Below are 41,748 nucleotides of genomic sequence, written 5' to 3'. Positions count from 1 at the left end.
AATCTTACACACGCTCAGCGCCGTCAGGAGCCAAAGTCTTTTGATGTAAGGGTTTGAGGCTTTTTCAGCAAGCCCTATTTAGCCTAGTTGGGGGTGCCATCGCACTCCGAAAAGAATAGTCCTGGACGCACGGGTGGTCAGACAACCGGGTTTTTTCCAAAATACTTCGTTGAGGCCAACAGAAACAGCCAAGAACCCGGTTTCTAACGTAGCCTACTGACTAAACTGTTGAGCGTAATAGCCAGCATAGCGAGCTCCCTTTTCCAGCAACTCCTCGTGCGTCCCCGATTCCACAATTCTGCCTTTTTCCAAAACTAAAATACGATCGGCTCTCCGCACAGTCGCCAAGCGGTGAGCGATAATAAACACCGTGCGATCGCGCATCAATCTTTCCAGCGCCTCCTGCACTAAACCTTCGGATTCCGAATCCAGCGCCGATGTCGCTTCATCCAAAATCAATATTCTGGGATCGAGCAAAACTGCACGCGCGATCGCAATTCTTTGTTTCTGTCCCCCAGATAAATTTACACCCCTTTCTCCTACCCAAGTTTGATAACCGTCGGGAAACTCACTAATAAATTGATGAGCGTTAGCAATCTCCGCAGCTTGTTGCACATCTTTCAGTTCATAATAAGATTGACCGAAAGCGATGTTTTGAGCAATCGTACCCGAAAATAAAATCGTTTCTTGCGGTACAATTCCGATTTGCTTCCGCAGAGTATTTAAGGTGACATCTTGAATATCAATACCGTCAATTAAAATCTGTCCCGCTTGCGGATCGTAGAATCTGGGTAACAAGTTTACTAAAGTAGTTTTACCCGCACCGGATGCACCCACGAGAGCAATCATTTCTCCGGGAAGCACCAACAAACTCATGTTTTGCAGAATGGGTGTCTCTGAGTTATAGGCAAAATTAATATTGCGGTATTCGACTTTTCCGGTAACATGGGGAAGTTCAATTGCACCAGGTTTTTCGACTACTGTTGGTTCTATTGCTAATAGTTCAAAAATGCGATCGCTAGAAGCTTCTCCCTGCTTAAAATCCCCGTAATTAGCAGTTGTAATAGCAATGGGGTCAATTAAAAGTGCCACCCCTGCGATATAACTGATAAATTGAGTACCTGTGAGATTTCCTTGAGAAATTTGCCAACCTCCCAGGAAAAAGAGCAAAATCACGCTCATCGCTTCCAAAAAGCCAACTACAACGAACTGAAGTGCTTTTACTCTTTCTGACAGATACTTAGCGCGGCGGTTTTGTTCTGCTTCTTCTGCAAAGCGGGCAATTTCGTAGTCTTCAGCCACAAATGCTTTGATTAACCGAATGCCGCTGAATACTTCTGTCAGCAAAGCGGATAAATCAGAGATGCGATTTTGACTTTGGCGCGAGTAACTTAGCAGTTTCTCGCCAAACCAACCAATTAAAATAGCCATCAGCGGTGCAATAATTAATGCACCCAAGGTTAATTGCCAGTTGAGATAAATCATATATCCCAGGACGGCAATTAGCTGCAAAACACAAGGGATAAACTGATGAAAAAATTTATTTACGACTTCGCCAATGCGGTCAATATCTTCGGTGAGGCGGTAGGATAAATCTCCGGTTTTGGCAGTTTCAAAGTAGCCGAGATTTAGTTTTTGTAGGTGGGAGTAGACTTTTTTGCGGATTTCTAAAGCAATAGTCAAAGCAGCTTTTGCCATCAGCGTATCTTGACCGTACTGGGCTGTACCGCGAAGTAGAAATATAATGGCGCTGAGTGCGGCAATTTGAGCGAACCCTTGTAAATCTCCTTTACCTATAAATTTGGCTGTTTCGCCAACCAGCCACGCTATAATCGGCCAAAATACGGTAAATACTACGGTACAAGCTAATGCTTTACCGATGGTTTGTTTTTGGGGACGGAGGTAGGGTAAGATTTGCCAGTATGTCGATCGAGTTTTCAAGATATTTTGCCCTCGCAAATTCTGTTTTTGGGGATCTCTGCAAGAATATTCAAACTTCGAGCTCCCCTAACCCCCCTTAGTAAGGGGGGGACAAGATTATTATTCAAAGTCCCCCTTTTGAAGGGGGATTTAGGGGGATCTCTGCGTAAGTCATAGAGATATCTGAGCCAGAATATGATAACAGCGATCGGGCAAATCTCAACAATCATTCTTCACCGAAAGCATCCGGGATACAAAGCCCCCGGATTCATCCGTGGGTTAACTGTCCAATTCTTCAATCTAAAATCTAAAATCTAAAATCTAAAATCATTCCTGACCGTCGGCATGAGTCGCTAGTACCTTAGCCCCCGCGACAACTTCGCCCCGAAAGGCGGCTGACTGTCCGGGCGCAAGAGTAACTGGTTCAGCGTAGATAAATCCGTTGTCAATTAAATTGCCTGACTCGTCCAAAACTTCATAATTGACTTTGACATTCTTGATTGTTTTGCAGCCTTGATTAAGGACTTGACCGCTAAAAAAGTTGCCGTCATAATTAGTCGTCGCAATAGACACTTTGGCAGCGATGTTGGAACCGGGAATGCAAGTTTGGGAATTTCCTAACGCTGGCTGTTTCTCGCATAACTTGCCCAAGTCTACTGTTTTGCCGTCGGGGGTTTTCATGTAGCAAAATGGCTCGTCAACTGGTAAAGTTTGAGCCCTTGTATTTGTAAAGTCTGTAAGCAAAGGGCGAGCGGAGAGCGGCGATATTAGCAAAATCGATAAAGCTACTGTTAAATGTAAATAAATCATGTTTTTTCGGCTTTTTCTGAAATAAATTCTACAATATAATTCAGCTAAAATTTAGGCGAGCATATCTATATTTAGGGGGCGTCGCACTCACGCTGCATTGGGCTATGATAAGACATCAAACTTTATAAAGTAAAGTAAAGTCATGGTCGTTACTCAAGATAACCCAGGACAAAAACGTTAGAACTGATTGTGGTGTTCTTGAGCAGGAAAGGAGAGCACTTGACCTCATCCCACGTTCTCAAAATTGTAGCGACTGCCGGCAAGCGGGTCGAGGTTGAGGGGAAAGTGTCGCCGCACTGGCTAAGGCATTCTCCCGCCAGTCAGGCATTGAATAGGGGTGTGCCCATCAACTTGGTGCAAGCAACATTGGGACACAGCTAAATTGAGACGACGGGTCGCTATCTTCACGCGAACCCTGCTGATAGTAGCGGGTTGCATCTGCTGGTGTAGGACTAGGGCAGCAGAACTATAACTGCTTTCTCCACTACATCTTTTCAAACAGGGCGATCGCTATCAGTATATAGCAATCCTAAATGATTTGCGTAATTATTGTAGGGGCAATCCCACGCCCGGTTGCCCCGATAGATAGGGGGTAGGCACGGGGGCACTACCCCTACAAATTTATCTGAATGATTTAGGATTGCTATACTGCGTTGGAGTCTTCATCAACTGCTTTCAAGTGATGTCAATGCTATGGCAACACGCTATTGAAAAACTCCTAAAAGGGAAGTGATGGACGGGTACGGTCAAAAGTTACTCTGTTCTACCCGATCGCACGCCTGGAATTTTGAGGCGGATACGGTAAAGACGATTACTTGCAGTTCGGCAATTGCATTTTTCAAGTAAACTCGGCGAGATCGGGGCTGTAATCTTTAGCCGATATCAGATGCCAATTGGTATTACCAACTAGCCTTAATACCTGCTCGTGATACTGTACCAAAGTCGGCCGGTGACCGACACTGATAAAGGCAGTTCCTGTTTCTTGGATCAACTGATAGAGCCGTCTCTCGTTAGCCACATCCAATGCACTCGTTGATTCATCCAAAATAGCGTAGCGAGGTTTAGTCAGCAGTAGGCGTGCAAATGCTAACCGTTGTTGTTCTCCTAGTGACAAAACATCAGCCCATTCCAATTCCACATCAAATCCACCTACCCGTTCTGGCAAATGGGAAAGATTGACTTGTTCGAGCACTTCGTGCAGTTGTTCATCAGTAACTTGACCGCTGGTGTTGGGATATAGCAATTGGCTGCGTAAGTCCCCTAGCAGCATATAAGGCCGTTGGGGCAAAAACAGCGTTTCCTCCGGTTTAGGACGGACAATGCAACCCGTACCCGCATTCCACAATCCTGCGATCGCTCGCATTAACGAACTCTTGCCAGCGCCAGAAGGTCCAACAATCAAGACGCTTTCACCCTGCCCCACCTTGAAAGATAAATCTCTAACTAAGATTCGCTCATAGTTAGGCGTCTCTAAGGTAACCCGTTGGAGGGCTAGATAGTGCTGTTCCACAACATCAATCGTTGCCATGCCTGCTTGAGGTGCTGCCATTTGCTCGGACAGAACCCGATCAAATGTTCCTAAACGATTAATCTGAGTGGTAAAGTTAGTTAGCATATCAAAATTCTCGGCAATAAAGCCCAGGGCACTTAAAATAGACACAAACGCTCCAGAAGCTTGCGTTACCTGCCCAAAATCTATCTGACCCGCAAAGTATCGAGGAGCTAAAAAAACTATAGGTAAATTTGTAAATATCATCCCGGTTCCTTGGGTAAAGAAACCAAGGTTACGCTGCAAGACAATCAGGTTAGTGAAATTATTCAAAGCTTCATTAAATCGCTGTGATACTGCACTAAATTCACGCTCTTCACCTCGGTAAAATGCAATGGATTCACTGTTGTCTCGAAGATGAACCAAACTATAGCGAAAATTTGCTTCTCGTTGTAACTGATTGAACTTTAATCTACTTAACCTCTTACCTATAAAGATAGTGAAAACAGTTCTAAAAGCAGCCAGTATAAATACAACTAAAGTCAGGGTCTTGTCAATTGTAAAGAGAACGCCGAGAAAAGAAATTATTGTGACAACTTGGTTGAATAATAATCCCCAAATATCAATATTTTGCTTAACAAACAAATTAACGTCTTCAGCTAAACGCTGATCGGGATTATCAACCTTATCATTGAACTTAATTTTGTAGAAACCTTGATTGCTAAAATATTTCTTCAGTAAGTGATTCGTTAGCCACTTTCGCCAGTAGAGTTGCAGTACATTTTGCGAATAGAAGAAGGAAACCATAATGGGCGTGAATATGGCAAACACACCCAATAGCATCAGCCACATCTTATAGAAGTCTGAAACATTCTTTCCCGTGACTGCATTCATCAAGTCCCGCATAATATAGCTCAGGACTATGCTTACACCATTGAAACCTAGCATTAATAACATTACGAGGGCGAACAACCCCCTAGCTCCCCATTTTTCTCTGGAAAAGAAGTAGGGGTTTGCGATCGACCAAAACTGCTTTACGGACTGCTTCAATTGATTCATCTTTTCTTATGGGTAGGAAAAATTGTGCTTTGGTGGAAACTACCGGTAGCGGATGGAGCAATTCTCATCGTTCTTGTCCATCAGCGACACCTGGTATGGGTGATGCTCCCGTGGTACTTCCCTAATGATGCTCGGATAACTTCAGGATTTCTATCTTAAGATAGATGACACATCTTAAACATCAGTAATTTTACTGACTTAACGGAACTTACCCGGCACACGGGGTAAGTTCCGTCTGAAACCATTGCGAGGTGAGACTTGCCCGGAGCCTCCAAGTCTTTTACATGACTACAATCTCTTACAACCCTTATGTGGCAGGGTTTTTGCTTAAATTCATCAGAGAACAATACTCTCGCCCTAAATATTGAGAAAATCTTAAATACATGACTACGGTTTGTCTGCAGTCAAGTCGCTAAAACCGAGACGGGACAAAGAATACAGCCTCCAGAACTACCCCCGCAGGGGGTAAGTTCCGATTTAACTAATGCGAATGGGAAGTCCCGCGCTCTACCGAAGGTGAGCGTCGGGATGAAAACTCGCGGTAAAAATAAATTGAGCGACAGCGAATCAATATCCTTTTTGTGCGCTATGATGATTTTATCGGTATTCTGCAACCTTGATAAATGTATAAAGCTTACAAGTACAGAATTTATCCCACAGATGAGCAAGATGTCTTGCTTGCAAAGTCTTTTGGCTGTGCGAGATGGTTCTGGAACTATGCTTTGAATCTATGTCAAGAAACTTACAAGAATACTGGCAAAGGACTATCTAGGGCATACATACAAGGCTTGCTCCCTGCACTCAAAAAAGAATACGAATGGTTAAAAGAACCTTATTCTCAATGCTTGCAGGTGGTGGCGTTGAATTTATCTACTGCCTACAAAAACTTCGGCTCTCCTGGGTTTATGGTGGATACGGTATAAGACACAACTTTTCGCGATTCTGTGATGCCCTTGGAGTAAGGATATGCGGTTTGTTTATCACCACAAACTCAGGAGAGCCAAAACTTCTTTGACAAGAGGGCGATGCTGCCCAAATTCAAAGCCAAGCATGGCAGGCAGTCGATCGGCTACCCTCAAAATGCCAAATTCGACGGTGACTATATCAACCTACCTAAGATTGGTTTAGTTTTCTGTCGGCGACATCGTGATTTTGAGGGCGACATCAAGACCCTTACCGTATCTCGCAACCCGGACGGCAAACATTTTATTTCTGTTTTGATTGACGATGGGAAAGAAAAGCCTGAGTTAGTCCCAGCAGATAAAGCTATTGGCATTGATGTAGGGTTAACTCATTTTGCGATCACCAGTGATGGTTCTAAGTTTGGCAATCCCAAACATTTTATCAAGCGTCAACGCAACCTAAAACGTAAACAGCAAAAGCTTTATCGCAAAAAGAAAGGTAGTCAAAACCGAAAAAAGGCAAGACTGGTAGTGGCAAAAGTTCACTCCAAAATTGCTAGATGCCGTGAAGATTTTCTACAGAAGCTATCCCGCAAGATAGTTAACGAAAACCAAGTTATTGCAATAGAAAATCTTAACATCAAAGGCATGGTAAAGAATCATAATTTAGCTTCATCCATTAGTGATGTTGGCTGGGGTATGTTCTGCACGATGCTTAAGTACAAGTCCGAGAGTGAAGGAAAACAATATGTCGAGATTGATCGATGGTTTCCTAGTTCTAAGACTTGTCATGTATGCCTAAATCGAGTTGATAATCTCACTCTTGATGTTAGAGCATGGAGTTGTCAGCGTTGTGGTACTCACCATGACCGTGATGTAAATGCAGCAATCAATATTAGAAATGAAGCCTTGCGGATTTTGGCGTTAGGAACTAGCGCTTCTGCCTGTGGAGGGGATGTAAGCCGACCTGGCAAAACTTCGGTTTTGCTGGACGCCATTCCCGTTGAATCAGGAAGCCAGCGCTGTACCACTTAAGTGGTCAGCGTCTGGTAGTTCACAATCAGTAAAATGGCTTTAAGCTGTTGGGCATCTAAATTGTATTTTTGGGCGGGCTAGAAGCCCACCCCACAAGAATTAGATGCACGGGCTAGGAGCAACGGCAAACAAGCATTAAATACGCAGCTTACGAGATTATCTAATACTCGGCTTTCTATTGCCAAGATTCCGCGCTCCGGGAATTTTCCGGCTGGGACGGCGACTGTTCAAACTGCTCGCAGTTCGAGCATTCAAAGCATCAGCAGAAGGTATCAAACCCAAGTCTTGCAAAATTTCAACAGCCGCCCTTTGTCCCGTTTCGCAAGCGCCTTCCATGTAACCTTGATTTTCCAGCGAAGTGTGTTCGCCGGCAAAATATAAATTGCCAACTCGTTCGCCTTCAACGCCGTACATTTGCGTCCACTGTCCGACTAAATAGCAGGAATAAGAACCTTTAGAAAAGCGTTCTCCCGGCCAATAAGCACGCACCGCTTTGCCCGATCGCAAATTTCTCACTCCGGGAAAAACTCTTTCAAATTGGTTCAAAAATCTTTGTGCTTGGTCTTCTGGAGTTCCGGCACCGATCGACAAACCCTGCTTTCCTCCTGTAAAATTAGTAACTAAACCGTTAGGAGTAGGAGCGAAAGGTGTAGCTTCCCAGGTACTCTGGAATTCTAAATCGCTATAAACAGAAGCAGTCGATCGATAAAGTTCCCGCCAAATCCGGCTGCGGTAGCCAGTAACTAACTTAGAATTAGTACCGTAACCCAACTGCTCGATCGCCCTGCGCTTTGGTTGGGGCAAAGGTACGTTAATTTTAACGTCTCGCAGAGTGCTGAACGGTAAAGTTAACAAAACTCGCTCGTAAGTACGCTCGAACGCGCTTAGTCCCGATCGCAAATTTACCCGATAGCGGCCATCCGGCAAAAGAGTAATCGCTTCCAAAACCGTCCCCGCCTCGATCGAACCAGACAATTGACCCGCCAAACGGTTGATAATTTGACTGTTGCCGCCGTCAATTTGATAACGCTCGTCGCTGTTGCCGTACAATTCAAAACTGCCAGCTTCAGAACCGATTAAAAACAGTAGATTTAACGCCGACTGTTCTTCGGGATCTCGACCGTAGAATACCGTATAAGCAACCCGCAACAATTGTCGTAGTAGCGTGCTAGTATCAGCTTGGTCTAGATATTCAGCGATCGAAAGATTGTCCAATCTTTCCGCTGCTTCCGTAAAATCTTGATAGCTAATGTTATCTCCGATAGCGCCCAAATCTTCATTAATTTTATTGGCTAGCGGCGCAAAATCCGCGATTATTTGCTCAAGAGGAAGTCGTCGCCCTTGAAAGAAAAAAGTATCCTTCACAAATCCACTCTGCACCTGGGCTAAGTCGATCGCCCGCAAACCCAATTCCGTCGCCAGCGAGATTAAATTAGTATGACCGGTGTCAATAAATTCTCCTCCCAAATCCGCCGGAATTAGCGTTCCAGCCACCTTGGGAACCGTGCGTATCCGCCCCCCCACGCGGTTAGTTGCCTCGATTATATCGGCGCGTACACCCGCTTGGCGCAAGCGATAAGCCGCCGTCAAACCCGCAATCCCTGCACCCACAACCAAAATCGGCGATCGTCCACCCTGTTGAGCAAAAGCTCCCCCTCCATCCCTGGTAAAAGTCGCAGCAGCGGCAGCCCCCGCAGCCGCTAAACCCCCGTGCAGCAACTGGCGACGAGATATGGCAGAATTAGGAATGCGATCGCTCAGCATCCCCAGCAGTTCATCAGCCGGAATGCCCGTTTCCCTTGATTTCTGGGCAATACTCGCAGCGCGGCGCAGCATAGCCATCAGTGCAGACTTAGCCATAATTAAGACATCCTCACAAAACAAAACTTTGATGTAAACTGGATTCTCGATCGTGCACTTTCCAGACTAAAGCCCAGAGAGATTTTTTTAATAATGCTAACCCTCAGAACGCTGTTCGACAGGAAATTTTATCTCGAAAACAACCCAGATGTCGCCGTAGCAGTTGCCAGAGGCACGGTATCGAGTCCCTTCGATCACTACCGAAAAATTGGCAAATTTGAAAATCGCGACCCGAATGCCCTGTTCGACGCCAGCTATTATTTAGACACCAATACAGATGTAGCGGTATCAGCCAAACTCAACGGCTTTTCAGGAGCGGATCACTTTATTAGATTCGGTCAATTTGAACGACGCAACCCCAACCCTTTCTTTGATATTGGTTTCTATCTAGGAAGCAACCCAGACGTTCAGATAGCAGTCCAAACAAATCAATTTACCCCATTTGAACACTACTTGAAAGCCGGTCAATTAGAAAACCGCAAACCCAGCGTTTTCTTCGATCCCAGCTTTTATCTAGAAAAATATCCGCTGGTAGCTGCAGCAGTCCAAAGCGGCGCAGTTAAAAGTGCGATCGACCATTACATTCAATTCGGTCAACAAGAAGGACTATTGAGCACTCTCCCCGATCCCGCCGACAATTTGAACGCAGCAAAAAGCCTGGGTATTCTCGGAGAAATTCAAACTGCAAGCGATTTTGTGGGAAATGCTGAACCAGCCGACATTTACAGTTTTATCCTCAATACTCCCAGCCTTTTCAGTGTAACTGTTGACGGTTTGAGTGCAGATGTTGATATAGAATTAATTCAGGATCTCAACGGCAACGGCGCAGTTGGATTAGAGGATTTTATTGCTTCGTCTAACAATTTAGGCACGGCATCAGAAACAATTGTCAGCAATGGGGCTTTGCCTGCGGGGACTTATTTCGTCCGCGTTTCTCAATTTCAAGGCGATACCAATTATGACTTGAGATTGCTATCCGCTCCCTCAGTAATACCGCCCGAAATCTAAATCAAAATAACGTATATAGCAAGCCTAAATCACTCAAAAAAAACCAGACTTCTCCTCACTTCTCCTCTCTTCCTTCGCGGTCTTTGCGCCTTCGCGGTTCGTAAAAAAACATCGGGTTCACAAATGATTTAGACTTGCTATAAAACAGGTTGCAAAAAGGGCGATCGACAAGTTGCCCAGGTTTCACTTATTTAGTGGCTGGCCCGCTGGGAGAGGGCAAAGATTGAACAGGTGCCGGAGGCCAATTAGAGCGACTTCTGGTGAGAGTGGTAGACACCAAAGCATAGCCCAAAACAGCAGGAAGGACGATCGCACTCAGAAACACGATCGCCATAGCCCAAGTCATCGCATTCGAGATCGGGCCGTAATGAGTGCGGTAAGGGTCAAACATTGGTAAATTAGGCATCGGCGCATCCCGCAGCGCGATCGGACGTTTGAACCGCACCCGCCTGTCGTCTAGCTTTTCGAGCAAAATCCAGCCAACTTCCGCCTCTTCCCGGCATAGCTTGTGAAAAATCGCAGGATTGCGGAACAAATCGTTGCTAGCCCGCACAATCTTGTACTCCCAAACCGTCAAATCAACAGAATTGGGATCAGATGGGGGAGTGCCATTGGAGCGCGCATTTTCAGGCGCATTAAAATTATCCTCTTGAGATTCGTACCGAGTCAAAACTTCCTCCTCCTCATCGCATTTTTGCCCCGCATCCAATTGCTCGTGGTTCACCAAAAGACCCACAAGCGCAGCCTCCAAGCCGAGACTGCCAATCATCAAACTCCAAATCAGAATTTCCACCATAAAAGGAGTTAAAAGTTAAAAATCAAAAACTCAAAAGACTCGCTTTTAACTTTCAATCTTTAATTTTTAAATAGCCTTCTACCACACAATCTGCACCCACCGCGCGCCAAGAAACCCGCTCTAAAGTCAAAGCCTCAGTCATTGCCGAAAAGCCCAAATCTCCCACTGGAGTTGGAGCTCCTTGGCCACCGACAATTTTAGGAGCAATAAAAGCCATAATTTTTTGAACTGCACCCTCAGCAATTGCCCTCGCGGCCAAAGTGCCGCCGCACTCCCAGAGTACAGAAAGAAAAGATCGATCGTACAAATAAGCCATAACATTAGTCGGTGTCAGAGGCGAGAGCTCCACAACTTCCACCCCTTTGGCGATCAAAAATTCCTGAAATTCCGGGTTAACCCCAGGCTCAGTCAGCACCAAAGTAGCCGCCACAGAGGTTTCCCACAACCAAGCCGACTTTGGCAAATCCAGAGTGCGGCTCATCACCACCCGCAGGGGATTATTCCTATCAGGCTGGTGACTCGTCAGTAGGGGATTGTCCAGACGCACCGTATTTCCCCCAACAATCACAGCATCGCAGCCGACGCGCACCCGGTGTACCTCGCTGCGAGCCTCCTCGCCTGTCACCCAAGCGCTGTGGCCGCTACTGGTAGCAATTTTACCGTCCAAAGTCATTGCATATTTCAAAATTCCAAAAGGCCGGCGGTACAAAATCCGGTGCACAAAAGCCTCGTTGAGTTTTTGGCAAGCCTCCCCTTCCACTCCCGCCACCACTTCAATGCCCGCCTCTCGCAACCGGGCCAGTCCAGTTCCAGCTACCAAAGGATTCGGATCGACCATGCCAGCCACTACTTTTGCCACCTTGGCCTTAACTAAAGCTTCGGAACAGGGGGGAGTCCGGCCGTAGTGATTGCAGGGTTCCAGGTTCACGTAGACGGTCGCTCCTGCGGCGAGTTCCCCCGCTTCCCGGAGCGCAAAAACTTCGGCGTGAGGTTGACCGGCACCGGGATGAAACCCTTCGCCGACAATCTTGCCGTCTCGGACAATTACAGAACCGACAAGGGGGTTGGGTGCGGTTTTGCCCAGAGCACGGCGAGCCAATTCTATGCAGCGGCGCATCATGGCTCGATCGAACTCTTGAATTTCGCTGTTTTCCAGTTGTTTTGTACCTGGCTGCTGTCGATTAGCTAAGCTGGCGATCGCTTGAGCGTCCGCCGGAAAAGTTTCCATGAGATTTTGGTATTATATCTATCCCTGAGTGTACTGACTTTGATGCTAATTTTGGCTGCTAGCAGACGATCGATTGCTGCTGGGGCCCACTGTAAGTTACCAGGCTGTCAGGGCAATTTATGGCGATCGGGCAGCTTCTAACCCGATCGCATAGCTTTAACATTAAGAAACAATAGCAGGTGCTTGAAAAAACAATGAGTCAGGACATGAAGCGGGAATTTGCCAGCCGCGACGAATTAATTGCCTACGTGCGTGAACAGTTCCCCGAAGCCGCCGGCCGGGACAGCAGCGTACCCCCAACCCCAGGCGGGCGGAAAGCAGCCGAGACAGCCCTGCAACAAATTGACCCCAGCAAATACGGCTCAACCCGCAATTTCCTCAACGGTGCGGTAACGCGCTTGTCGCCCTATTTGCGCTACGGGGTTTTGAGTCTTGCGGAAGTCCGGGATGCCGTGCTGGAGAAGGTGCGGCATCAAGAAGAGGCCGTAAAACTTGTCAACGAGTTGGGTTGGCGGGATTATTGGCAGCGACTGTACGCCGAATTGGGCAACGGGATTTGGGAAGACCGGGAAGCCTACAAAACTGGTTACACTGCTAAAGATTACAGCGAAACTCTGCCGCAAGATGTCATGGAGGGCACGACTGGTTTGGTTTGCATCGACAGTTTCAGCCGCGAGTTGCAAGAAACTGGTTATTTGCACAATCACCAGCGGATGTGGACTGCCGCTTATCTCGTACACTGGCGCCGCGTGCGCTGGCAAGCCGGAGCTCGCTGGTTTTTGCAACATTTGCTAGATGGAGATCCGGCGAGCAATAATCTTTCTTGGCAGTGGGTAGCCAGCACTTTTAGTCACAAACCTTATTTTTTTAATCGGGAAAATTTGGAGCGTTACAGTAAGGCCGTTTATTGTCGGGATTGTCCTCTGTATGGGCAATGCGATTTTGAGGGAACTTACGAATATTTGGAAGGGAAGTTGTTTCCTCATGGAGAAAAGGTCGATCGTAGCGGCGGTTCTAAAAGTTGGCAAGGCTCTAAAAAAGGTAGCAGAAATTAAAAAGTCAGTTGTCAGTAGTCATTAGTCATTAGTCATTAGTCATTAGTTATCAACAGTTAACAGTTAACAGTCAACAGTCAACAGTCAACAGTCAACAGTCAACAGTCAACAGTCAACAGTCAACCGTCAACCGTCAACAGTCAACAGTCAACAGTCAACAATTCCCAATTTATGAACAATTCGATTATTTGGCTGCACGGCGACTGTTTGAGTCCTGAAGGCCCCGCTTTTCAAGCGCACCCAGAGGCACCGGCAATCTGGGTTTGGGATGATGCGCTGATTGATGAATGGCAGTTGAGTCTCAAACGAATGGTGTTTATTTACGAATGTTTGCTGGAGTTGCCGGTAGTTATTCGGCGGGGCGATGTGGCTGCGGAAGTTATCGCTTTTGCGATCGAATCCGGCGCTAATCAAGTGGTAACTACCGAAAGTCCCAGTCCTAGGTTTCAGGATATTTGCCGGGAAATTAAGCGATCGCACCCAGTAGAAGTTTGGCCACCCGAACCATTTGTCCGCTACGATGGTTACATTGATTTGAAGCGTTTTTCTCGCTATTGGCGCGTCGCTGAAAAATATGTTTTCTAATTGTAATTGGGAAATGGTAACTAGAAATTGGTAACTGGGAATTGGTGTTAAATCCATTAAGTCCTGTACACTGCTTGTTGCCGAACTTCAAGCGAGCATCTCATATTTGTAAAAACAGTTCTTCTGCCCCCTTCCTTCTGCCTGTTTCCTCCTGCCTCCTGCCTCCTGCCTCCTGCCTCCTGCCTCCTGCCTCCAACTTCTAGCTTGCCTGCTTTCATTGAGATGCTCCCAACTTCAACTCCCCTTCAAACGCTCCAACAGCCATTGAAATCTCGATGCCGCCAAATCTGGATTTTCGACATTTTGCGGGATGCCGTCCTCGCCGTCGGGATCTTCATATATTAAACCATCACTATCATCGCCGAAGCGTTTGACTGTACCCCGCAGTCTCGACGACAGAAATTTGGTAATCGCCCGATAAAACCGCAGGGAAAAAAGCACGTCTTGCTCGAGTTTTTCAGTTAGCAGCCGGCGGGGAATTGACAGGATGAGACACTCTTCAATTGCCGTGACGCTAGCAGAAGGAAGCCTGCCGTCTACAAAAGACATTTCGCCTAACACTTCCCCGGAAATAATTTTTCCAATTTCTTTGTCGCCCAAAGATGATACAGCAACGCTCAAAGTTCCCTCCAGAACTATGTACAGGGCGTCTAAGGGCTTACCTTCGGTGATCAGGGTTGTGCCGGGGAGGACTTGGGTGCGGGTGCCGTTGGCGAGCATCCAATCGATGTCGCGATCGCTCAATTCGCCTAATATCACTAGAACTTTGCTCATAAAGTCAGGTTGAGATGAGATACTTTGTATTTTTTTAGTTGTTTAGTAGCGTGCAGTTGTTAGATGGTCAGACCCTGAGCGAAAGCGAAGGCTAAACTTTACAAATAGAAGACTAAATTTTACACAATTTTCATCATAAAAATGGGTAGAAACCCCGTGCTTTTAGCACGGCTTTACATTTAATTTGAATCCCCTCGCGGGGTGGAGGGGTATGGTTGCCCCTCCAATGAGGTATGGTTGCCTCAAACTCCCATTTCTGGGGTAAAGTTAGCTTCGCTAATGTTTTAAGAGCTTGTTAAGCTAGCAACACCGTCGAGCGTGACCTTAAGACTGTTTAGTTGCAAGCGATAGAGCGGAAAACTAGCTTCGCATTTTCCGGTATCGTGACCCAAAAAATGTAGTCAGTAAAGACTTAAGCTGGTCGGGATGGCTTGTTAGATTTCTCTTTCAAGCCTCATGCCGTCAGGGCTGAGGTTCCTGACAATATTCAGTAATATTGACACGATCGAGCCACAAATATTTCTCTGATCGGTGGTATTATTCTACATTAATTGTCAGGGACTGTGCAGCAGCCGATCGCGTTGTATTAACTGCACTTGCTTGGGGCGGCGGGGTTGCCCAAACTGTTTTGACAGCTTGCTGTCTCTTGGTTTCGAGCTGGTGCCCCCTCAAAAACCGGGTTTTTCCGGCGTGGCTGCGAGTGCAGCGCCCCCAAGTACAGTATTGTAGAATGCAAGCGAGACGCGCGATCGACCCATCAATTAAACATGATTAAGGATGGAATCATCCCTAGGATTGATTTTTTGCCGATCGATCGGTAAATTAAAATTAGCCTCTAAACCCGCCGTCCGTTCTTGAATCTAATCAGCTTGAGAGTTGACTATTCAACAGTAAAATGGCAATCTAGGAACAACACAACTCATATTTGTGTCTTTTTTGAGCAAAGCTCTCGATGTTCGCCCTCAAACACTTACACTTTTAACACCCCCTTCATTGAGGAGTTTCTATGAATAGTCTATTTTCCAAGTCTACTTTTGCGTTAATAAATCTTGCAGCTTTAGCTGTTTGTTGCAGTACCATGTCAGCGAAAGCTGAAACTGGCAACTTGCCCGATGTCGCTACAACTGCAACAATAGCCGCTCAAAATATTGACCAAATTTCTGAGCCGACGGCAACTTCAGCAGTTAAACCCGACGCAGAAACAACGGCTAGTAATAAAAAAATTGATTCAATCAGTTGGAGCGAACTAACAGAAGCGGCAGAGCCAGCAGCCTCTGAACCGGCCGCCAACTCGCAAGTATCTATTGCTGCACCAGAAAAATCGGAAGCAGCAACATCTGAAATTGCTGAGACAGAAACAGCGCAAAATACATCCATTGCTGCTGAGACCCAAAAGTCGGAAGAAACCGCTAAAATTGCTGATAATGCTGTCCAAGTGCAGTCAACAGTCGAGACTGCCAAAAAGAGCGATCGACCTACCTCAATTGTTGCCCAGACCAATAATCTGGAAGTAACAGCAACGAAGGAAGAAAAAGAAGTCCAAACCGCACAAGAATTGTTGAGCAATCCTGTCAGCACTTCCGCTTCAGCTTTGACAAACCAACCGAAAGTTGCTGAAAAACCGGCAACTGTCTCCGAAGCAACTGAAAAAGTGGCTCAAGGAACTCAAATCCGACCAGGCCGAGCTACCCGTTCTGGGCCCAGCTACATCGGCATTGGCGGCAATCTAGGTTTTGGCGGAGATTCAGCTTTAGGCGACGGTTCATTTGCCATTATTAGCAAAATCGGTTTGACGAGCAATTTGTCGGTGAGACCGACTGTTTTGTTCCAGGACGACTTAGCTTTTCTAGTTCCCGTTACCTTCGATTTTGTATCTCAAGATGCCGTCGAAGTCACCGAGGATTTTGTGATTACTGCTGCTCCTTATGCAGGTGCTGGCGTGATAATTTCTACCGGGGATGACGGTACTTTGGGCTTCCTGATTTCGGGGGGTGTAGATGTGCCGCTGTCGAGAAATTTAACCGCAACAGCGGGACTGAATGTTGGTTTTGTAGACGGAGCTGAAGTGGGATTGTTAGTCGGTGTCGGCTATACGTTCCCGAATATTGCCCGGTAGTGTTGCTGTTTGAGCAAACGCAGGACAAATAAATATGTGCGGGGTTGGCTGTAGGAATACAGTCAACCCTTTTTGATGATGGAAAATCTGCCTATGCGATATGTAGGGTGCGCCATAAGCACAGAGCGGTAATGTAGGGTTTGAAATCTTCGTAGAAACCAGGTTTCTTTACTCGTCCTGGACGCACAATCCCGATAGATGAAGGATAATAGGTCGTTTCAGCCATCAATCTAAGGCCAAAAAGCCGGAATATTCGTGACAGTGTGCAAGTCTGATAGTTGTATAATAGACAGACTAGCCAAGCGTAAAAAGTAGAATCCTATGTCGCAGGGAATCTTCAACAAAATCCTCAATCAGCTTGACACTCTGGAACTGCTAGAACTACAGCAACTAGAGCGCGCTATAGGGATATATCTGGCCCAGAAAGAACAAACTGCTCAACGGACAAAATTGCACCAAGCGCTGTTAACTTCTGGTTTAGTAAAAAAAATCAAGCATTCTTCTGGGAGTCAGCAAACAGAACGGCGACTAATTCAGGTACAGGGTAAGCCTGTTTCTGAGACAATTATTGAGGAACGCCGCTAGATGACAATTTATTTTGTAGATAGCAGTGCGCTGGTCAAACGCTACATTAATGAAATAGGTTCGGCATGGGTTTTGAGTTTGTGCGATCCTGCACTTAACAACGATATATTGATTGCTGCTATTACAAGTGTTGAAATTGTTGCTGCAATTACCAGAAGGTCGCGCGGCAGAAGTATCAATGCGACAGATGCTACAGCAGCGTGCAATCAGTTCAGGAGTGACCTACAATCTGAGTATCAGGTTGTAGAATTCACCGAAAGCATTATTAACTCTGCAATGGCATTAGCTGAAACCTACGGATTGCGAGGCTATGATGCTGTGCAGCTAGCAACAGGCTGTGGCATAAATAACCTTTGCACAGCTAACAGTTTGCCTGCGATAACTTTTGTATCTGCTGACGGGGAGCTGAATGCAGCAGCAACAAGTGAGGGTTTGATAGTTGAAAATCCCAACAACTACCCGTAAGGTCGCAAGCCCGTACAGTAAAAACCGCACAAATCTCGTTTGTAGCCGAGTATCGGGATGCTCCCGGCTCGATCGTACTTTCTCACCAACCACCCGAAAAAACCGTGACCAAAACAGAAATCTTAGCAGCACTCAAAAATCTGACAGCAGAAGAACGCCTAGAAATCATCGAAACAGCTTCGCGGATGATGCGCGAAGAAATAGAAGAAAAAGCCCAGCGCAAAGCCGAGAGAAAGCGGAGACTCAGAGCCGCAGCAGAAGCAGCGGTTCCTTTGTATGAACCAGGAGGGCCACTGCACGATTTGTGGTCGCCCGACAGCGAACCCTATTTCGATTCAGAGGAAGAATACCTGAGCGCAGGGGTAGAAACTAATGCGTAAGGGCGCAATTTGGCTTGTCAGACTAGATCCAACGGTGGGAGATGAAATCGGCAAAACTAGACCAGTTGTGGTTGTCAGCGATGATGAAGTGGGAAATTTGCGACTCAAAGTAATTGTTCCAATTACAGCATGGAACGATCTTTTTTCCCCGCTTGATTGGATGGTGCAGCTCGAACCGACATCAGAAAATGGCTTGGCGAAACTCTCCGCCGCCGATACTTTTCAAGTCCGTTCCGTCTCGCAACAAAGATTTGTCCGACAACTCGGAACCCTGTCCGAGACAATTATGGAAGAAATTGCAGAAGCACTGACAATTGTTTTGGATCTAGATTGAATAACTAGGCAACAGCGTACAAATAGTGTTATTTATAGATAGATTGTATGGCGCGATGGCCTAAATGATTCCTATACAACTTACACTCAAAAATTTTCTCAGCTATCGCGAAGCTGCTTTAGACTTTCGCGGCCTGCACACCGCTTGCATTTGCGGGCCTAACGGTGCTGGCAAATCCTCCCTCTTAGAAGCCATATCCTGGGCACTTTGGGGCTGTTGCCGCAGCGATACGGAAGACGATATCATCCATATCGGCGAAACAGATGTGCGCGTTGATTTCACTTTCTCCACCGGCGGCCAAATATACCGGGTGATTCGCAACCGCCGACGCGGACAATCGGGAAGTTTGGAATTTCAAGTCAGCTTGAATTCTGCCGAGAGTGAGGAAAAACTTAATTTTCGCACGCTCACAGACAAGGGGCTGAGAACAACTCAGCAAAAAATCCTCGAACACATCAAACTAGATTACGATACTTTCATCAATTCGGCATATTTGCGGCAGGGGCGAGCTGATGAATTTATGCTCAAAAAGCCGATCGAACGCAAGCAAGTTTTAGCCAACCTGCTCAAACTCGACTCCTACGACACTTTATCCGAACAAGCCAAGGATACCTCCAAACAATTTAAAGCTCAAGTCGATGTACTCAAACAGAGTTTGCTAACCGTACAAGAGCAACTGCAACAAAAAGAGGCTCTCGCTTCCGAACAAACTCAATTGCAGCAAGCAACCGATTTGCTTCAGCAGCAGCAGCAAGCCGACACAACCGAGTTACAGCAACTGCAACTTCAGCACCACAACCGCCAAACTTGGCAAAAACTCCTCGCCGGCCACCAGCAACAGCACTACAATATCTCTCAAGAATGCCGCCGTTTGCAGCAAGAACTCAGCGCAGCCAAACAGCAGCAAAATGAGCTACAAGCCCTCCTAGGGCAAGAAAAGGAAATAACAGCAGGCATTGCGTATTTCCACAGCTTGCAAGCGACAGAAGAGACTCTGGCTGGCAAATTCAAAGCCAACCAACAAGCCCAAAATCAGCGTCAGCAATTGCAAGAACAGCAACGGCAAGAACTGAGCTTTTTGCAAAGCAAAATTCAGCAGTTGCAAGCTCAATTAGAGGTTTTAGAACAAGATGAAAAAGATGTTCTGGAAATTCTCAAACAGCAACCGGAGGTTGATAAAGGACTCGCACAGTTGCAAGCAGTTCGATCGCGCCTCAACGAACTAGAGCAACTGCAACTGCAAGTTTCGCCGCTGCTACAACAGCAGCAGCAAAAGCAACAAAAGCTCGATCGCGCCCGCGCCGGTTTAACCGCCCGCTTAGACGAAATCAACCGACAGGTGCAAGTTCAGCAGCAGAAGCGACAGCCGCAATTACAGCAGGAAATCTCGGCCATCGCCAATCAAATTTTGCAGTTGGAAAACAAGCGAGTTTATCAGCAGCGAGTCCGCGAAAAAGGTCAAGAAAGGCACGACTTTCTCGGAAACCTGCAAGCAAAAAGCCGCGACTATCAAACCAGACTGGCCGAGATCGACCAAAAACTGCAACTGCTGCGGAAACATGAAGGAGAAAAAACTGCAGGCGAAGGTAAAGCCTCGAATTTTGCAGAAAACGAGCCATCGAATTCGCATTTAATGGTGCGGGATGCAAATTTTGGCAATTGTCCTTTGTGCGATCGACCTTTAGACGAACACTACTGGAATTTGGTAGTCACAAAACACCACACCCAACAGCAGGAAATTTGGAACCAACTGTGGGTTGTGCGCGAACAGTTGGCCGTCTCCGAGCGCGAAATTCAAGTTCTCAGACATGAATACCGCGAACTAGAAGAGGAATTAGCGCCCTACCAAGAATTGCGGGAACGCCGCAGTCATTTACAAGCACAATTAGATAGCCTGGGCCAAGACGAAAACCGACTGCAAAGTATGCGTCAAGACGCTGCAGAAATAGAGCGGTTGTTACGCACCGGCGAGTATGCAGCGGAGGATTTGGGCGAACTCCAGCAAATCGAACAGCAACTGCAACAGCTCAATTACAGCGATCGCAGCCACTCCCTCGCCCGCAGCGATGAAAAGCGCTTGCGGTGGGCGGAAATTAAGCAAGCTCAAATCAAAGACGCTCAGCAGAAACTGAATAAAATTAATGCCCGCCGCCCGGATTTGCAAACTCAATTAGCCACCGTACAGCAACAGTTAGAACAGCAAAAAAATAGCTCGGAAATACAGCAGCAAATTCTGTCTTTAGATAGATACATTGCGGAAATTGGCTATAATTTGGAACAGCACGAACACGTGCGGAACGAAATGCGCCGAGAGCAGTTTTGGATCGCCCGCGCCGAAAAATTGCGATCGGCAACTGTGCAGTACCCGCAAGTGCAGCAGCGGGTTAATGAAATAGCAAATTCCATCGCCGTGCGCGATCGAGATTTGCAAGCTGTCAGCGCTCAAACTGCCGCGATGAACCAGCAGTTGCAAGAACATCCCGATCCCACAGCCCGCATAAGTGCGATCGAACAGCAAATCAGTCGCCGCCGCCAGCAGTTAGACCAACATTTGGGAAGTCTCGGACGCCTCCAGCAGCAGCAGCAAAATCTGGAAAATCTGCAAGTTCAGCTAGTAGCTCAAAAAGAGCAAATGCAAGTTGCGAAACGCCAGCAGCGAGTTTATCAAGAGTTGGGTCAAGCATTTGGTAAAAACGGCATTCAAGCTTTAATGATTGAAAATGTTTTGCCTCAACTTGAAGCTGAAACCAATCAGATATTGTCGAGATTGAGCGCGAATCAATTGCACGTTCAATTTATTACTCAGCGAGCGGCTGCTTCTAAAAAAGCAACTAAATTGATTGACACTTTAGACATTTTAATTGCTGATGCTCGCGGTACTCGCGCCTACGAAACTTACTCGGGCGGTGAAGCTTTTCGGATTAATTTTGCGATTCGGCTGGCGCTGGCGAGACTGCTGTCTCAGCGGGCGGGCACGGCTTTGCAAATGTTGATTATTGATGAGGGATTCGGGACTCAGGATGCTGAAGGGTGCGATCGGCTGATTGCTGCAATTAATGCGATCGCCTCCGACTTCGCCTGCATCCTCACCGTTACCCATATGCCCCACCTGAAAGAAGCTTTTCAAGCCAGAATTGAAGTAAGCAAAACTGCTCAGGGTTCTTGCCTTAGCTTGTCAATTTAAAAGGGTTCACGAGCCGGATGGAAGCAAAAGAAGAAAAAAAGTTGAAAATATCAGTATTTTCACCTTCGGTTTTCTTGCCGCATTCGGTATTTTCATCTTCTGTTTTCTGGATAAGTACCGAATTCCTTCGGTGGTACTACTTTTAAACCAGGAGGCAACTGTATGCCCGTGCCCCAAACCATAATGGAATCAGTCATTGCCAATCTAAAATCTAAAATCTAAAATGGTATTAGTCGTCTCCCACGTCGGCTTTTTTGGGCTGCTGACTTTGTTAAAAAAGCTAAATTGAAAATAAAATTATACAATAAGAATGGCTCAAGCTATTTATAAATTTTTATTGTTCTGTCCCCTCCCTGGGAATTTGGATATTGCCACCGATGACAACAGACTCTTTCAACCTGTCTCTCCTACAGCGGGCGATCGCAGCGTCGAGCAACAGCATCCTCATCGCCGATGCTCGCAAGCCTGACACACCTATTATCTACTGCAATCCAGCTTTTGAGAAACTGACCGGTTACAGTACCGAAGAAGTTATTGGACGCAACTGCCGGTTTTTGCAAGGCCCCGATACAGATCAGGCTGAATTAAATAAACTCCGCCGCAGCTTGCAAGCGGGAAAGGAAATTCAAGTAGTTCTCAAAAATTATCGCAAAGACAAAACTCCTTTTTGGAACGAATTAATGGTTTCCCCCATCCTAGACAATAAGGGGAAATTAACTCATTTTATCGGAGTTCAGAACGATATTAGCAAAAGAGTAGCCGCCGAAACAGCCCTCCAAGAAAGCGAAGAAAGATTGCGGGCGATCGCCACTGTGACTCCCGTTCCCATGTCAATTACGCGCCTAGAAGATAGCGTAATTTTGTATGCAAATTCTGCCCTCGGAGAAAGTTTAGGTGTGAGTTGCGAACAACTTATCGGACGAAAAAAAAATGAACTTTATGCCAATATCAATGACCGCAGTCAATTGATAGAATTAGTCAAACAAAACGGCTTGGCCGACCGCGAAGAAATCTGCCTCAAGAAAGCAAATGGCAGTTTTTTTTGGGTAAAAATGTCGATGCGAGCGATTAATTTTAATGGCGAAGCCGCAATTTTATCGGCATTTTACGATATTACCGATCGCGTAGAAGCAGAAACCGCACTACGGCAAAGCGAAGCGAGGTTTCAAAAACTAGCCGCCAACGTTCCGGGAATGATTTATCAATTTCAGTTAGCAGCAGACGGCACGGTGTCATTCCCCTACGTCAGTTCCGGCTGTCGCGAGCTCTGGGAATTAGAACCAGAGGTACTCCAAATTTCAGCTATTCCCGCGATCGAAATGATTCATCCAGACGATGCGCCAAGCTTCCATGAATCTGTTGCTATCTCAGCTCAAACTTTAGAGCCTTGGCGGTGGGAAGGCAGATTTGTTTTTCCGGGCGATCGGATTAAGTGGGTTAGCGGGGCTTCCCGGCCAGAACAGGGCGAAAAAGGTGACATTATTTGGGACGGCGTGTTGATTGACATTAGCGATCGCAAACTTGCAGAATCAGCACTGCGGCAAAGCGAAGCCAGATTCCAAAAAATGGCCGCCAATGTGCCGGGAATGATTTATCAATACTTGCTGCATCCCGACGGTTCAAATGAATTCATTTATGTGAGTTCCGGCTGTTGGGAACTCTACGAATTAGAGCCTGAAAAATTTCAACAAAACTCCAATTTAATGTGGTCAATGGTGCATCCAGAAGACCTAAACAATCTGTTAGAATCAATCGCAATTTCAGGCCAAACTCTCAAACCTTGGATATATGAAGGGCGGATCATAACAGGAGCGGGAAAACTGAAATGGATTCGTGGCATCGCTCGCCCTGAACTGCAACCGGGGGGCGATATACTGTGGGAAGGGGTGACAATCGACATCAGCGATCGCAAGCTAGCAGAAATCGCCCTCAGCGAGTCAAAAATCGCCCTGCAACAAGCCAATCAAGAACTTGAAAAGCGCGTCCTAGAACGCACGGAAGCCTTGGAAACATCCCAAAATATGCTGTGGTTGGTAATCAATAACATCCCTCAGTTAATCGCCTGGAAAGATCGAGATTTAGTTTACTTGGGAGGCAACAAAAACTTTGCCAAAGTCGCAGGTTTCAATCACCCCAGTGAAATCGCCGGTCTCACCGACTTCGATATGCCCTGGAAGCCCGAAGAAACAGAATTTTTTCGAGCCTGCGACCGTCGCATCATGGCAACAAACACCCCAGAATATCACATCCTAGAATCCAAAATGCAAGCCGACGGCACCCAGTGCTGTCTGGATACAAATAAAATACCTTTACACGACAATTCCGGCAATGTTGTCGGCATTTTGTCTACGTTTGAAGACATCACCGATAGGCTTTCCCTAGCAGCTCAAGTCCGGGCCAGCGAGGAACTATTTCGCACAATTTTTGAAGATGCACCGATCGCTATCTACTTAGCTAATTTAGATGATAACAAGTTAGTGAGAGTTAATAAAACTTACTGCGAAATGCTGGGATATACCGCAGCCGAATTGCTCGCCAAAACATTTATTGAACTTGGACATCCCGAAGATTCTCCAAAAAATCTCCAAGTTGCTGATTCTCTGGAGCGGGGAGAAATTACTCACTATCAAATCGAACTCCGCCAGATTACCGCTATCGGTAAAATTGTTTGGGTAAACGTGACAGCTACTTTGATTCGAGACGGCGAAGGAAAACCCATTTACAATTTAGGGATGATTGAAAATATAACCAACCGCAAAATTTCCGCCGCCGCACTCCAAGCTTCCGAATCTCAATTGAGAAAACAAGCAGCCCAATTGCAAGAAGCCTACGAAAAGCTACAACACGCTCAAATCCAATTAGTTCAATCAGAAAAAATGTCTAGCCTCGGTCAGATGGTGGCTGGCATCGCCCACGAAATCAACAATCCCGCAACTTTTATTAACGGCAATATTTCTCACACATACAACTATTTTCACGATTTAATTGAACTGTTAAGTCTCTACCAGGAATGCTATCCGTCCCCAGTGCCTCAGATTGCTGAAAAAGTTAAGGACTTAGAGCTAGATTTCTTGAAGGAAGACTTGCCCAGAATGCTAAACTCCATGACAGTAGGAATAGAAAGAATCAGTAAAATTGTGTTGTCGCTGCGGAATTTTTCGCGACTGGATGAATCAGAAATGAAGTGGGTAGACCTTCATGAAGGAATTGACAGTACGCTGTTAATTTTGCAGCACAGGTTGCATCAAGGAAGTCTAAAAAGCGGGATTGAAGTTATTAAAGAATACGGAAAAATATCGAAAATTCACTGTTGTGCAGGTCAGTTAAACCAGGTATTTCTAAATATTATCAGCAATGCGATCGACGCTCTAGAAAACCAACCGGAACCTCGGACGATCGTGATTCGCACCCTCATGAAAAAAGCTGGCATGAAAAGCCACAGTAAAAACCAGCTCAGTGATTGCGATCGCATTGTAATTTGCATCGCCGACAGTGGCCCGGGAATGAGCGAAGACGTTCGCAAGCGGCTATTTGACCCCTTCTTCACAACCAAGCCCGTAGGGGCTGGAACCGGCTTGGGATTATCCATCAGCCATCAGATTGTGGTAGAAAAACATAAGGGAAGCCTGCGGTGCATCTCAGCGCCCGGACAGGGAGCGGAATTCTGGATTGAAATCCCCTGCTGAGCGATCGGAAATTAATCTAAAAGTTTAAATATCTAACTTTTAATTCCCAATTGCCGTCGGTGCTTGAGTTATCAGGGTTTTGAATTAACCGCACTCAGAGACCGGAACAAATCGCACTCAGCGGTGTGCTAATCTGCTGCCCTTATTCGCTAGGCAAATATGCTGAAAAAATTACCTTTATCCTGGTCTCGCTACATTCCAGCCGGGTTGACGCTGGGTTTGGGTGTGGGACTGTCGCTTCTCACATTCGCCTTGGTTTGGGACTGGGAAGACAAGCGCCGCGACTACGAAATGAACCGCCGCATCGACGATATTTCGCTCGCCATCGAACGCCAGCTTAACTCCGACTTAGATACTGTTCTCGCCCTCAGCGACTACATGAAAGCCTTCAGCGCCGTCGAGCGTTCCTCTTTTGCCAGGTTTGTCGCCCGGCCCCTATCCGTCCACCCCAGCCTGCAACTCCTGGCTTGGGCCCCCCGCGTCCCCAATTCCGAGCGGCGCAACTACGAAACCAAAGCTAGAACCGAAACAGAGCCCAGCTTCGAGATTACAGAGCGCGGCCCGCGAGGAGAACTCCGCAAGGCCCTCCAGCGTTCCGAATACTTCCCGGCTTTCTACGTCGAACCACCAGCCGGAAACGAGACAGTATTAGGCTTTGACCTCGCCTCCCACCCAGAAATCCGCGCCGCGCTCGATCGAGGGCGCGATACAGGAGAAATGATTGTCACCAACTACATCGGCTTAACTCAGGGCAATTCCCCGGAACTAGGTCTTTTGGCTATAGTTCCGATTTACGAAAACAGCAGTAAACCCACTACCCTGGAATCCCGTCGCCAACGGCTACAAGGATTTGTTCTGGGCGTATTTCGAGGCAAAGATATTTTCCAAACCTCTTTAAAAGGACGCAATACCGACTACCTCACTATTTATCTCGTTAGCGAGGCTCCAGACAAGCAACAAGCAGCGTCGCTGTTACCGCAAAGGGCCAACCCGGTTCTCAAAAATCTCCCTGCTGAGGGGCAAATTCAGCAATTTGCGGTGCAGTTCCAATCCGAGAGCCAACAAGTGCTTCCAGCATCAGCCGCTGCGGAACCCTCCCTCATGCAAAACTGCCCGATTCTTGACAATCCAGGCCCGAACTATACAGCTTGCAGAAGGCGGCTGAAAATTAGCGGCCGCCAGTGGTCTATGTACGTGTCGGCAACGCCGGAAATTCGCAGGCTTCGCAAGCACTGGCGCTCTTGGGGAACTCTGACGATGGGGATGCTGTGGACTCTGATTCCGGTGACATATATGCTGACATCTTTGAGTCGCACCGCCCAAATCGAAAAGCTAGCCGGAGAAAGAATTCGCCAAGCCGAACAGTTGCAAGCTGCTTACCTACAGTTGGAACTCGAACAAGCTAAATCCGAGCAACTGCTGCTGAACGTTTTGCCCGCAGCGATCGCCCTGCGTTTGAAGGACAATGAACACAATATCGCCGAAAGTTTTGCGGAAGTAACTGTGATGTTTGCCGACATTGTGGGGTTTACAGAACTTTCGTCGAGAATTTCAGCGACTGCAGTGGTGGAAGTGCTCAACGATATTTTTTCGGCTTTTGACCACTTGGCCGATCGCCACGGTTTGGAGAAAATTAAGACTATTGGTGACGCTTACATGGTTGTCGGCGGTTTGCCTACGCCCCGAAACGATCACGCCGAGGCGGTTGCGAACATGGCGATCGATATGCTGCACGAAATTAGGCTCCTGAGTTTAGAACATTCGGAACCTTTCAGCATTCGGATCGGGATTAGCAGTGGCCCTGTCGTTGCCGGCGTGATCGGCTTAAAAAAGTTTATTTATGACCTCTGGGGCGACACAGTAAATATTGCTTCGCGCATGGAATCCCACGGGATTACCGGCTGCATTCAAGTCACCGCCGAAACCTACGAGATATTAAAAGATAAATATACTTTTCAGAAGCGCGGCGCTATTCAAGTTAAGGGCAAGGGATACATGGTTACTTATTTACTGACTGGGAAAAAAGATTATTGACACCGCCCAAAAACGGATACCAGCCTCCGATTCCCCGATCAACTAAGACTTGCGATCGCCAAGCTAAGATATGATAAGCTCAAGGTATTCTATCACCCCTGCACCAACTGAGGAAAAACCATGACGACGCTGCTAATTCAAACCGAAAGCGTCCCACTGACGGTCAATTTCCCTGCGATCCAATCGATGACTGTTGAACAGTTCTATGAATTCTGTATAGTTAATCGCGATTTGAGAATTGAGCGTACTGCCAGTGGGGAAGTCATTATCATGTCACCAGCTTTTTCAGATACAGGGAATCGAAACGGTAAGATTTTTCAGCAACTTGCAAACTGGGCAGAAGAAGATGGCACAGGTGAAACGTTTGACTCCAGTGCAGGCTTTACCTTGCCGAATGGAGCAACCCGCTCCCCCGATGCCTCATGGATTAAACTAGAGCGCTGGAATGCCTTAACTGAAGAACAAAAAGCCTCATTCGCACCGATTTGTCCAGACTTTGTGATTGAATTGCGGTCTGCTAGTGACGCTCTCAAGGGATTGCAAAAGAAGATGCAAGAATATATTGACAACGGTGTATCGCTCGGCTTTTTGCTCGATCGCAAAAACAGAAAAGTCTACATCTACCGTCCCGATCGCGAACCTGAAATCTTAGATAATCCTGAAACAGTCAGCGGCGATCCAGAGTTACCGGGATTTGTCTTGCGGATGGCAAAAATCTGGTGATTTAGATCGTTACACCATACTCAAAGACATCAATTCATCTGTCATTTCAAAATTCGCCGTCACACTTTGCACATCATCCAAATCTTCCAGTGCATCCATTAACTTAAGGAGCGATCGAGCTTTTTCAGGAGTGTCTATTTCCACTGTATTGCTCGGAATCCAGCGAGTTTCCGACTGCAAAACAGCAAAAGTTTTTTGTTTCAAATGACACTCCCCGCTCTTTCAGAGACTGGGATTATTGGTTCATAGATACCTTATTTTTTAGCTCGCATCACTAAATCAATTAACTGTTCTCTTCCCCAGAGTTGTACCCCATTCGCTTGAGCCAGTTTATGAGCATTGGATGTAAACATACTGTTTGTAATAACGATCGCATCTTGCGCCCCGTAATACTTAACCGCACTAACCACTTCTTGCACGGCGGAATTTCCCACTTTTCCTTGATAGCGTTTTGCCTGGACAACGGTTTTCTTGCGGGCTTTAGAGAGAATCAAGTCCGCACCAAAATCCCCCGTTTTGGGTGTCATTTCGACCGCATAACCGAGATTGCGGAAACAGCAGGCTAAAAATTCCTCAAACTCTTCTCCCGTCATGCGATCTACCTGATCGATTAAATACCCAATCTCTGCCACTTCTAACCGCGTAGAACCTGCTAAAATCTGCTTGAATTTTTTCAGCAGAATTGCACTCAACTTAGTAGAAGGAGAATGAGAAGATAAGGGGGGAGCTTGTGATTCAGTATCTATTAAATTCGCAATCTTTGGCACGTCTAATCGCCCAGCAACTTTTATGATTTTTTGGAAATTTTGCAGCAGACTCGAACTCAACTTATTAGTAGAAGGAGAATCAGAAGATAAAAAGGGAATTTGTGACTCAGCTTGGACTTCAGTTTGTGCTTCAGTGGGTGGCGGTACCGCATCCTCGATCGAAGTTGGCTGGGCTGGCTTTTGAGCTTGCTTTCTTTTGCTCAAAACAGCCCGTTGAATTGCCAGCAAAATTTTCCCCTCTTGTTGATTAATTTCACCGTCAGCCTCGATTATCTCAGTGCATCGCTTTAAAAGTGGTTCGGCAAAGTCAAGTTCGAGTTGTGCGAGTAAAATATCCAACTTGGGAAGCAATTTAGACTTATTTGTCACAGCTTCAATCTCAGCTAAAGTCCTGGGATTTAAATTCGCCGCTCGTAATTCCGGTAATAACTCATCCCATCGGGTGAATTTTTTGCTGGCATAGACGACATACACCAAAATCCAATCCATCACCGTTTCTTGTGCGATCGCTTTCTCTAAATATTGCTCACTTTCCGCTTGCAAGACTTCTTGTAAATCTTCGAGCTTGGTTTCGATTTTCGAGGAATCGAGATGCGCTTCATAAAACCGACAAGCACCGTATCCCAGCGCGTAAATCATTGTCGCACTGGCGCTAGCATTAATCACCGCACCCGCCAAGGGAATATTGCTGACCAGCGTAACTCCAGCTTCGATCGCTAAATTGCTACCCAAGGATAAACCGAAAATAGCGACAACTTCTCCTTTGCGATCGCTCGATTGCAAATCCATTCCATAGGCGGCAGCTATTTGATAAACCAACTCGGCGGATAACGCCGTCATTGCCGCTAAATCCATGCCAGCTAATGCCAAAGCTGCGCCCGGAACTAAACTGCTAACCAAGCCACTTCCTGCCGCTAGCAAGGCTTTTTCCACCATTAAGCGATGTGCGATTTCTTGAGGTTTCTCGTGAGGATATTGGCGCTGCAACTCTCGAACTTGCCCCTCGGCAGTCACTACATCAACTTTATCGATCGCATTAACTAACCAGTCGATTTTGAAATTTTCAGTCAGTTTTTTCAAGATAGGACTCTGGGAAATCGAACCGAGGGCTGAATCCAAAAAATTGGGAAATTGGAGTCCTGCACTTCCGGCATTGCCTACCGCATTCCCTACCGCACTCGCAGTATTCACGATCGCACTTCCGGCATTCCCCACCGCACTCGCGCTATTAATAATCGCACTTCCGGCATTCCCTACCGCATTGCCTACCGCACTTGCGGTATTCACGATCACACTTCCGGCATTGCCTGCCGCACTCGCGGTATTAACAACAATCGCACCTCCAGCACTGCCTACTGCATTTCCAACTGCACTCGCGCTATTAACAATCACACTTCCGGCATTGCCTACCGCACTCGCGGTATTAACAACAATCGCATCTCTAGCACTCGCCGCTGCATCCCCCCACGCACTCGCAGTATTCGCGGCCGCACTTCCCGCACTCGTCGCCGCATCCCCCCACGCACTCGCAGTTGCAGAAACGGCTCCGAAAACGGAACCGAACCAATTGGATTTATCCCCAGGTTCAGCCTGCACCTCCGATTTGGAGCGATCCTTGGTTTCTGATACTTCGGTTGCTGAGAGAACTTCTTGTGAGTGGGTGCTGTCTATTTTGCTTTCGTTGTTATCTAGCATGGCTTTACTGTGGGTTGAGATTTTCAATGCAGCTTTTTGAGCAATGCGTTGGATTGACACTCCCCACTCGCGTACAGATGGGGATTCGTTTCCTGGTAATAATAGTGTAGCGCGATGTCCCGCTGGCGATTTTTCGTCTTTTGCAGTGCCAGCAGGACGCTCCCGAACCCTCATCTTTCAACCATTAAACCATGACCGAAGACATCAATTCATCTGTCATTTCAAAATTCGCCGTCACACTTTGCACGTCGTCCAAATCTTCCAGTGCATCCATTAACTTGAGGAGCGATCGGGCTTTTTCAGGAGTGTCTATTTCCACTGTATTGCTGGGAATCCAGCGAGTTTCCGACTGCAAAACTGCAAATTTTTTGTGTTTCAAAACATCAGCCAACTGTTCCAAATTAGCCACACTTGTAAATACCTCTGCACCTTCAGTATCCTCATCAATTAATATCAAATCATAAGATTCCGCACCCGCCTCTAGCGACGCTTCAAACAATTGTTCCTCATCAATCGGGCCGCGTACAGTACAAACTCCTTTGTGGTCGAACATCCAGCCCACACAACCTGTTTCGCCCAAGTTGCCGCCATTTTTAGTAAAAGCTTCTCGCAAGTCAGCCGCGGTGCGGTTGCGATTGTCTGTCAGCGCTTCAATTAGAATAGCAACCCCGCCAACGCCGTAACCTTCGTAGCGAATAGCTTCTAAATCCGAACTTCCCCCGGCTAAGCCAGCACCTTTGGCGATCGCCCTTTCTATGTTTTCATTAGGAATACTCGCCGCCTTGGCTTTTTCTATAGCCGTTCGCAGTTGAAAATTGCCAGCGGGATCGGGAACTCCGCTGCGGGCCGCGACAATAATTTCGCGAGATATTCTAGCAAAAACCTTGCCTTTAACGGCATCTACTCTAGCTTTTTGGCGTTTAATATTCGCCCACTTACTGTGTCCTGCCATACCGATTTAAGCTTTTGGATTTAAAATGTGCGATCGAGATTAAACAATAACACCCAGATTGAGACTAATCAGATTAACGTAGGGTGCTCTTCTGCCGCGCACCTTACACACATAGCATAAAATGCGATTTTTGGCACGAATCTCAACTTTAATTAAACCGGATCGCGGTTTCAGAGTCAGTCAGGTGAGAAGTATCGCCATTAAGTGCGATCGACCATTCTCCCTCACCGCGCACCACTTTCACCAAACAGCACAAAGAAGCGTTTATTTCCGTTTCCGCACCGCCCGCCAGCCCGATCGCAGTTCCTAAAACCGACGCACCGTGACCTACCAATAACATATCTTCGGGAAACTCAGCCGCGAGGCGTTTAGCCGTTTCCCCCGCCCTTTTAAGACAAGCTTCCCCAGTTTCGGGATAATTAGCAATACCGCCTTTGTAGGAAGCATCAATCCTGGGAAAACGCCTGCACAAAGCTTCGACGGACTCAGTTTCTGGCATTTCTGTCATCCATTCCGGATTCAGCCATTCGCACAGTCCCCACTCTAGTTTAATTGACAAATCGAGAGCTTCTGCCGCGTGATTTGCTGTTTGGACTGTTCGCAGAAAAGGGGAAGCAAAAATATGAGAAATTCCTTCACCTTTGAGGCGATTAGCGAGTTGTTGGGCTTGAACGTGACCGTCTTCGGAAAGGTGAGGATCGTAGCGGCGTTCTGCGGTGAGAAACCAGTCGGGGTTAACGAAGTCGATGCGGTTTCCGTGTCGTGCGATCCAGACTGTTTGTGGCATGAGTTGGTTTGAATTTGGCTTCTTGATGTAATATTATATCAAAGATGCTGATTTGGGATCTTTATGAAATTCGAGTGGGATGAAAACAAGGCTGCGGTAAATTTGTCCAAGCATGGCATCTCATGTGAGGAAGCCAGAACGGTTTTTGACGATCCCCTCTACGTCGATTTCTAAGCTCCGTATCGCTCTGATGAAGAAGCTCGCTATATTATTGTTGGAGAGTCCCCGCAAGGTAATTTATTGATAGTATCGTATACAGAAATAGCAGATTTTATTCCTATGATTAGCGCCCGAAAAGTAACACGAGTGGAGCGATAAGTTTATGAATAAGGATGAAACAGGGATGGACGATGATCTTCGGTCGGAATATGATTTGAGGAATTTGCGTGTAAGAAGCGTAGGATCTGGACGAAAGACCTTTGGTGGTGTAAAAATTCGTTTAGAACCGGATGTTGCAGAGATGTTTCCCGATTCTGAAGCAGTAAATGAAGCTCTGCGGTTTTTGATTAGAATTACTGGAGAAATTGACACAGCAAATGAGTTTCAACCCCTCAGCGAAGAACAAACGATCGCCAAGAGTCTCGCAGCCTTGCAAGATTACCAGACAAACAAGACGGGCATGGGGCACGATCGGGTTAAGCAATGGGCAGATAGTCTAGGGAGCGATCGTTTTGGCTACCTATGCCAAAATAAAGTTAGAAAATAAAGTTAACCATTCATCATAACTTTTATGACTCTTACACTCACCTTACCACCGAAAATCGAAGCACTGCTGCGCCAACGGGCGGAAAGTACAGGACAAGATATAACCAGCGTTACCCTAGCTGTTATCGCGTTCGGACTTAGCTTTGATGAAAGCGATTTCTTCGAGGCATTAGAAGGGATTCAACGCGGACTTGATGACTTCGATCGGGGTCAGTTTTCTACTCTGGAAGAGTTTGTCGATAGACAAAACCAGAAATACGGACTTTCTTTGGAAGCATAATAGACATCTCCAAAATAGTAACATTATGTGGTAAAAGAACATAAGAGACCTTTTTTTACACAGAAAGATGAGCGACATCCTGAATCATATTGAAGAAAATCCTAAAGAAACACAGCGATTAATTGGTCTGGCCTATGAAGAGTTACAACAATTGCTCCAAAATGCCGAACGATTACATCATGAAAAACAAGCTTTACTAGAAGCAAAGAAAGTGAGAATTATTGCTGGTGGAGGAGGTCGAAAACCCAAACTATCTCTTCCCGAACAAATAATTTTAACCTTGGTCTATCTGAGGCATATGACAACATTTCAACTTCTGGGCATCCAGTTTGGAGTAAGTGAGTCTACAGCTAATGATACATTTAACTATTGGTTGCCGCACCTGCGACAATTGCTACCATCTAGCTTGCTGGAACAAGTAAAAAAAAACGCTGCTGACCATGCAATAGTTAAGGAAATACTCACAGAATATGAATTAATAGTAGATACCTACGAACAAGTCAGAGAGAGACCTGGATCTAAGGATGAACAAGAAAAATACTTTTCAGGCAAGAAGAGTAATCATACATTCAAAAGTCAAATAATTATCATGCCAGATGGTAGAGATATAGTTGATGTTGTGGCAGGGGAACCTGGACCTAAAAGCGATATAACCTTATTCCGGGAATATCGCTCCGAGTTTGACCCTCAACTCATATTTAAGGGAGATAAAGCTTACGTTGGAGAAGATTTAATAACAACTCCCATTAAAAAACCCAGAAACCGAGAATTAACAACTGAACAAAAAGAACAAAACAAAGCGTTTTCGGCTCGCCGAATTTTTGTGGAACATCGAATTAGAACGGTCAAGATATTTCGAGTTGCCCAAGAAAGATTTAGATTAAACCCCCAAAAATATGAGCAAGTAATTTTAACGATTTGTGGAATAGTAAGGTTGCGAATTGGAGCCTTAATATTACCATTAGGAAAAGCGGGGAAATGCTCGGATGAAAATTAACACAGCTTCCTCAATATTTTGGCATAATTATCAACAATAAATATCTCCAACTCGGGTTTCATCGTACACACTAGCTAATTTACGATGATTACATTTACGTCCTAGAACTTAACTATACAGAGGCTTTGAGTGTTTTCGGAGATGTCTAATGTATCGCATTGACTTTTCTAGTACAGCTCAATCTGAAGCTGATGCAGCGTTTCTGAACTTTTCCCAATTCACGACTCCCGAACGCGCTCAAGCATGGTATCAGGGCCTGATTAAAGCGATTTCCTCACTCCAAGAAATGCCGCGTCGTTGTGTTTTAGCCCGTGAAAACGCATTTTTCAGCCAATAGATTCGCCAGCTTCTGTATGGAAGTGGTAAAACCACGTATCGCATACTCTTCACTATTTTTGACGATCAACCTATACCAACGGTGAGGATTATCCACATTCGCCATGCACTCCAGCGTGCGATTGGCGAACCCCAAGATGAGGCATGACCTTATGCTTAGCTTATCTAATTTTTTTGAAATAAGCGATCGCAAATTGCCATGCCCTCCGCAGCCGCGAATTACATTCGCCCCCTAACTCGCAGCATCTTATTCCCGCCTTTTTGAAACTCATAAGGCGCCTCTTGAATTTCTACACTAAAATTTCTCTTTTTCAATTCGGCGACGATCGGATTTAAGTGATCGGATTCTTCCCCGCTAAAACTCTGCAATAGAGGGAATACCCGGACTTCCTTCGCAACCCGACACATTTCTGTAATTGCTTCCAGATGAAATTCTTCCGAAAGCAGGTGAGAATAAGCAAATAAGAAATGGCTGCACAAAGCTAAATCGAATTTACCGTTCTCGAAAGGCAAAACTGGCAGCTCAGCATTAATGTAGCGGCCTTGCTGCAAGCCAGATGGAAAATCTTCTAAAAATTCCTGCATCGCCTTCATTCGCACTTCGCCTAGCTGGTAGGGCGATTCAAAATTATTCCACAGGTAGCCGTCTACATTTGCCTTGACAGCATCAATGACAGTGTGATATGTTTCTTGGATGCGATCGCCAATTTCCACCGCACTAAACTGATAAACTGGATCGCAAGAAATTACCTTTTTACCTTGGCGAGTCATTTCGGCATTGAAGCTTGCCGGGCCGCCCGCACAATCAAGAATTGCTAGCTTGATGTCACTTGATGTCAAGCTAAACATTCCTATGTATTCATCCAAGCAGCGTCCCCAGGGAATTACTTTATCCAATTTTAGTGACACTTGTCTTTGTCCTGCAGATAGAATTATTTAATATTTTACCTCAAATGAGGCTGGTTTTTTCCTATCTCCTTTCTGTGGTGGGTTGATTTGTATCCCCAGTTATGTATGAAGAATTTTGCTCAAACGAGATCCTAATCCTGAGAAAAGTTGGCGGGCTTTACAGTTTCTTTACAAACAAGGTGCAAAATAGTTAAGTGCGATCGCACAATTTTTATGATTCCACCTGTGGATTTTGCAGCGAAGCGAGGCTACACTGGACAGCAGGGAAAATAAACTAAAATCCACTAGCTAAATTGCTCTTGTTCAATGGCAGGCTGCAACCAGGAAAGAAAGATGAAACATACCATTCAAACCGCTACAAGTCTGAGTTTGTCAGCACTCCTGGTGCTATTGAGTTCGCTGCCCAGTATAGCTCAGTTGCCTGCCGTCAGAACTCCTGCGCCCGCTAGGAACCCAAACCAACCGAGAGTACCGCCTCCGCCACCTCCGGGTTCGAGTTTGCCGGCCAACGGCAATTCTGGTTCGCTGACACAAGAAGCAGCTTATACTTTAGGGTCGGGCGATCGCATTGCTTTAGAGATCTTCGGCGTCCCTGAATTCAGCAGAGAATATCAAGTGTTAGTTGACGGGACGCTCAATTTGCCAATCATTCGCAGCGTCTCAATTCAAGGGTTGACGCTGCAACAAGCTGCTAATGTGATTACCCAGCGATACGAACCCTTCATCAATGTTCCCGTTGTTACCGTAACTCTGATCGTCGCTCGCCCCCTAAATATAGGTCTTGCCGGTGAAGTTACTCGCCCGGGTTCCTACAAGATTAATCCCACTAGAGATGGAGGAGGAGTAAAATTCCCGACTTTGATGGAAATGCTGCAACTTGCACAAGGGGTGACATCAGCAGGAGATATGCGAAATGTCCAAATTCGCCGTCCCCGCAGAGGCGGGCCGGAGCAAGTTACTAATGTTGATTTGCAGGATTTTTTAGACACGGGAAATTTGCGTCAAGATGTCACGATTCGAGATGGAGATACAATTTTTGTACCGACAGCAAGGGCCCTTAATACTCAAGAAGTTCGTCAAAGAGCCAGTGCTAATTTTTCCGCTGATATTACTAAACCAATTGGTGTGGTAATTGTCGGGGAAGTAAACCGGCCGGGGCCTTATACTGTATTTGCTTCGGATGTGCGATCGAGCAACCAACAAACAGAGTTGAGTTTTGTATCTATCGACCAACAGCAAGGAGCTGTTGTGGGCTTACCAACGATAACTAGAGCACTGAAAATTGCTGGTGGTATCACTACAGAAGCTGACATTCGCCGCGTGCAAATCCGCCGCCGAGTCAGAGGTGGCAATGAACAAACTATCATGGTAAATCTGTGGGATTTGCTGCAAAGAGGCGACGCAACTCAAGATATTTTGCTGCAAGAAGGAGATAGCGTAATTATCCCGACAGCAGCTACTGTAGACTTAGCCGAAGTTTCTCAAGTCGCAAATAGCAGTTTTTCTCCGAACGCGATTAGCATCAATATTGTAGGAGAAGTAATTAGGCCAGGGGCTTTGGAGGTGCGGCCTAGTACATCCCTGCACCAAGCTTTGCTGACCGCAGGCAGTTTCAATCAATTGCGGGCTAAAAAAGACAAGGTAGAACTATTGCGATTGAACCCCAACGGTACTGTTTCTCGCCGCACGATCGAGGTGGATTTTGCTCAAGGGTTGAATCCTAATAATAACCCCACTCTCCGCAACAACGATGTGATTCTGGTAGCGCGATCGGGCTATGCTAGGGTAGCCGACAATATCAACACTTTCTTGCAGCCAATAACAGGAGTAGCAACTGGAATTAACACTGTTAGCGGCGTTTTTACTGGGTTTCAAGCAACTATCAACGCTTTTCAAAACTTATTTTTGGGAGGCGATTTCGAGCGGCGAAATCAGCTCAGACAGATTCGCGAACAACGTGAAGACAGACAAGAGCAACGTCAAGACAGACTGCTAGACAGAGAGCTCCAACGTGAAGACAGACAGCGGCAAGCTGAAGACAGACAGCGGCAACTTGAAGACAGACAGCGGCAAATCGATCTGCAAAATCGGCAACTTCAGATTCAGCAGCAGCAACTTCAACTTCAGAATCAGCAGCCGCAAATGCAGCCACAGCAAATTCAGCCAACTACTCCTTGATAAGACTCGGGCGTTGAAAGTTAGCCACCCTCTTTATGAATCGGCGGTTGAAACCGCTGCATAGAGTCAAACGAAGTCCGAGCAAAGGGGGAGTAACAAATAAAGGGGGTATTAAAAGCAGATTTGCTATTACATGGCACATCCCAAATCTACGGCAAACATCCAAGGCGTTGCGGATTTACGGTATGAAAGGTTAAATAGGCCCGTCATAGAAACCAGTATCCACAAAGCTTTTGGATTTTAAAGTTATTTTTTTCATACCCTGATTAAGCAACGCCACTTTGAGATTGCTTCACTGAGTTCGCTGGGCGACAGCAATACGTTACTTTTTCGTAAGTCCTGTAATCCTAACAATTCGAGCCGTGAAAGGTATAAGTTGCTACATCAAAGGTAAAGTTTCGATTGACATAGTTCCCCTTTGTCCATGTCCCAAACTACATCAATCATGAGAAATTTTTTGTAGTCTGGAAAATTAATCAACCTTTTGCCTGCAACAACTGTGGCTGCAAAACCTGATTTAATTTGCCACTACGAAACCCCTCCAAATCCAAAGTCGCGTACACAAAACCAAACTCCTGGAACACCGCCACCAATGCAGGCAAATCCGTATTTACCACAAACTCCTGAATCTCCTCTGCGGGTAACTCAATCCGCGCCGTATCTCCGTCCGATCGCACTCGCAGATTTTTCAGTCCCAACTGTCGCAAATACCGTTCAGCGCGCCCCACTCTTTGCAACTTTCCAACGGTGATTTCTTCGCCGTAAGGAAAGCGCGAACTCAAACAAGGTTGAGCCGGTTTGTCCCACCAAGGCAAACCCAATTCTTTTGCCAATTGCCGTACTTCCAATTTAGTCATGCCTACTTCTGCTAAAGGCGATCGCGCGCCGCGTTCCTTTGCCGCCTGAATTCCGGGACGATAATCCTTTAAATCGTCAGCATTAACCCCATCCACCACATAAGGATAACCCTTTGCTAGTGCTAGGGGTTTCAAAGTATCATGCAGTTCGCTTTTGCAGAAATAGCAGCGGTTAACTGGGTTAGAAGTGTAATTGGGATTTGCCATTTCCTGAGTTTCTACTTCCTCGTGGGCAATGCCAATTTCTGCTGCTTGAATGCGCGCATCTTCTAAATCTTCTGGCAGTAAAGACGGGGAAACAGCCGTCACTGCCAAAGCGCGATCACCCAACACATCAAAAGCGATTTTGGCTACCAAAGTGCTGTCTATTCCGCCGGAGTAGGCAATCAAAGCCCGTTCCATTTGTGCGAAAATATCTTTCAATTCTTCGACTTTTTCTATTAACATAAATTCACCTTTTTTACGAACATATAAGTAAGAAAGTAAACTCAAGAAAGAAGGATGAAGAAAGCCTATCTCGATCGGGTTCCCTTCTTCCCTCGAACCTCTTATTTCTTCCGACTTCCATCGGGCTTCTAATGCTATTCGGGATCGATACCGAGGGCTGCCAATCGAGCCAAAAGCTCTTGATTTCGCTGTCTTTCCTGTTCCAGCAGCGTCTCGGCTAACTCTTTGTGTTGCTGTTGGCGATCGGCCCGTTGACGTTCATTTTCTGCCCTTTCTTCCGGCCACAAAAGCAACTCGCCCGCCGTATTCCACCAACGCAGCCAATATCCTGTTCTACCTTCGCGAGTTCCCTGCCACACTCCCAAAAATAGATTTAATCCAGGTATTAAATAACGACCGTTTTCATCAGGATTTTGATTTTCATAACGCTCGGATTCAAGCGCATAAACTTCTATTCTGCCTGTATGCGGCCGAAAAATGACATAGCGAGGAACTTTGATTACTTGTTCGTAAAAAAACCACTTGCCGATTTCTTCTGTGTGTTCGACAGAGTATTCGTCGCCGTAAGTAGCTGATAGAAATTCCCTCACTACAAAAGGGACACTTCCTTCGGTATGAGGCGTGTAACTGCGGCGGGGATAGTTGTGATCCCAAGGTTGAACTGGCTGGACGTACATCCAGTCTGGGGCTTTGCAAATAGTGCGATCGTCCACAGCAGCGCACAAAGCAAAATTAGAAACTATGAGTGCGTCTTGCATTAGTTCCGGGGAATCCACTACAGACTGGGGCAAACCGTTAGCTAGCAAGGGATGGTCTATATCGTCTACAGGGTCGTCTGGTAGGATGAAATCATCGGGTAGCAGTGGCCAAGTAATCTTGAGCTGGGATATCGGTTTGTGAATTACAGTGGTCATAAGTCACCTCATTTTACCAATAAAAGTTTGAGTTTTAGTCGAGATGGGCGATCGATAACCTTCTCTATATCTTAGCGCGCTAAGTCGATAATAAAATTGGTTTGTAGTAAGGACTTTAGTCCTCACTACAAACAATTAGCCTGAAGTTACGGAAGGCTGCTTTTAAAATTCCCGGCGGGAAAATATGGCGATCGCAATTGACAACAGCAGCACCACATACAGCAAACCGTAGCCAGCATCTGTAATCAAACCTGCCAAGTAAGGAACGTGTCCGTAAACAGCATCGTTTCTCAAATTGAATCTGGCTAAATCCGGCAAAACCAGATAAAGTCCCATCATCAATTGTTCAAGGCCAGGATTTTTAGTTAACTTGCCCAAAGCTACTAAATCCCGCGTCGAATGTCCCATTAAATAAACACCAAATGTCAGTAAAGTTGCCAACAGCGAACTGCTAAAAACCCCAAATAAAATCCCGACACCAGCCATCAGACACAGCTCAAACCAGATAAACAGCGAAGCGATTAAAATGCTTTCCAAAGGGAAAGGAATGCGGCTCAAACTCAGAATAGCCAGATAGATAACAGTCATTGCTGCTACAAGCACGGCCAGCACCGCCGACAGCCCTAAGTGCTTGCCCACAATTAACTCAGCCCGACTTATCGGCTTGGCAACTAACAGATAAACAGTCCGCTTTTCAATTTCTTTGTTGACCAATCCGGTAGCCACAAAAACTGTGGCAATTAGACCGAGAATGCTCATAGCAGCCAAACCGACATCTAAGATAATTTTATTCTCGGTTGTCGCCGCCAATTCCGGTATCAACCGTACCGAGGCTCCCATCAACAGAGCAAAAATAATAATTAAGTAAAGGATGCGATCGCGAATTACTTCCCAAAATACATTGGTCGCGACTGTCAAGATTCTTCTCAAATTCATCTAGTTATTAACCCACTGGAAACTTTCGCCATACTTTAGTGTAAGGAAGAAGGAAGAAGGAAGAAGGAAGAAGGAAGAAGGAAGAAGGAAGAAAGAGGATTTTTTCCATCTCAGACTCTCAGACTCTCCCACTCTCAGACTCTCCCACTCTCCCGCTATACCGATCGCAATTAGTTAACAGAGACAGAATCACACTTGACTGTCCCCCGCAGTTCCATCTTTTTTCTGTCCGGGTTGAGAGCGTTTGATGGCATCGCAGGTTACAGTCGCCCTATTGGCTATCTGGAACACCTCGCAAGATTTGGTAAACGAATATATTTCCGGTCTAAAAACCAGCCCCAGCCAAGTGGCCTGCATATCTAACTGATAGCGGGACTCTCCTTGGACGATCGAAGTTTTGACATCCCAGCTCGCATCTTCTGGGACTATCCCAGTTGTTTTTAAGGCTTGATTCCGCAGAAAAAATCGCTCGTTGTCAATATCTATTAACATTTGCTCTACTTGCGCCCACGGTTTTGTGCGGGCTTCATTTCGCAGGTATCCCTCCATTGCATTGAGGATGACAACTCCTCGGGAGCGATTAATAGTTGGCCGTTGAAATGTCACCACATAATCGCTTTGCCTTAAATCCTGAGATAAAACGCTCGGATACTGTTGTATCCAACCTTGAATTAAAAAGTGAAAAGCAAACCAACAGGAAAACAGCAGGTGAACTAGAGTAATCATCAAAAACTGAGGCCGCACCAACGACCTGATACCTTCCCGTTTTGACTCGCTATTCCAAATCTCTATTGTAGCAAGAACTACTACTGCTATAAGTGGGCCGGATATCCATGCTATTTCCTTCCTATCCGACGGCAATCTTATCAGTAACCACAAGCCAATTAAGATGCTTGTCACCCACGGACTCAGACTTACTCCTTTAATCACAAAAGGTTGCTGACTCGTCAGCAAACCCAT

At 46.2% G+C, this 41,748-nt stretch carries 34 protein-coding genes and 4 pseudogenes (1 of these 38 cut by a window edge); 22 read left to right on the top strand and 16 right to left on the bottom strand.

Annotated elements, in window-relative coordinates:
• Positions 1-213: 213 nt before the first annotated feature.
• Together QUB06_RS11365 and QUB06_RS11360 are read right to left on the bottom strand one after the other, a co-directional pair.
• A complete protein-coding gene (locus QUB06_RS11365; protein ID WP_333435368.1) occupies positions 214-1,941 on the bottom strand; it encodes an ABC transporter ATP-binding protein in 1,728 nt (575 codons plus the stop codon).
• A 306-nt stretch (positions 1,942-2,247) separates the two neighbouring features.
• A complete protein-coding gene (locus QUB06_RS11360; RefSeq protein ID WP_333435367.1) occupies positions 2,248-2,730 on the bottom strand; it encodes an FxLYD domain-containing protein in 483 nt (160 codons plus the stop codon).
• A 189-nt stretch (positions 2,731-2,919) separates the two neighbouring features.
• On the opposite strand from QUB06_RS11360, the gene QUB06_RS11355 reads away from it, so the two are divergent.
• A complete protein-coding gene (locus tag QUB06_RS11355) occupies positions 2,920-3,111 on the top strand; it encodes a tyrosine-type recombinase/integrase (RefSeq protein WP_333435366.1) in 192 nt (63 codons plus the stop codon).
• A gap of 457 nt (positions 3,112-3,568) precedes the next feature.
• Here the strand turns inward: QUB06_RS11355 and QUB06_RS11350 are convergent, their stop codons facing one another.
• Positions 3,569-5,278, bottom strand: coding sequence for an ABC transporter ATP-binding protein/permease (locus QUB06_RS11350; protein ID WP_333435365.1), 1,710 nt, complete (start codon positions 5,276-5,278; stop codon positions 3,569-3,571).
• Positions 5,279-5,901: 623 nt separating this feature from the next.
• Here QUB06_RS11350 and QUB06_RS11345 point away from each other — a divergent pair.
• Together QUB06_RS11345 and QUB06_RS11340 are read left to right on the top strand one after the other, a co-directional pair.
• A pseudogene (locus QUB06_RS11345) lies at positions 5,902-6,162 on the top strand (RNA-guided endonuclease InsQ/TnpB family protein); the annotation flags it as partial.
• Positions 6,163-6,282: 120 nt separating this feature from the next.
• Positions 6,283-7,215: pseudogene (locus QUB06_RS11340) on the top strand (RNA-guided endonuclease InsQ/TnpB family protein); the annotation flags it as partial.
• A 156-nt stretch (positions 7,216-7,371) separates the two neighbouring features.
• On the opposite strand, the gene QUB06_RS11335 reads toward QUB06_RS11340, so the two are convergent.
• Positions 7,372-9,075 carry an NAD(P)/FAD-dependent oxidoreductase gene (locus tag QUB06_RS11335; RefSeq protein ID WP_333435364.1) on the bottom strand — a complete coding sequence of 568 codons (1,704 nt, stop codon included), beginning with the start codon at positions 9,073-9,075 and terminating at the stop codon, positions 7,372-7,374.
• A gap of 93 nt (positions 9,076-9,168) precedes the next feature.
• Between QUB06_RS11335 and QUB06_RS11330 the strand changes: the two genes are divergently transcribed.
• Positions 9,169-10,083 (top strand): PPC domain-containing protein, encoded by a 915-nt coding sequence (locus QUB06_RS11330; RefSeq protein WP_333435363.1) that lies wholly within the window; start codon positions 9,169-9,171, stop codon positions 10,081-10,083.
• A 187-nt stretch (positions 10,084-10,270) separates the two neighbouring features.
• Here QUB06_RS11330 and QUB06_RS11325 read toward each other — a convergent pair whose 3' ends face one another.
• Together QUB06_RS11325 and ribD are read right to left on the bottom strand one after the other, a co-directional pair.
• Positions 10,271-10,879 (bottom strand): hypothetical protein, encoded by a 609-nt coding sequence (locus QUB06_RS11325; protein WP_333435362.1) that lies wholly within the window; start codon positions 10,877-10,879, stop codon positions 10,271-10,273.
• 52 nt (positions 10,880-10,931) lie between these two features.
• Positions 10,932-12,107, bottom strand: coding sequence for a bifunctional diaminohydroxyphosphoribosylaminopyrimidine deaminase/5-amino-6-(5-phosphoribosylamino)uracil reductase RibD (ribD, locus tag QUB06_RS11320; protein WP_333435361.1), 1,176 nt, complete (start codon positions 12,105-12,107; stop codon positions 10,932-10,934).
• 194 nt (positions 12,108-12,301) lie between these two features.
• Between ribD and QUB06_RS11315 the strand changes: the two genes are divergently transcribed.
• A complete protein-coding gene (locus QUB06_RS11315; RefSeq protein ID WP_333435360.1) occupies positions 12,302-13,162 on the top strand; it encodes an FAD-binding domain-containing protein in 861 nt (286 codons plus the stop codon).
• A 171-nt stretch (positions 13,163-13,333) separates the two neighbouring features.
• Complete coding sequence (locus tag QUB06_RS11310; protein ID WP_333435359.1) at positions 13,334-13,747, top strand: hypothetical protein; 414 nt, start codon at positions 13,334-13,336, stop codon at positions 13,745-13,747.
• Positions 13,748-13,981: 234 nt separating this feature from the next.
• On the opposite strand, the gene QUB06_RS11305 is transcribed toward QUB06_RS11310, so the two are convergent.
• Positions 13,982-14,521, bottom strand: coding sequence for a cyclic nucleotide-binding domain-containing protein (locus QUB06_RS11305; RefSeq protein ID WP_333141825.1), 540 nt, complete (start codon positions 14,519-14,521; stop codon positions 13,982-13,984).
• 496 nt (positions 14,522-15,017) lie between these two features.
• On the opposite strand from QUB06_RS11305, the gene QUB06_RS11300 reads away from it, so the two are divergent.
• From QUB06_RS11300 to QUB06_RS11255, 10 genes are all read left to right on the top strand, one after another.
• On the top strand, positions 15,018-15,296 hold the full coding sequence (locus tag QUB06_RS11300; RefSeq protein ID WP_333435358.1) for a hypothetical protein: 279 nt from the start codon (positions 15,018-15,020) through the stop codon (positions 15,294-15,296).
• A gap of 231 nt (positions 15,297-15,527) precedes the next feature.
• The gene (locus QUB06_RS11295) at positions 15,528-16,637 is read left to right on the top strand and encodes a hypothetical protein (protein WP_333435357.1); all 1,110 of its coding nucleotides are present in this window, start codon (positions 15,528-15,530) and stop codon (positions 16,635-16,637) included.
• A gap of 321 nt (positions 16,638-16,958) precedes the next feature.
• Complete coding sequence (locus QUB06_RS11290; RefSeq protein ID WP_333287582.1) at positions 16,959-17,222, top strand: hypothetical protein; 264 nt, start codon at positions 16,959-16,961, stop codon at positions 17,220-17,222.
• Entirely contained in the window at positions 17,223-17,687 is a 465-nt protein-coding gene (locus QUB06_RS11285; RefSeq protein ID WP_333435356.1) for a type II toxin-antitoxin system VapC family toxin, read from the top strand.
• Positions 17,688-17,791: 104 nt separating this feature from the next.
• On the top strand, positions 17,792-18,067 hold the full coding sequence (locus QUB06_RS11280; RefSeq protein WP_333211260.1) for a hypothetical protein: 276 nt from the start codon (positions 17,792-17,794) through the stop codon (positions 18,065-18,067).
• Positions 18,060-18,401, top strand: a complete 342-nt coding sequence (locus QUB06_RS11275) for a type II toxin-antitoxin system PemK/MazF family toxin (RefSeq protein WP_333435355.1) — start codon at positions 18,060-18,062, stop codon at positions 18,399-18,401. Before QUB06_RS11280 ends, QUB06_RS11275 begins: the two co-directional genes overlap by 8 nt.
• A 64-nt stretch (positions 18,402-18,465) precedes the next feature.
• Positions 18,466-21,585, top strand: a complete 3,120-nt coding sequence (locus QUB06_RS11270; RefSeq protein WP_333435354.1) for an AAA family ATPase — start codon at positions 18,466-18,468, stop codon at positions 21,583-21,585.
• A 377-nt stretch (positions 21,586-21,962) separates the two neighbouring features.
• Entirely contained in the window at positions 21,963-25,271 is a 3,309-nt protein-coding gene (locus QUB06_RS11265) for a PAS domain S-box protein (protein WP_333435353.1), read from the top strand.
• Positions 25,272-25,430: 159 nt separating this feature from the next.
• Positions 25,431-27,305, top strand: a complete 1,875-nt coding sequence (locus tag QUB06_RS11260) for an adenylate/guanylate cyclase domain-containing protein (protein ID WP_333435352.1) — start codon at positions 25,431-25,433, stop codon at positions 27,303-27,305.
• 120 nt (positions 27,306-27,425) lie between these two features.
• On the top strand, positions 27,426-28,028 hold the full coding sequence (locus QUB06_RS11255; RefSeq protein WP_333435351.1) for a Uma2 family endonuclease: 603 nt from the start codon (positions 27,426-27,428) through the stop codon (positions 28,026-28,028).
• Between the two features lie 9 nt (positions 28,029-28,037).
• Here the strand turns inward: QUB06_RS11255 and QUB06_RS11250 are convergent.
• The 4 genes and pseudogenes from QUB06_RS11250 to QUB06_RS11235 form a co-directional block, all read right to left on the bottom strand.
• A pseudogene (locus QUB06_RS11250) lies at positions 28,038-28,232 on the bottom strand (YebC/PmpR family DNA-binding transcriptional regulator); the annotation flags it as partial.
• A 50-nt stretch (positions 28,233-28,282) separates the two neighbouring features.
• Complete coding sequence (locus QUB06_RS11245) at positions 28,283-30,664, bottom strand: restriction endonuclease (protein ID WP_333435350.1); 2,382 nt, start codon at positions 30,662-30,664, stop codon at positions 28,283-28,285.
• 10 nt (positions 30,665-30,674) lie between these two features.
• On the bottom strand, positions 30,675-31,442 hold the full coding sequence (locus tag QUB06_RS11240; RefSeq protein ID WP_333435349.1) for a YebC/PmpR family DNA-binding transcriptional regulator: 768 nt from the start codon (positions 31,440-31,442) through the stop codon (positions 30,675-30,677).
• A gap of 148 nt (positions 31,443-31,590) precedes the next feature.
• The gene (locus tag QUB06_RS11235) at positions 31,591-32,229 is read right to left on the bottom strand and encodes a histidine phosphatase family protein (protein ID WP_333435348.1); all 639 of its coding nucleotides are present in this window, start codon (positions 32,227-32,229) and stop codon (positions 31,591-31,593) included.
• A 63-nt stretch (positions 32,230-32,292) separates the two neighbouring features.
• On the opposite strand from QUB06_RS11235, the pseudogene QUB06_RS11230 reads away from it, so the two are divergent.
• The 5 genes and pseudogenes from QUB06_RS11230 (at position 32,293) to QUB06_RS11210 (ending at position 34,548) form a co-directional block, all read left to right on the top strand.
• Positions 32,293-32,547 (top strand): annotated as a pseudogene (locus tag QUB06_RS11230) (BrnT family toxin).
• Positions 32,548-32,551: 4 nt separating this feature from the next.
• Positions 32,552-32,935: a hypothetical protein gene (locus QUB06_RS11225; RefSeq protein WP_333435347.1), complete on the top strand. Its 384-nt coding sequence runs from the start codon at positions 32,552-32,554 to the stop codon at positions 32,933-32,935.
• A 24-nt stretch (positions 32,936-32,959) separates the two neighbouring features.
• Entirely contained in the window at positions 32,960-33,214 is a 255-nt protein-coding gene (locus QUB06_RS11220) for a hypothetical protein (protein WP_332985310.1), read from the top strand.
• Positions 33,215-33,281: 67 nt separating this feature from the next.
• A complete protein-coding gene (locus tag QUB06_RS11215) occupies positions 33,282-34,211 on the top strand; it encodes a transposase family protein (protein WP_333435346.1) in 930 nt (309 codons plus the stop codon).
• Positions 34,212-34,359: 148 nt separating this feature from the next.
• A complete protein-coding gene (locus QUB06_RS11210) occupies positions 34,360-34,548 on the top strand; it encodes a hypothetical protein (RefSeq protein WP_333435345.1) in 189 nt (62 codons plus the stop codon).
• 218 nt (positions 34,549-34,766) lie between these two features.
• Here the strand turns inward: QUB06_RS11210 and QUB06_RS11205 are convergent, their stop codons facing one another.
• Positions 34,767-35,456, bottom strand: coding sequence for a class I SAM-dependent methyltransferase (locus tag QUB06_RS11205; protein ID WP_333435344.1), 690 nt, complete (start codon positions 35,454-35,456; stop codon positions 34,767-34,769).
• Between the two features lie 333 nt (positions 35,457-35,789).
• Between QUB06_RS11205 and QUB06_RS11200 the strand changes: the two genes are divergently transcribed.
• Positions 35,790-37,634 carry a polysaccharide biosynthesis/export family protein gene (locus QUB06_RS11200; protein WP_333435343.1) on the top strand — a complete coding sequence of 615 codons (1,845 nt, stop codon included), beginning with the start codon at positions 35,790-35,792 and terminating at the stop codon, positions 37,632-37,634.
• A 476-nt stretch (positions 37,635-38,110) separates the two neighbouring features.
• On the opposite strand, the gene larE is transcribed toward QUB06_RS11200, so the two are convergent.
• The 4 genes from larE to QUB06_RS11180 form a co-directional block, all read right to left on the bottom strand.
• Positions 38,111-38,938 carry an ATP-dependent sacrificial sulfur transferase LarE gene (gene larE / locus QUB06_RS11195; RefSeq protein ID WP_333435342.1) on the bottom strand — a complete coding sequence of 276 codons (828 nt, stop codon included), beginning with the start codon at positions 38,936-38,938 and terminating at the stop codon, positions 38,111-38,113.
• A gap of 134 nt (positions 38,939-39,072) precedes the next feature.
• Complete coding sequence (locus QUB06_RS11190; protein ID WP_333435341.1) at positions 39,073-39,852, bottom strand: Uma2 family endonuclease; 780 nt, start codon at positions 39,850-39,852, stop codon at positions 39,073-39,075.
• A gap of 162 nt (positions 39,853-40,014) precedes the next feature.
• On the bottom strand, positions 40,015-40,788 hold the full coding sequence (locus tag QUB06_RS11185) for an ABC transporter permease (protein ID WP_333435340.1): 774 nt from the start codon (positions 40,786-40,788) through the stop codon (positions 40,015-40,017).
• Positions 40,789-40,977: 189 nt separating this feature from the next.
• Positions 40,978-41,748: the 3' portion of a DUF5357 family protein gene (locus QUB06_RS11180; RefSeq protein ID WP_333435339.1), read on the bottom strand. Its footprint extends 228 nt past the window's final position; only the last 771 of its 999 coding nucleotides appear in the window; the start codon falls outside the window, past its right edge — the gene reads right to left on this strand; it ends in the stop codon at positions 40,978-40,980.

Source organism: Microcoleus sp. D2_18a_D3, assembly GCF_036702455.1.
Classification (GTDB): domain Bacteria; phylum Cyanobacteriota; class Cyanobacteriia; order Cyanobacteriales; family Microcoleaceae; genus Microcoleus.
The sequence above is the reverse complement of the archived record's forward strand: the minus strand, read 5'-3'. Positions and strand labels throughout refer to the sequence as shown.

Bases quoted from the DNA above. Each gene is read 5' to 3' on its own strand.
- QUB06_RS11325 (WP_333435362.1), bottom strand. From the start codon at position 10,879: ATGGTGGAAATTCTGATTTGGAGTTTGATGATTGGCAGTCTCGGCTTG.
- QUB06_RS11270 (WP_333435354.1), top strand. From the start codon at position 18,466: ATGATTCCTATACAACTTACACTCAAAAATTTTCTCAGCTATCGCGAA.
- QUB06_RS11235 (WP_333435348.1), bottom strand. From the start codon at position 32,229: ATGCCACAAACAGTCTGGATCGCACGACACGGAAACCGCATCGACTTC.
- ribD (WP_333435361.1), bottom strand. From the start codon at position 12,107: ATGGAAACTTTTCCGGCGGACGCTCAAGCGATCGCCAGCTTAGCTAAT.
- QUB06_RS11240 (WP_333435349.1), bottom strand. From the start codon at position 31,442: ATGGCAGGACACAGTAAGTGGGCGAATATTAAACGCCAAAAAGCTAGA.
- QUB06_RS11215 (WP_333435346.1), top strand. From the start codon at position 33,282: ATGAGCGACATCCTGAATCATATTGAAGAAAATCCTAAAGAAACACAG.
- QUB06_RS11350 (WP_333435365.1), bottom strand. From the start codon at position 5,278: ATGAATCAATTGAAGCAGTCCGTAAAGCAGTTTTGGTCGATCGCAAAC.
- QUB06_RS11285 (WP_333435356.1), top strand. From the start codon at position 17,223: ATGACAATTTATTTTGTAGATAGCAGTGCGCTGGTCAAACGCTACATT.
- QUB06_RS11360 (WP_333435367.1), bottom strand. From the start codon at position 2,730: ATGATTTATTTACATTTAACAGTAGCTTTATCGATTTTGCTAATATCG.
- QUB06_RS11290 (WP_333287582.1), top strand. From the start codon at position 16,959: ATGTCGCAGGGAATCTTCAACAAAATCCTCAATCAGCTTGACACTCTG.
- QUB06_RS11265 (WP_333435353.1), top strand. From the start codon at position 21,963: ATGACAACAGACTCTTTCAACCTGTCTCTCCTACAGCGGGCGATCGCA.
- QUB06_RS11210 (WP_333435345.1), top strand. From the start codon at position 34,360: ATGTATCGCATTGACTTTTCTAGTACAGCTCAATCTGAAGCTGATGCA.
- QUB06_RS11245 (WP_333435350.1), bottom strand. From the start codon at position 30,664: ATGAGGGTTCGGGAGCGTCCTGCTGGCACTGCAAAAGACGAAAAATCG.
- QUB06_RS11335 (WP_333435364.1), bottom strand. From the start codon at position 9,075: ATGGCTAAGTCTGCACTGATGGCTATGCTGCGCCGCGCTGCGAGTATT.
- QUB06_RS11185 (WP_333435340.1), bottom strand. From the start codon at position 40,788: ATGAATTTGAGAAGAATCTTGACAGTCGCGACCAATGTATTTTGGGAA.
- QUB06_RS11220 (WP_332985310.1), top strand. From the start codon at position 32,960: ATGACTCTTACACTCACCTTACCACCGAAAATCGAAGCACTGCTGCGC.
- QUB06_RS11255 (WP_333435351.1), top strand. From the start codon at position 27,426: ATGACGACGCTGCTAATTCAAACCGAAAGCGTCCCACTGACGGTCAAT.
- QUB06_RS11260 (WP_333435352.1), top strand. From the start codon at position 25,431: ATGCTGAAAAAATTACCTTTATCCTGGTCTCGCTACATTCCAGCCGGG.
- QUB06_RS11310 (WP_333435359.1), top strand. From the start codon at position 13,334: ATGAACAATTCGATTATTTGGCTGCACGGCGACTGTTTGAGTCCTGAA.
- larE (WP_333435342.1), bottom strand. From the start codon at position 38,938: ATGTTAATAGAAAAAGTCGAAGAATTGAAAGATATTTTCGCACAAATG.
- QUB06_RS11200 (WP_333435343.1), top strand. From the start codon at position 35,790: ATGAAACATACCATTCAAACCGCTACAAGTCTGAGTTTGTCAGCACTC.
- QUB06_RS11190 (WP_333435341.1), bottom strand. From the start codon at position 39,852: ATGACCACTGTAATTCACAAACCGATATCCCAGCTCAAGATTACTTGG.
- QUB06_RS11330 (WP_333435363.1), top strand. From the start codon at position 9,169: ATGCTAACCCTCAGAACGCTGTTCGACAGGAAATTTTATCTCGAAAAC.
- QUB06_RS11295 (WP_333435357.1), top strand. From the start codon at position 15,528: ATGAATAGTCTATTTTCCAAGTCTACTTTTGCGTTAATAAATCTTGCA.
- QUB06_RS11305 (WP_333141825.1), bottom strand. From the start codon at position 14,521: ATGAGCAAAGTTCTAGTGATATTAGGCGAATTGAGCGATCGCGACATC.
- QUB06_RS11275 (WP_333435355.1), top strand. From the start codon at position 18,060: ATGCGTAAGGGCGCAATTTGGCTTGTCAGACTAGATCCAACGGTGGGA.
- QUB06_RS11315 (WP_333435360.1), top strand. From the start codon at position 12,302: ATGAGTCAGGACATGAAGCGGGAATTTGCCAGCCGCGACGAATTAATT.
- QUB06_RS11225 (WP_333435347.1), top strand. From the start codon at position 32,552: ATGAATAAGGATGAAACAGGGATGGACGATGATCTTCGGTCGGAATAT.